49 protein-coding genes, 2 tRNA genes and 1 pseudogene (2 of these 52 cut by a window edge) are annotated in these 57671 nt (G+C 60.6%); 19 read left to right on the top strand and 33 right to left on the bottom strand.

Going from position 1 to position 57671, the window contains the following annotated elements:
* The 7 genes from PQU96_RS05850 to PQU96_RS05880 form a co-directional block, all read right to left on the bottom strand.
* A protein-coding gene (locus PQU96_RS05850; protein WP_272771306.1) for an ABC transporter substrate-binding protein crosses the window boundary here: on the bottom strand, positions 1-595 show its 5' portion. Its footprint begins 428 nt before the window's first position; the window shows 595 of its 1023 coding nt (coding positions 1-595); its start codon is at positions 593-595; the stop codon falls past the left edge of the window.
* 64 nt (positions 596-659) lie between these two features.
* Entirely contained in the window at positions 660-974 is a 315-nt protein-coding gene (locus PQU96_RS05855) for an NIPSNAP family protein (RefSeq protein WP_272771307.1), read from the bottom strand.
* Positions 975-984: 10 nt separating this feature from the next.
* Complete coding sequence (locus tag PQU96_RS05860; protein ID WP_272771308.1) at positions 985-2457, bottom strand: aldehyde dehydrogenase; 1473 nt, start codon at positions 2455-2457, stop codon at positions 985-987.
* Between the two features lie 21 nt (positions 2458-2478).
* Complete coding sequence (locus PQU96_RS05865; RefSeq protein ID WP_272771309.1) at positions 2479-3516, bottom strand: LLM class flavin-dependent oxidoreductase; 1038 nt, start codon at positions 3514-3516, stop codon at positions 2479-2481.
* A 71-nt stretch (positions 3517-3587) separates the two neighbouring features.
* Positions 3588-4520 (bottom strand): flavin reductase, encoded by a 933-nt coding sequence (locus tag PQU96_RS05870; RefSeq protein WP_272771310.1) that lies wholly within the window; start codon positions 4518-4520, stop codon positions 3588-3590.
* A gap of 6 nt (positions 4521-4526) precedes the next feature.
* Positions 4527-5375 (bottom strand): alpha/beta fold hydrolase, encoded by an 849-nt coding sequence (locus tag PQU96_RS05875; protein ID WP_272771311.1) that lies wholly within the window; start codon positions 5373-5375, stop codon positions 4527-4529.
* Positions 5365-5952: an amino acid synthesis family protein gene (locus PQU96_RS05880; RefSeq protein ID WP_272771312.1), complete on the bottom strand. Its 588-nt coding sequence runs from the start codon at positions 5950-5952 to the stop codon at positions 5365-5367. Before PQU96_RS05880 ends, PQU96_RS05875 begins: the two co-directional genes overlap by 11 nt.
* Positions 5953-6168: 216 nt before the next feature.
* Between PQU96_RS05880 and PQU96_RS05885 the strand changes: the two genes are divergently transcribed.
* From PQU96_RS05885 to PQU96_RS05920, 8 genes are all read left to right on the top strand, one after another.
* The gene (locus PQU96_RS05885) at positions 6169-6549 is read left to right on the top strand and encodes a carboxymuconolactone decarboxylase family protein (protein WP_272771313.1); all 381 of its coding nucleotides are present in this window, start codon (positions 6169-6171) and stop codon (positions 6547-6549) included.
* 191 nt (positions 6550-6740) lie between these two features.
* Positions 6741-7211, top strand: a complete 471-nt coding sequence (locus PQU96_RS05890) for a formate dehydrogenase subunit gamma (RefSeq protein WP_272771314.1) — start codon at positions 6741-6743, stop codon at positions 7209-7211.
* On the top strand, positions 7211-8758 hold the full coding sequence (locus PQU96_RS05895; protein WP_272771315.1) for a formate dehydrogenase beta subunit: 1548 nt from the start codon (positions 7211-7213) through the stop codon (positions 8756-8758). Before PQU96_RS05890 ends, PQU96_RS05895 begins: the two co-directional genes overlap by 1 nt.
* A gap of 10 nt (positions 8759-8768) precedes the next feature.
* A complete protein-coding gene (fdhF, locus tag PQU96_RS05900) occupies positions 8769-11627 on the top strand; it encodes a formate dehydrogenase subunit alpha (RefSeq protein WP_272771316.1) in 2859 nt (952 codons plus the stop codon).
* Entirely contained in the window at positions 11624-12469 is an 846-nt protein-coding gene (fdhD, locus tag PQU96_RS05905; protein ID WP_272771317.1) for a formate dehydrogenase accessory sulfurtransferase FdhD, read from the top strand. Before fdhF ends, fdhD begins: the two co-directional genes overlap by 4 nt.
* Positions 12470-12483: 14 nt before the next feature.
* The gene (locus tag PQU96_RS05910; protein ID WP_272771318.1) at positions 12484-12705 is read left to right on the top strand and encodes a formate dehydrogenase subunit delta; all 222 of its coding nucleotides are present in this window, start codon (positions 12484-12486) and stop codon (positions 12703-12705) included.
* Between the two features lie 699 nt (positions 12706-13404).
* Entirely contained in the window at positions 13405-13656 is a 252-nt protein-coding gene (locus PQU96_RS05915; RefSeq protein ID WP_272771319.1) for a helix-turn-helix domain-containing protein, read from the top strand.
* Position 13657: 1 nt separating this feature from the next.
* Positions 13658-14995, top strand: coding sequence for a type II toxin-antitoxin system HipA family toxin (locus tag PQU96_RS05920; protein WP_272771320.1), 1338 nt, complete (start codon positions 13658-13660; stop codon positions 14993-14995).
* A gap of 183 nt (positions 14996-15178) precedes the next feature.
* Here the strand turns inward: PQU96_RS05920 and betA are convergent, their stop codons facing one another.
* The 5 genes from betA to speB all read right to left on the bottom strand — a co-directional run bounded on the left by betA (position 15179) and on the right by speB (position 21190).
* Complete coding sequence (gene betA / locus PQU96_RS05925; protein WP_272771321.1) at positions 15179-16864, bottom strand: choline dehydrogenase; 1686 nt, start codon at positions 16862-16864, stop codon at positions 15179-15181.
* Between the two features lie 15 nt (positions 16865-16879).
* Complete coding sequence (locus tag PQU96_RS05930; RefSeq protein WP_272771322.1) at positions 16880-18352, bottom strand: cytosine permease; 1473 nt, start codon at positions 18350-18352, stop codon at positions 16880-16882.
* A gap of 3 nt (positions 18353-18355) precedes the next feature.
* Positions 18356-18529, bottom strand: coding sequence for a hypothetical protein (locus PQU96_RS05935; RefSeq protein ID WP_272771323.1), 174 nt, complete (start codon positions 18527-18529; stop codon positions 18356-18358).
* 105 nt (positions 18530-18634) lie between these two features.
* Positions 18635-20146, bottom strand: coding sequence for an aldehyde dehydrogenase family protein (locus tag PQU96_RS05940; RefSeq protein ID WP_272771324.1), 1512 nt, complete (start codon positions 20144-20146; stop codon positions 18635-18637).
* Between the two features lie 66 nt (positions 20147-20212).
* On the bottom strand, positions 20213-21190 hold the full coding sequence (speB, locus tag PQU96_RS05945) for an agmatinase (RefSeq protein WP_272771325.1): 978 nt from the start codon (positions 21188-21190) through the stop codon (positions 20213-20215).
* 243 nt (positions 21191-21433) lie between these two features.
* Between speB and PQU96_RS05950 the strand changes: the two genes are divergently transcribed.
* The gene (locus PQU96_RS05950; protein ID WP_272771326.1) at positions 21434-22348 is read left to right on the top strand and encodes a LysR family transcriptional regulator; all 915 of its coding nucleotides are present in this window, start codon (positions 21434-21436) and stop codon (positions 22346-22348) included.
* Here PQU96_RS05950 and PQU96_RS05955 read toward each other — a convergent pair.
* Together PQU96_RS05955 and PQU96_RS05960 are read right to left on the bottom strand one after the other, a co-directional pair.
* A protein-coding gene (locus PQU96_RS05955; RefSeq protein ID WP_272771327.1) for an IS3 family transposase occupies positions 22345-23495 on the bottom strand; the annotation gives its coding sequence in 2 pieces (ribosomal slippage) (positions 22345-23249 and positions 23249-23495; 1152 coding nt in all). The genes PQU96_RS05950 and PQU96_RS05955 overlap by 4 nt on opposite strands.
* Positions 23496-23555: 60 nt before the next feature.
* Positions 23556-23732, bottom strand: coding sequence for an HIT domain-containing protein (locus PQU96_RS05960; RefSeq protein WP_272771328.1), 177 nt, complete (start codon positions 23730-23732; stop codon positions 23556-23558).
* Between the two features lie 356 nt (positions 23733-24088).
* Between PQU96_RS05960 and PQU96_RS05965 the strand changes: the two genes are divergently transcribed.
* The gene (locus PQU96_RS05965; RefSeq protein WP_272771329.1) at positions 24089-24484 is read left to right on the top strand and encodes a hypothetical protein; all 396 of its coding nucleotides are present in this window, start codon (positions 24089-24091) and stop codon (positions 24482-24484) included.
* Between the two features lie 162 nt (positions 24485-24646).
* On the opposite strand, the gene PQU96_RS05970 is transcribed toward PQU96_RS05965, so the two are convergent.
* The 3 genes from PQU96_RS05970 to PQU96_RS05980 are packed head-to-tail and all read right to left on the bottom strand — an operon-like array spanning position 24647 to position 26388.
* The gene (locus PQU96_RS05970) at positions 24647-24946 is read right to left on the bottom strand and encodes a hypothetical protein (RefSeq protein ID WP_272771330.1); all 300 of its coding nucleotides are present in this window, start codon (positions 24944-24946) and stop codon (positions 24647-24649) included.
* Positions 24933-26159 (bottom strand): Arm DNA-binding domain-containing protein, encoded by a 1227-nt coding sequence (locus tag PQU96_RS05975; protein ID WP_272771331.1) that lies wholly within the window; start codon positions 26157-26159, stop codon positions 24933-24935. Before PQU96_RS05975 ends, PQU96_RS05970 begins: the two co-directional genes overlap by 14 nt.
* Before the next feature lie 13 nt (positions 26160-26172).
* Positions 26173-26388, bottom strand: a complete 216-nt coding sequence (locus tag PQU96_RS05980) for a hypothetical protein (RefSeq protein WP_272771333.1) — start codon at positions 26386-26388, stop codon at positions 26173-26175.
* Positions 26389-26536: 148 nt separating this feature from the next.
* Here PQU96_RS05980 and PQU96_RS05985 point away from each other — a divergent pair, with 148 nt between their 5' ends.
* Positions 26537-26776, top strand: a complete 240-nt coding sequence (locus tag PQU96_RS05985) for a helix-turn-helix domain-containing protein (protein ID WP_255907441.1) — start codon at positions 26537-26539, stop codon at positions 26774-26776.
* Positions 26777-27147: 371 nt separating this feature from the next.
* On the opposite strand, the gene PQU96_RS05990 is transcribed toward PQU96_RS05985, so the two are convergent.
* The 5 genes from PQU96_RS05990 to PQU96_RS06010 all read right to left on the bottom strand — a co-directional run bounded on the left by PQU96_RS05990 (position 27148) and on the right by PQU96_RS06010 (position 31322).
* A tRNA-Met gene (locus PQU96_RS05990) sits at positions 27148-27224 on the bottom strand.
* Between the two features lie 105 nt (positions 27225-27329).
* Positions 27330-27406, bottom strand: a tRNA-Met gene (locus PQU96_RS05995).
* A 95-nt stretch (positions 27407-27501) separates the two neighbouring features.
* A complete protein-coding gene (locus PQU96_RS06000) occupies positions 27502-27687 on the bottom strand; it encodes a hypothetical protein (protein ID WP_047967572.1) in 186 nt (61 codons plus the stop codon).
* Between the two features lie 231 nt (positions 27688-27918).
* The gene (gene metG / locus PQU96_RS06005) at positions 27919-29979 is read right to left on the bottom strand and encodes a methionine--tRNA ligase (RefSeq protein ID WP_272771334.1); all 2061 of its coding nucleotides are present in this window, start codon (positions 29977-29979) and stop codon (positions 27919-27921) included.
* A 101-nt stretch (positions 29980-30080) separates the two neighbouring features.
* Positions 30081-31322, bottom strand: coding sequence for an MFS transporter (locus tag PQU96_RS06010; RefSeq protein ID WP_272771335.1), 1242 nt, complete (start codon positions 31320-31322; stop codon positions 30081-30083).
* A 366-nt stretch (positions 31323-31688) separates the two neighbouring features.
* Between PQU96_RS06010 and apbC the strand changes: the two genes are divergently transcribed.
* The 3 genes from apbC to PQU96_RS06025 all read left to right on the top strand — a co-directional run bounded on the left by apbC (position 31689) and on the right by PQU96_RS06025 (position 35001).
* Complete coding sequence (gene apbC / locus PQU96_RS06015) at positions 31689-32771, top strand: iron-sulfur cluster carrier protein ApbC (protein ID WP_272771336.1); 1083 nt, start codon at positions 31689-31691, stop codon at positions 32769-32771.
* A 6-nt stretch (positions 32772-32777) separates the two neighbouring features.
* Entirely contained in the window at positions 32778-33563 is a 786-nt protein-coding gene (gene murI / locus PQU96_RS06020) for a glutamate racemase (protein WP_272771337.1), read from the top strand.
* Positions 33564-33801: 238 nt separating this feature from the next.
* Complete coding sequence (locus tag PQU96_RS06025; RefSeq protein ID WP_272771338.1) at positions 33802-35001, top strand: ammonium transporter; 1200 nt, start codon at positions 33802-33804, stop codon at positions 34999-35001.
* 140 nt (positions 35002-35141) lie between these two features.
* Here PQU96_RS06025 and PQU96_RS06030 read toward each other — a convergent pair whose 3' ends face one another.
* Positions 35142-35621, bottom strand: a complete 480-nt coding sequence (locus PQU96_RS06030) for an Lrp/AsnC family transcriptional regulator (RefSeq protein WP_272771339.1) — start codon at positions 35619-35621, stop codon at positions 35142-35144.
* Between the two features lie 134 nt (positions 35622-35755).
* Between PQU96_RS06030 and PQU96_RS06035 the strand changes: the two genes are divergently transcribed.
* The gene (locus PQU96_RS06035; RefSeq protein WP_272771340.1) at positions 35756-36796 is read left to right on the top strand and encodes a zinc-dependent alcohol dehydrogenase family protein; all 1041 of its coding nucleotides are present in this window, start codon (positions 35756-35758) and stop codon (positions 36794-36796) included.
* A gap of 174 nt (positions 36797-36970) precedes the next feature.
* Here the strand turns inward: PQU96_RS06035 and mgtA are convergent, their stop codons facing one another.
* A complete protein-coding gene (gene mgtA / locus PQU96_RS06040) occupies positions 36971-39502 on the bottom strand; it encodes a magnesium-translocating P-type ATPase (RefSeq protein WP_272771341.1) in 2532 nt (843 codons plus the stop codon).
* Positions 39503-39955: 453 nt separating this feature from the next.
* On the opposite strand from mgtA, the gene PQU96_RS06045 reads away from it, so the two are divergent.
* From PQU96_RS06045 to PQU96_RS06060, 4 genes and pseudogenes are all read left to right on the top strand, one after another.
* A complete protein-coding gene (locus tag PQU96_RS06045) occupies positions 39956-43615 on the top strand; it encodes a PAS domain S-box protein (protein WP_272771342.1) in 3660 nt (1219 codons plus the stop codon).
* Positions 43612-44619, top strand: a complete 1008-nt coding sequence (locus PQU96_RS06050; protein ID WP_272771343.1) for an HD-GYP domain-containing protein — start codon at positions 43612-43614, stop codon at positions 44617-44619. The genes PQU96_RS06045 and PQU96_RS06050 overlap by 4 nt, the downstream gene beginning before the upstream one ends.
* 98 nt (positions 44620-44717) lie before the next feature.
* A pseudogene (locus tag PQU96_RS06055) lies at positions 44718-45475 on the top strand (IS5 family transposase).
* Positions 45476-45687: 212 nt separating this feature from the next.
* Complete coding sequence (locus PQU96_RS06060) at positions 45688-46686, top strand: hypothetical protein (protein ID WP_272771344.1); 999 nt, start codon at positions 45688-45690, stop codon at positions 46684-46686.
* Between the two features lie 119 nt (positions 46687-46805).
* Here PQU96_RS06060 and PQU96_RS06065 read toward each other — a convergent pair whose 3' ends face one another.
* The 9 genes from PQU96_RS06065 to PQU96_RS06105 form a co-directional block, all read right to left on the bottom strand.
* Entirely contained in the window at positions 46806-48077 is a 1272-nt protein-coding gene (locus tag PQU96_RS06065; protein ID WP_272771346.1) for a capsule polysaccharide biogenesis protein, read from the bottom strand.
* 35 nt (positions 48078-48112) lie between these two features.
* Entirely contained in the window at positions 48113-49537 is a 1425-nt protein-coding gene (locus tag PQU96_RS06070) for a cytochrome P450 (RefSeq protein ID WP_272771347.1), read from the bottom strand.
* A 4-nt stretch (positions 49538-49541) separates the two neighbouring features.
* Complete coding sequence (locus PQU96_RS06075; protein ID WP_272771348.1) at positions 49542-50714, bottom strand: hypothetical protein; 1173 nt, start codon at positions 50712-50714, stop codon at positions 49542-49544.
* On the bottom strand, positions 50711-51067 hold the full coding sequence (locus PQU96_RS06080) for a hypothetical protein (protein ID WP_272771349.1): 357 nt from the start codon (positions 51065-51067) through the stop codon (positions 50711-50713). The genes PQU96_RS06075 and PQU96_RS06080 overlap by 4 nt, the downstream gene beginning before the upstream one ends.
* Positions 51068-51080: 13 nt before the next feature.
* A complete protein-coding gene (locus PQU96_RS06085; RefSeq protein WP_272771350.1) occupies positions 51081-53162 on the bottom strand; it encodes a capsule polysaccharide biogenesis protein in 2082 nt (693 codons plus the stop codon).
* A gap of 11 nt (positions 53163-53173) precedes the next feature.
* Complete coding sequence (locus PQU96_RS06090; RefSeq protein WP_272771351.1) at positions 53174-54175, bottom strand: CgeB family protein; 1002 nt, start codon at positions 54173-54175, stop codon at positions 53174-53176.
* Positions 54176-54177: 2 nt separating this feature from the next.
* Positions 54178-55242, bottom strand: coding sequence for a galactosyltransferase-related protein (locus tag PQU96_RS06095; RefSeq protein ID WP_272771352.1), 1065 nt, complete (start codon positions 55240-55242; stop codon positions 54178-54180).
* Positions 55243-55253: 11 nt separating this feature from the next.
* Positions 55254-56489, bottom strand: coding sequence for a hypothetical protein (locus PQU96_RS06100; RefSeq protein ID WP_272771353.1), 1236 nt, complete (start codon positions 56487-56489; stop codon positions 55254-55256).
* Positions 56490-56569: 80 nt separating this feature from the next.
* Positions 56570-57671, bottom strand: partial view of a glycosyltransferase family protein gene (locus PQU96_RS06105; protein WP_272771354.1) — the end only. The gene runs 2867 nt beyond the window's last position; the window shows 1102 of its 3969 coding nt (coding positions 2868-3969); its start codon lies off the right edge, out of view; the stop codon is at positions 56570-56572.

The raw sequence follows: 57671 nt of genomic DNA on the forward strand, positions 1-57671 counted from the left end.
TGATGGTGTCCAGCTTCTTGAACGCGCGATCGAGATCCAGTGGATACAGCTTGTTGGCCGCAACGCCATCGGCCAGCAGCGCGATTTCCAGCACGCCCGGTGCCGACCACTTGTACAGCGTGCGCTTGCCCGGGTATTTCTTCATGTCGAACAGATCAGACCACACTGCTGGTGCAGCACCCTTCACTGCTTGCTTGTTGTAGCCAAGCACGAAGGAGTAGTAGAAGCTGCCCACCGCATTCGGCGACAGGAAACGAGGATCGACCCCTTTCAGTTTGGACAGGTCGAGTGGCTCCAGCAGACCCTCCTTGGCCGCCTTGTAGGCAAAGTCACCCTCCACATCCACTACATCCCAAGTCACATTGCCACTCTCCACCATGGCCTTGAACTTGCCGTAGTCGGTCGGGCCATCCATCGCCACATTGATGCCGTTCGCGGCGGTGAAGGGCGCAGCCCAGAATTTCTGCTGCGCCTGCTGGGTAGAACCGCCCCAGCTGGTAAACACCAGGTTCTCTGCCATGGCCGGCATTGCGGCCAACATGCCGATGCCTGCAGCAAGAACGATATGGCTACGAATCTGTTTGGTTGCATTCATGAGGTCATCTCCTAAGTAGAAGTCTTGGCTTCTGTTTCTGTCGTGCTGTGTGTACCAACCGGAATCAGTTCAGCGGGGAAAACTCCGCGGGTTTCATGATCTTGCTTTCCATCTCCTCAAGCAGTGCCTGGATCTTGGGCGCAAACGCCTGCCAGGCGGGATCACGCGCCAAAGCGGCACGCCGCTCCTCCCGCTCATCCAGGCTGGCATACGCCCAGATGTGCACGATCTGGTTCAGCGGACCGATCTCGGAATAGAAGTAGCCGACCAGCGTGCCCAGATACTGTTTTTGCAGTGCAATGCCTTCTTCCGACACCAGTTTGAGGTAGGCCGGCATCGCGCCCGTCTTGATGCGGTAGGTACGGATTTCGTAGTACATGTCTGCCTCCTCAGCGCATCACGAACGGGTCGGCAATCGGCTCGTCCGAGGTGCGGATCCACACCGACTTGGTACGGGTGTAGTCCAGCATCGCTTCCAGGCCGCCTTCGCGCCCCAGCCCGCTCTGGCCGTAGCCGCCGAACGGCACGATCGGCGACACCACACGATAGGTGTTCACCCACACGATGCCGGCGCGCAGCGCCCGCGTCAGGCGGTGACCACGGGCCAGGTCACGGGTGAACACGCCGGATGCCAGACCGTAGACGCTGTCGTTGGCCAGTGCCACGGCCTCGGCCTCGGTATCGAAAGTCACCACGCTCAGCACCGGGCCGAACAGCTCGGTGGTGACGCTGGCAATGCTGCTGTTCGGGCAGGCCAGAATGGTGGGACGGTAGTAGTAGCCAGCCTCAAAATCCGGCGGTACGGCACCACCGGTCAGCAGCTCGGCACCGGCGTCCACGCTGGCGGCCACCACGTGCTGGATGTGCGCACGCTGCTTCTGCGTTGCCAGCGGCCCCATCTCGGTGGCGCTGTCCTGCGGATCGCCGATGCGAATCGCCTCGGCCTTGGCCACCAGTTTGGCCAGCAGCTGGTCACGCACCCCGCGCTGCACCAAGAGGCGCGAGCCGGCGACGCAGCTCTGGCCGCTGGCGGCAAAGATGCCGGCGACGATGGCATTGCTGACGCTGTCGACATCCACATCGTCGAACACCAGCACCGGCGACTTGCCGCCCAGCTCCAGCGTGGTGTACGCCAGGTTGTCAGCCGAGTTGCGCACGATATGGCGCGCAGTTTCCGGGCCACCGGTAAAGGCGATGCGCGACACCAGCGGGTGACTGGTCAGCACCCGGCCGCAGTCGTTGCCAAAGCCGGTGATGATGTTCACCACCCCCGGCGGGAAACCGGCCTCGTGCACCAGGCGGGCAAACGCCAGCAACGGTGCCGGGCCCTCCTCCGATGCTTTCAGCACCACGGTGCAGCCTGCGGCCAACGCTGGCCCCAGCTTTACCGCAGACAGGAACAGCTGCGAGTTCCACGGCACGATGGCAGCCACCACGCCGATCGGCTCGCGGCGCAGGAAGACCTCCATGTCCGGCTTGTCCACCGGCAGGCAGGCGCCCTGCAGCTTGTCGGCCAGGCCGGCGTAGTAGCGGTAGTACTCGGCGACGTAACCGATCTGGCTGCGGGTCTCGCGGATGATCTTGCCGGTATCCGCGGTTTCCAGCTCGGCCAGCTGGTCGGCATTCGCCGCCACCAGATCCGCCAGCTTGTACAGCAACTTGCCACGCTGGCTTGCCGTCAGCCCGGCCCAGGCCGGGTCGAGAAAGGCACGGTGCGCGGCCTGCACCGCACGCTCCACATCCTCGGCGCCGGCCGCCGGCATACTGGCCCACGGCTCGCCATTGGCGGGGTTGATGCTGTCGAAGCTGGCGCTGCCATCCTCGAACGCGCCATCGATATACTGCTGAAACCTTCTCAACATGCTGGAGACTCCTTGGGAAGATCAGGCAAAGGCCGGCATGACCTTGTTAATGAACAGCTCCAGGGACTTTTTCTTGCGCTCGAAGTCCATGTGGCTGTCGATCCAGAAGCTGTACTGGTCATAGCCCAGTGCTTCATAACCTTTCAGACGGGCAATCACCTCTTCCGGCGTGCCGATGACCAGGTTCTGCTTGATCAGCTCCGGCGCGTAGTTCGGGAACATGGCGAGGTCGTCGTCGTTGAGCGACTCGATAAAGCCCTGGTTGATCGGCTTCTCGTTCTTGAACCACTTGCTGAAGTAGCAGTAGAAGCGGCGCATATCGTCTACCGCGGCATCCACTTCCTGGCCGTTCTCGCCGACGAAGGTGTGCATCAGCATCATGATCTGCGGACGCGGAATCTCCGGATGGTTGGCGCAAGCAGCATTGAAGCGCTCCATCAGGCTGGTGACTTCACCATCACCGACTGCAAGCGAGGTCACCTGCACATTGCAACCTTGCGACACGGCGAAATCGTGCGAATTGGGATCGCGCGCAGCCACCCACAGCGGCGGATGCGGCTGTTGCAGCGGGCGCGGTACCGGTGTGGTTTTGGGGAACTGCCAGTATTCGCCCTCGTGCGCATAGTCACCGGCAAACAGTTTTTGCAGACACGGAATCATCTCGCGCAGACGACCACCTGCACCCCAGGCATCCAGGCCCGGGAACATGCGCTCGTACTCAAAGGAATAGGCGCCACGCGCAATACCCACATCCAGGCGGCCATTGCTGGCCAGATCAGTCATGCCGATTTCGCCGGCCAGCTTGATCGGGTGCCAGAACGGCGCCACCACGGTGCCGGTGCCGAGACGGATCTTGCTGGTCTTGGCCGCCAGATAGGCCAGATTGACGAAGGGGTTGGGGGCGATGGTGAATTCCATGCCATGGTGCTCACCGATCCAGGCCGTTTCGAAACCACCCTCTTCCGCCAGTTTCACCAGCTCGGTCATCTCGTCGAACAGTTCTTTATGCGGCTTGGTAGCGTCGTAGCGCTCCATGTGCAAAAACAGCGAAAACTTCATGATGTCACTCTCCTAATTGCTCTCTGTACGGGGGTGGTTTTCTTTAGTTATTGAATTGCGGCGGCCCGGCCTCAGGACTTGGCCAGCGGCTGCACCGAACCGGCATGGCTGTCGCCGATGTAGATACCGAAGGCATCCTCGGTACGCTCGCGCACGAAGCGCTGCAGCATCGAACGCACCGCCTCGTCCGTCAGCTGGTCCCACGGAATCTCGTCCATGGCGACCACGCGCAGCTTGCTGTCGGCCGGCAAATCGCCCTGCACCCGACCGCGGTAGTAGATGTTGACGGCACCGCCTTCTGCGGCCGGCTCGTCGAAGACCGCGAACAGGAAGTCCAGCTGGGCATCCACGCCGAGCTGCTCCAGCACGCCGCGCAGGCTCTTGCTATCGGAGGCCGGTTCCAGCCGGGTACCGGTCGGCAGCTGGTAGCCCTTGTCGGTTTCCAGCAGCAGCACGCCGCCGTTGCTTTCCAGAATGGCACCGACCTTGGCACGCTGCCCGGTAGCGGCCAACGCGTCCTGCGACAGGCTGAAGGTGAGATAGGCGCCACGGCCATAACCCAGCGGGCTGGCGGCCGTGTTGGAAAAGTCGACCACCCGGCCGATCAGGATGATGTGATCACCGGCATCCACCAGCTGGTGGGTAACGCAATCGAACCAGGCGGCGGCACCATCGATGATCGGGCTGCCGGTCACGCCCTGATGCCAGGCTACCTGCTCGAACTTGTCGGCGGCCTTGGAGGCAAAGATGCTGGAGACCTGCTTCTGATCCTCGGCCAGGATGCTGATGGAGAATTGCTGGGTATCGGAAAACACCGGGTAACTGGCGGCGGTCTTGCCGATGCAGATCAGCAGCAGCGCCGGATCGAGCGAGACCGAAGTGAACGAGTTGGCGGTGAAGCCGCGCGGCGTACCGTCCGACTGGCGGGTGGACACCACGGTAACACCGGTGACAAAGGCGCCCAGCGCCTTGCGGAATTCCATTACATCAATAGCTTGGGTCATGGCAGTTCACTCCTGATGCTGTTCTTGGGGGGCGGATGCTTGCGTGGCAGCGAGGAAAGCTCGCAAGCGCCGGTTGATCTCCGCCGGAGCGGTCACGCTCATCATGTGCCGCTCCCCTTCCACGATCTCCAGCCGGCCCTGTGGCGCCAGCTCGGCCATGGCCCGCGACATGTCGGGGCTGGAGTTGGGGTCAAATTCGCCGGTCATGAACAATGCCGGCAGTGCCAACCCCGGCAGACCTGCCGCATGGATCGCATCCGAATTGGCAAACAGGCGATAGGTACGGGCATAGCCCTGCGGGTGCACGCTGGTCAGAAAATGTTTTACCAACGCGGCAGACTCGGTCAGCGCCGCCGGTATCGGTTCACCGAACCAGCGCAGCAGCGTGGAATCGACGGTCGCGGCCACGCCTGTGTGATCCAGTGTGACGGCACGCTCCTGTACCGCCGCCCGCTGCGCCGGGGTGCGCATGAACACGGCATTCAGCGCCACCAGCCGCCGGGTGCGCTGCGGGTAGTGCAACGCAAACTCCAGCGCCACCAGCGCGCCCATCGAATGTCCAACCACGTTGGCCGCATCGACCTTCAGGTGATCGAGCAAATCGACCAGTTGTGCCGCGTAGTCCTTCAGCGTGACATCTGCGGCCGGCAGCGCACTGCCGCCATGCCCCAGCATGTCGTAGACGATTACTTTGTAGTCGCGGGAGAACTCGGCAATTTGTGGCGCCCAGATCTCCTTGCCCATCCCGACACCGTGAATCAGCACCAGCGGCTCACCCCCGCCATACACGCTGAAAGCGGTGCCGTTTGCAGTGCCGGAAACCAGTGGCAGTGGACTTGCTTGCTCAGGCTTCATTGCTGCCAAGCTCCTTGAGGTCTTCATAGCGGTTGCCGATGCGATGATGCGGCCGCCCCCCGATAGACGCCCCCAGGGCGACGACAATCTCGTCCGGGGCTGGCGCGTCGTTAATTGCAAACTGGATGGTGAGGTAGTGGGAACGCATACCCTCGTCGTCCTTGTGCATCATCGGGATCGAGATTGAGCAATTGGGACCGCCGCGCACATTGGTAAAGCTCAGGTAACTCTTGGCGCCGACCGCCTTGCGATAGAAGTTGCCAAAACGCAGGGTATGAATCAGGGCCGAGGCGTGTTCAACCTCACCGCCGGTACCCACTACTGCTGCCTTGCCATAGCCTTCGATCACCTCACCCGAACCGGTCATGCGCAGGATCTCGGCCGTCAGCAACTCACCCAGCACGGGGGCAACCTTGTGGATTTCCGGCTTCAGGTCTTCAACAAAGCCACGGCCATACCACGGGTTCTTCAGCACCACCGCCGCCGCAAACATCTTCAACGGTACCGGGGCAGCCTTGCCGCCCTCGATCAGCGTCTCTTCTACATAAGTCACCACTTTGCGAATACCGACATCCATGTCACTGCTCCTTCTGCCTGGCGCCCGGCGCCGTTAATCTTCGTCTGTTGGTATTACGGTATACCAAGAAAAATGAGATCGCAAGGAAATTGTCTTCTGGTATACCATAAGACAATCAAAAAGGAGACAGCAGCTCAACCTGACTGCAAACAACCCACTAAAGTGAAATATCAGCCCTTTCCGACATATAGGGCTCAACTAACAATGGAGCACACCATGAGCAAGGAAACCTTTGATCGCGGCCTGACTATCCGCAAGGCTGTATTGGGTGAAGACTATGTAAACCAGGCACTGGCAAATGCGGATGAACTGTCGATGCCGCTACAACAACTGGTTACCGAGTACTGCTGGGGAACGGTCTGGGCGCGGGAAGGCTTGGAACGGAAGACACGCAGCCTGATCAATCTGGGCATGATTGCCGCCCTGAACCGACCTCACGAACTCAAGCTTCATGTGCGTGGGGCGCTCAATAATGGCTGCAGCAAAGAGGAGATCGTCGAAGTGATCCTGCAGATCGCCATCTATTGCGGTGTACCGGCGGCAATAGATGCCATGAGAATAGTCAGGGACGTGCTGAGTACTGATCAACAACAGTAGCAGGCCAAGACCGGTGCAGGCATCCATCACAAAGGACATCCGACCTGCATGGATAGCAGTACATATGGCTGTCGCGTGTTCTCGACCATTTGGCGTCGGATAAAGACACATCGCCCTGTGACTTCGGCGCGACAATCATGTCAATCCACAATGACATGCCCGCACGGCAGACGCTCAACAGAGGAGCCACCATGACCACGCAACAAGACCTGGCGCGCACGCAAGTCCAGGCCATCCTCCAGGCACACCAGCAGCAAGCCGGCGCCTTGTTGCCGATCCTGCACGCGGTGCAGGACACACTGGGCTACATCCCGGACTGGGCGGTGGCCGACATCGCCCGGGCGCAGAACCAGAGCCGTGCCGAAGTGCATGGCGTCATCACCTTCTACCACCACTTTCGCACCAGCCCGCCGGCGGCGCATACGCTGCAGATCTGCCAGGCCGAGGCCTGTCAGGCGCGCGGCAGCCGCGAGCTGACCGCGCACGCCGAACAGGCGCTGGGCTGTAGCCTGCATGGCCGCAGCGGCGACATCGGCCTGGAGCCGGTGTATTGCCTGGGGCTGTGCGCCACCGGTCCCAACATCCAGCTCGATGACAAGATGATTTCCCGCGTCGACGCCGGCAAGCTGGATCGTGTACTGGCCGGTCTGAAGGAGGCGTGATGAGCGCAATCAAACTGTACGTGCCGCGTGACTCCGCGGCGCTGGCGCTGGGCGCCGACGACACCGCCGCAACGTTGGCCGCAGAAGCGGCACGACGCGGCATCAATATCGAGCTGGTACGCAACGGCTCGCGCGGGCTGTTCTGGCTGGAACCGCTGGTGGAAGTGCAGACCGCGCAAGGACGCGTCGCCTACGGCCCGGTAGAAGCCGATGACGTGCCGGCACTGTTCGACACGCTGCTGGCCGGCGGCGAGCACCCGCTGTGCCACGGTCTGACCGACGACATCCCGTATCTGAAAAACCAGGAGCGCCTGACCTTTGCCCGTGTCGGCATTACCGACCCGCTGTCGCTGGCCGACTACCAGGCGCACGAAGGCTTTGCCGGGCTGCGCAAGGCGCTGGCGCTGAGCAGCAGCGACATCGTGCAGACAGTGCTGGATTCCGGCCTGCGCGGCCGTGGCGGCGCCGCCTTCCCCGCCGGCATCAAGTGGCGCACCGTGGCGCAGGCGCAGGCGGCGCAGAAATACGTGGTGTGCAATGCCGACGAGGGCGACTCCGGCACCTTCTCCGACCGCATGGTGCTGGAAGACGACCCGTACATGCTGATCGAGGGCATGACCATTGCCGGCCTGGCGGTGGGTGCCAGCGAGGGCTACATCTACATTCGCTCCGAATACCCGCATGCCGTGGCGGTGATGAACGAGGCGATTGCCCGCGCCACTGCCGCCGGCTTCCTCGGCGACGACATCCTCGGCTCCGGCCGCGCCTTCCGCCTGCAAGTGCGCAAGGCCGCCGGCGCCTATGTCTGCGGCGAAGAAACCGCGATGCTGGAAAGCATCGAGGGCAAGCGCGGCGTGGTGCGCGCCAAGCCGCCGCTGCCGGCGCTGGCCGGCCTGTTCGGCCAACCTACCGTGATCAACAACGTCATCACCCTGGCCACGGTGCCGGTAATCCTGGCGCGCGGCGCGGCTTTCTACGCCGGCTACGGCATGGGCCGTTCGCGCGGCACGCTGCCGTTCCAGCTGGCGGGCAACCTGCAGCACGGCGGGTTGGTGGAAAAAGCCTTCGGCCTGACGCTGCGCGAATTGCTGCACGACTTTGGCGGCGGCAGCGCCAGCGGCCGGCCGATCCGCGCGGTACAGGTGGGCGGCCCGCTAGGCGCCTACCTGCCGCCGGCACAGTTCGACACCCCGCTGGATTACGAAGCCTATGCCGCGCTGGGCGCGGTGGTGGGCCACGGCGGCGTGGTGGCCTTTGACGACAGCGTGGATATGGCCGAGCAGGCACGCTACGCGATGGAATTCTGTGCCATCGAATCCTGCGGCAAGTGCACGCCGTGCCGCATCGGCTCCACCCGCGGGGTGGAAGTGATCCAGCGCATCCAGCGGCACGAAAACCGTCCGCAGCAGATCGAACTACTGCGCGACCTGTGCGACACCATGCTGCACGGCTCGCTGTGCGCGATGGGTGGCATGACGCCGTACCCGGTGCTGTCGGCGCTGAACCACTTCCCCGAAGACTTCGGCGCCCATGACGCGGCAGAGTAAGGAACAGACAATGAATACCCAGATTCACGACACCGACTTCGGCACCCCGGCCCGCGTTTCCGAGCGCATGGTCACGCTGGAAATCGACGGCCAGCAAGTCACCGTGCCGGAAGGCACCTCGCTGATGCGCGCCGCCGCCGAAGCCGGCACCATGGTGCCCAAGCTGTGTGCCACCGACAGCCTGGAGCCGTTCGGCTCCTGCCGCCTGTGCCTGGTAGAGATCGACGGCCGCCGCGGCTTTCCCGCCTCCTGTACCACCCCGGCCGAAGCCGGCATGGTGGTGCGCACCCAGAGCGACAAGCTGCAAAGCCTGCGCAAGGGGGTGATGGAGCTGTACATCTCCGACCACCCGCTGGACTGCCTGACCTGTGCGGCCAACGGTGACTGCGAACTGCAGGATATGGCCGGCGTCACCGGCCTGCGCGAGGTGCGCTACGGCTTGGCCGGTGAAAACCACCTGGACAGCAAGAAGGACGAATCCAACCCGTACTTCAGCTACGACCCGGCCAAGTGCATCGTCTGCAACCGCTGCGTGCGTGCCTGCGAGGAAACCCAGGGCACCTTCGCGCTGACCATCTCCGGCCGCGGGTTCGAATCGCGCGTGTCGCCGGGCCAGGATCAGCCGTTCATGGAATCCGAGTGCGTATCCTGCGGCGCCTGCGTCGATGCCTGCCCCACCGCCACGCTGCAGGAAAAATCGGTGATCCAGTTCGGCCAGCCGGAACACAGCAAGATCACCACCTGCGCCTACTGCGGCGTCGGCTGCGGCTTCAAGGCCGAGATGAAGGGCAACCAGGTAGTACGCATGACGCCGTGGAAAGACGGCAAGGCCAATGAAGGCCACGCCTGCGTCAAGGGCCGCTTCGCCTGGGGCTATGCCACCCACCCGGACCGCATCACCAAGCCGATGATCCGCAGCAAGATCACCGACCCGTGGCGCGAAGTGAGCTGGGACGAGGCGATCAACTACGCCGCCAGCGAGTTCAAACGCCTGCAGGCCAAGTACGGCAAGGATTCCATCGGCGGCATCACCTCCAGCCGCTGCACCAACGAAGAAACCTATCTGGTGCAGAAGCTGATCCGTGCCGGCTTCGGCAACAACAACGTCGACACCTGCGCCCGCGTCTGCCACTCGCCCACCGGTTACGGCCTGGGCCAGACGCTGGGCACCTCGGCCGGCACCCAGACCTTCAAGTCGGTGGAACAGTCGGACGTGATCCTGGTGATCGGCGCCAACCCCACCGATGCGCACCCGGTGTTCGGCTCGCGCATGAAGAAACGCCTGCGCGAAGGCGCCAAGCTGATCGTGATCGACCCGCGCAAGATCGACCTGATCAACAGCCCGCATATCCAGGCCGACTTCCACCTGCCGCTGAAACCGGGTACCAACGTGGCGATGATCACCGCGCTGGCGCACGTGATCGTGACCGAAGGCCTACTGGCCGATGAATTCATCGCCGAGCGCTGCGAGGAAAAATCGTTCCACGACTGGAAAGACTTCGTCAGCAAGCCGGAAAACTCGCCGGAAGCCACCGCCGACATCACCGGCGTACCGGCCGAGCTGGTGCGCGGCGCCGCCCGCCTGTACGCCACCGGTGGCAACGCGGCCATCTACTACGGCCTGGGCGTTACCGAGCACAGCCAGGGCTCCACCATGGTGATCGGCATCGCCAACCTGGCGATGGCCACCGGCAACGTTGGCCGCGAAGGTGTCGGCGTCAACCCGCTGCGCGGGCAGAACAACGTGCAGGGCAGCTGCGACATGGGCTCGTTCCCGCACGAGCTGCCGGGCTACCGCCATATTTCCGACACCACCACCCGCCAGCTGTTCGAACAGGCGTGGGGTGTGACGCTGGACCCGGAACCGGGCCTGCGCATCCCGAACATGTTTGACGCCGCGTTATCCGGCAGCTTCATGGGCCTGTACTGCGAAGGCGAGGACATCGTGCAGTCCGACCCCAACACCCAGCACGTCACTGCTGCGCTGTCGGCAATGGAATGTATCGTGGTGCAGGACATCTTCCTCAACGAAACCGCCAAGTACGCGCACGTGTTCCTGCCGGGCTCGTCGTTCCTGGAAAAGGACGGCACCTTCACCAACGCCGAGCGCCGCATCTCGCGCGTGCGCCAGGTGATGAAACCGCTGGCCAAGTACGCCGACTGGGAAGTCACCCAGCTGCTGGCCAACGCGCTGGGGCTGAAGATGGACTACAGCCACCCGTCGCAGATCATGGCCGAGATTGCCAGCCTGACGCCCAGCTTTGCCGGCGTCAGCTACGAGAAGATCGACAAGCTCGGCAGCGTGCAGTGGCCGTGCAACGACGACGCGCCGGATGGCACGCCGACCATGCACATCGACGGCTTCGTGCGCGGCAAGGGCAAGTTCTTCGTCACCCAGTACGTGGCCACCGACGAAAAGATCACCCGCCGCTTCCCGCTGATCCTCACCACCGGCCGCATCCTGTCGCAGTACAACGTCGGCGCGCAGACGCGTCGTACCGACAACGTGGCTTGGCATGCGGAAGACGTGCTGGAAATCCACCCGCACGACGCCGAGGAACGCGGCATCAAGGATGGCGACTGGGTCGGGGTCAGCAGCCGTGCCGGCGACACGGTACTGCATGCCAAGATCAGCGAGCGCATGCAGCCGGGCGTGGTGTACACCACCTTCCACTTCCCGGAATCCGGCGCCAACGTGATCACCACCGACAACTCGGACTGGGCCACCAACTGCCCGGAATACAAGGTGACTGCGGTGCAGGTGCTGCCGGTGACGCAGCCGTCGGAATGGCAGCAGGACTACCAGCGCTTCAACCGCACCCAGCTTGAGCTGCTGGATCAGGCCGGCAGCACAGAAGGCACGACATGATGGCACCGGAACAAGCACCCGCCCCCGCCGGCGCCAGTCACTGCCGGGTACAAACCTGGCAGGCTGGCGCGGTGAGCACACAGCAGGACACGCTGGCAGAAGAACTGCCGGTGGCGCTGGAGTTCAACGGCATCTCGCACGCAGTGATGCTGGCGACGCCGCTGGACCTGGAAGACTTCGCGCTCGGCTTTGCGCTGAGCGAAGGCATCGTCGACAGCGTGCACGAGGTGTTCGACATCCAGCAGGAAAGCGGCTGCGACGGCATCACCGTCAAGCTGGAGATCGCCAGCGCCCGCTTTGCCCGCCTGAAGGAAATGCGCCGCAACCTGACCGGCCGCACCGGCTGCGGCCTGTGCGGCACCGAAAGCCTGGCGCACGCCGTGCGGCCGCTGACGCCGCTACCCCACCCCGGCGTGGTGCACGAGGCAGCCATCCGCCGCGCGCTGACCGAGCTGCGCCAGCACCAGACGCTGCAACAGCTGACCGGTGCCACCCACGCCGCCGCCTGGTGCGGCGACGATGGCAGCATCCGCGTAGTGCGCGAAGACGTTGGCCGCCACAATGCGCTGGACAAGCTGATCGGCGCGGTGCTGAAATCGCGCCCCGCTGCGCTGGACGGCTTTGTGGTGGTGACCAGCCGCGCCAGCATGGAAATGGTGCAGAAAACCGTCACCGCCGGCTTTGGCTGTCTGGTGGCGATCTCCGCCCCCACCCGGCTGGCCACCGAGCTGGCACAGGCGGCCGGGCTGTGCCTGATCGGCTTTGCCCGCCCCGAACGCTGGGTGGCCTATAGCCACGCCGAGCGCATCCGCGCCGCCGCCCCCGATTCCTCTTGCGATTGACCCCGAGAACGCTCATGGACAACCAACACCTGACCCACATGGCCAACCAGATCGGCAGCTTCTTCGAAGCGATGCCGGATCACCAGGAAGCGCTGACCGGCATTACACTGCACATCAAGCGTTTCTGGGAGCCACGCATGCGCCGCGCGCTACAGCAGATCCTGCAGCAGGATGCGGCCAACCTCAGCCCCATCGTGCGCGAGGCATTGCTGGCCGACGACAGCTGGCAAGTATAGCCTTACAGGCTAGCAATAACGGGGGGACAGACCATGACGCCATTGGCAAACCAGGTGCGATTCACTGTGACAGTAAGCACTGTCACAGACGCAAAAACGGCATGGAAACAAACGGATTTATCGGCCTATAACGGCATCTGACAGACGGCGGTCCAGTTGGCCATTGGCAAAGCAGCCCCCTGTACACGACCATCTGCCCAAAGGGCAAAATCTCATCGTTTCTGTCACAAGTACCGGGGGAAATTTGGCACAGAAGTGTCACAAAGCCGATTTGTGACACATCGAAGCACCTGAAAAGCACAAAACCCCTGACTCAATTTTTCAATTGAATCAGGGGCTTATATATGGTTGCGGGAGCAGGATTTGAACCTACGACCTTCGGGTTATGAGCCCAAATAATCTGCTGTACGTTACATGCCACCAAATTCAACTATAGCAGACATCCTTTTAAATACAGTAACTTAGATGACAATTGATCGTAGACGCCGGTGACGGCATCGAGGAAGCCCCCGCCCAAAACTGTCACAAGATTTTTTGTGTTTTTGCAGGTACTCCCAAGGGGATTTGACCTTAACCCGTCCCAAGCCACCCACAATCGCCACACCTTATGTGTTGTAAACAACAAATACAACTTATGTGTTGTATTTGTTGTTTACAACTCTTAGCATGTAAGACGAGTCGAATGCGGAGCCTGGTACCATGCACTACCCCATCATCACACCGGAACAATTACCAGCCATGTTGCGCAGCTTGCGCCAGCGTGCCGGGCTGACTCAGACACAGCTGGCCGAGCGGCTTGGCATCAGTCAGCAGAGTTATGCACGTCTGGAAGCAAAACCCGGCGCTGTCAGCGTAGAGCGGCTAAGCAAGCTGCTACGGGCACTGGATGCCGAACTGGTGATCCACACCCGCGATGACAAACCGCCGGCAGTCAGCGGCGAGGCTTGGTGAGATGGGCCGCAAAAGTCACCGGCAACAGCTGAATGTGTGGATGAACGGCCTGTTTGTCGGCGAGTGGGCACTCACCCGCAGCGGCGAAACCTTCAGCTACCACGACAGCTGGCCCAGTCACCCGCAGGCGCGGCCACTGTCGCTGTCGCTGCCATTTTTGCCCGGCAATGCCGCGTACCGTGGCGCGGTGGTCAGTGCCTACTTCGACAACCTGCTACCCGATAGCGAAGCCATCCGTCGTCGTCTGGCACAGCACCACCGACTGAGTGACAGCGCGCCGTTCACCCTCCTGGCGGCACTGGGGCGTGACTGTGTGGGCGCGCTGCAACTGCTGCCAGAGGGCGAAACACCGCAACACCTGCAGAGCATCACCGGCGAGACACTGGACGAAACCGCCATCGCCAAGCTACTGCGCCAAACCGTACGCCCTGGCTTGCCCGGCCAGATGGACCCCGACACCGACTTGCGCCTGTCCATCGCCGGGGCGCAAGAAAAAACCGCCCTGCTCTACCATGATGGTCGCTGGCAACGCCCACTGGGCAGCACGCCCACCACTCATATTTTCAAACTGCCATTGGGGCTGGTAGGGGGTATGCAGGCAGACATGCGCAGCTCGGTCGAGAACGAATGGCTATGCGCGCGACTGGTAGCCGCGTTCGGCCTGCCGGTGGCCCGCTGCGACATCGCCCGCTTTGAAGAACAGAAAGTACTGATCGTCGAACGCTTTGACCGCCGCCTGTCCGCCGACGGCAGCTGGTGGATACGCCTGCCGCAAGAAGACCTGTGCCAAGCCACCGCCACGCCGCCCCATCTCAAATACCAGAGCGATGGCGGCCCCGGCATCGCACGCATCCTCGACATCCTGGCTGGGTCAGAGAACAGCGAGGCCGACCGCCGCCAGTTTTTCAAGACGCAAGTGGTATTCTGGTTGTTGGCCGCCACCGACGGCCACGCCAAGAACTTCAGCCTGTTCCATCTGCCAGGTGGCCGCTACCGTGCCACCCCGCTGTACGACATCCTGTCTGCCCATCCCGTCATCGGCCACGGTGCCGGCAAGGTAGCGCCGCAAAAAGCCAAGCTCGCAATGGCTGTGCGCGGGCAAAACAATCACTACCTGATCGATCGCATCCAGCCGCGCCACTGGCTGGCGCAAGCGCGCAGTAGCGGCCTCACCGAAGCCTGGGCTCGTGACCTGCTGGATGAATTGGCCGACACCACGGACAAGATCCTGCAGGAGGCACAGACGGGCCTACCGACAGATTTCCCGACCGATGTGGCCGATGCCATCTTTCACGGCATACGACGCCAGCGCGACAAGCTGGCGGCAAGACATGACTGATCAGGGCAAGATCAAGCGGTACGCCCTCAAAATGTATACGCGAAACTGGTTTGCTATGGCTGAAATACGGCGCCGTTAAAACCAACCCGAGACCATCGCTATTGCCATAACAAAAAAAGCAGCCAACCTAGCGACCGGTGCGCACACCGTGCTAAGGCTGGCCAGTCACGGGGGAAAACAATTTCAGACGATGTACTGGCGCTTGGGCTTGCCGCTACGTTGCTTATCTTCCCAATCCGACACCATGCCCACCGGCACATCGGCAACCTCCAGCGGAGCCAGGCCGCGCACCAGGTCGGCCGCACGTTCCGCCAGCATGATGGTGGGCGCGTTCAAGTTGCCGTTCGGCTCGGTGGGAAACACCGAGGAATCGATCACCCGCAGGCCGGCAATGCCGCGCACACGCAGCTCGGAATCCACCACCGCCATGTTGTCCTCGCCCATGCGGCAGGAGCCGCACGGATGCATGGTGCTTTCCATGCTGGCACGCACGAACGCATCGATTTCGGCGTCGGTCTGCACCTGCGGCCCCGGTGCCAGCTCCTCGCCGCGGTAGCGATCCATGGCCGGCTGCGCCAGGATCTCGCGGGTGAGGCGCACGCAGCGGCGGAAGCCTTCGCGGTCCTCCTCGCTTTCCAGATAGTTGAAGCGGATCTCCGGGTGCTGGTACGGGTCGGCACTGCGGGCGCGCACATAGCCACGGCTCTTGGGCTTGTTGGGGCCGGTCAGCACCATGAAGCCATGCCCCTTGAACGGCTTGTCGCCGTCGTAGCGCATCGCTGCGGGCAGGAAGTGGAACTGGATGTCCGGCCAGCGCAGGCCCTTGTCGGAGCGGATGAAACCACCAGCCTCGAAGTGGTTGCTGGCCCCCAGGCCATCCTTGAACAGCAGCCAGCGCAAGCCGATCAGCGCCTTGCCCCACAGGCTCATCTTGCCGTTGAGGGTAATCGGCTCCTTGCAGGCGTACTGGATGTAGATCTCGCTGTGATCCTGCAGGTTTTCGCCCACCCCCGGCAGATCGTGCTTCACCTCGATACCGGCCTTGCGCAACACCGCCGCCGGGCCGATGCCGGAGCGCTGCAGCAAATGCGGCGAGCCGATCGGGCCGGACGACACCAGCACTTCGCGCCGGCAGCGCACGCTGAGCACCTTGCCGCCCTGTTCGTACTCGACCCCCACTGCGCGCTGGCCCTCCAGCAGGATGCGGCGCGTCATGGCATGCGTCACCACGGTCAGGTTCCGGCGCTGCATGGCCGGGCGCAGGTAGGCATTGGCGGTAGACCAGCGCACACCGTTCTTCACCGTCATGTGCATGGCGCCAAAACCTTCCTGCATGTAGCCGTTACAGTCGTCGGTCTTGATGTAGCCCGCTTCGGCACCTGCCTCCACCCAAGCGCCATACAGCGGGTTGGCCATGTTGTTGCCGTTGTTGGTGGCCAGCGGGCCATCGCCTCCACGGTAATCGTCGCCGCCGAACTTGTAGCTCTCGGCACGCTTGAAATACGGCAGGCAGTGGCGGTAGCCCCAGTTTTTCGCCCCCAGCGATTCCCACTCGTCAAAATCCAGCGCGTTGCCGCGGATGTACACCAGGCCATTGATCGACGACGAGCCCCCCAGCACCTTGCCGCGCGGGCAGTGCAGGCGTCGACCGTCCAGATGCGGCTCCGGCTCGGTTTCGAAATGCCAGTTGTAGCGCTTGGTGTTCATCGGAATCGAGAACGCGCTGGGCATCTGGATGATCACGCTCTTGTCGCTGCCGCCGTACTCCAGCACCAGCACGCTAACGTTCGGGTCTTCGCTCAGGCGGTTGGCCAGCACACAGCCGGCGGAGCCGGCCCCCACGATGATGTAGTCGAAAATTTGTTCCATGATGTGTTTTCCTGACTAGCGGTTAGCGGTACTGCTGCGGCCAACCTTGAGACTGGCGGGAACCGCCGGCTGGTAATCGCCATACCCTTGCGGCATGACCAGCAGATGGGTCAGTAGATAGTGCACCACCCCGGCCAGCACACAGGAGGGCAGCGAGGCGGACAGCACGGCAAACAGCGGCGAGCTGGCCAGCGTCTGCGGATTGAAGATGACAACGTAGACCAGGAAGCCCGCCAGCAGCGCCAGCAGCGCCACCGGGTTGAAACCATGCCAGAAGCGGAACGGCGAGCTGTCTTCAACAGCGAACACGCTGCGCAGGCTTACCCGCTGACGCCGCAGCAGGAAGTAGTCGGCAATACCGATGCCGGACAGCGCGCTGTTCAGTGCCGAGGTCCACACCAGGAAGATGAAGAAACCGTCGTAGATACCCGGTGCAAACATCACAATTGCCGCCGGTATCACGCAGAACAGCACCACCAGCAGCTCCCACTTCATGGCCCGCAGGCTGTCCCAGGCAATCTGGCGCAGACCAACAATGGAGGTGTACAGAATGTTGATCATGCTGGTGACGTTGGCAAAGGCAATGAAGCCCAGGGCAATCACGCCAACCACCACCCCGCCAACAGTCGTCATCCAGATGGTGGGGTCGCTGTTACCCATCGAGGCGGCCCCCAGCAGGCCGACGATCTCGCCCAGCGAGGCCGCCCCGAAGATGCCCACCACATTTGGCCAGAAGGAAGTGCGCTCGTTCTTGCTCAGGCGCGCCAGGTTGCCCAAGTACGGCCACCAGGAAAAACCGGCTGCCATGTTCACTTCCACGGCAATCATGAAATTCAGATGCCGGTTTTCGGTGGGCGGCTCCAGCGCCGGCATTGCCATCAGCTCGGCAAAGCCATGCTTACTGAAGATCATCCACAGCATGCCCAGCATCAGGGCCACCAGCGCCGGTGCCACGATCATGTTGAAGAACTTGATCGAGGTCGGCCCCTTGGCCACCACCCAGCCGGTCAGCGCAATCGACAAAAACGCCAATACCAGCGCCAGCGGGCCGGTTGGCGCCGCCTGGTGGGAATCCACCAGTGCGATCAGCCCATCCACCGAGCGCCCGAACATCATGCCCAGCACTGCCAGCCAGCCCATGGTAAGAAATACCACTGCCAGCACGTACACCAGCCGGCTGCCATTGGCACCGAATACGCTGCGCAGGAAAGTGAACTGCTCCAGACCATAGCGCCCGCTTGGCAGACAGGTCGGCAGCGCCACCAGCATCACGCCGAGGATATTGCCGATGATGATGGCGGCAATGCCCTCCTTCGGCCCGACGAACAGCGCGGTGGCGCCGCCGATCAGGAATGCCCAGGTGGCAATTGCCAGCGCCGAGTTGGCGTAGGTGAATTCCCAGAAGCCCCAGATACGCTCGCTGGGCAGCAGCGGCGTATCGCCACGTTCCGCCGCCAGGCGGAATTCCACTTCACGTTGATTGCGCATGGCTCACACTCCCCACACATAACAGGCGACAACCAGCCCTACCGTCAGCAGCAGCGCTGCCAGGTAGTCCGCCATGCCCATGGCACCGGGCCACTGCGCCCGGCTCTCCAGTTCCTCGTAGCAGCGGATGCGCTGCTCCAGATCCGCTTCGCGTTCCTTGTCTTGCATGGTGTTCATCAGTGTCTCCTCTGTATTTTTCTGGCGCATGCCAGTCACACTGAAAACCGGGTAACGGGTGGCCAGGCAGCCTGCTCGGCGGGCTGCCTGGCGAATAGTTCTGGTTCAGGGCAGCGTGATCCACACCGCCTTGGTGGCCATCAGATGCTCCAGCTGCTCGGCGCCAAGATCCTTGCCGAAGCCGGAACCCTTGAAACCGCCAAACGGTAGCGCCGGGTCGATGGTGCCGTGCGCGTTGACATACACCATGCCGGCCTCGATACGCGGAATCAGGCTGTGCACCAGGCTCAGGTCATTGGAGTAGATGGCGGCTGCGAGCCCGTATTCAGTATCGTTCGCCATTGCCACCGCTTCATCCACGTCGTCGAACGGCAGGGTGACCAGCACCGGGCCGAAGATCTCCTCGCGTACGATGCGCATCTCCTGGCGGCAGTGGGCAAAGATGGTCGGCTGCACAAAGAAGCCGGGGCCGGGCAGCGCCTGGCCACCACATACCAGCTCGGCGCCCTCTTCGATGCCGCTGGCAATGTAGGACAGCACGTTGTCCTTCTGCTGCGCGGACACCAGCGGGCCGATGTAGCAATCCGGGTCCAGACCGGGGGCAATCTTCAGTGCGCGAGTCAGCGCCACCAGCTCATCCAGAAACGGCTGGTACACGCTACGTGCCACATAGACACGGGTGCCTGCATCGCACACCTGCCCGGAATTGAAGAACACGCCATTCACCACCGCGTTGGCCGCAGCCTTCAGGTCGGCATCGGCCAGCACGATCACCGGCGACTTGCCGCCCAGCTCCAGCGTGACATGCTTGAGCTGCTCCACCGCGACAGCACCCACCTTGCGGCCAACCGGAGTGGAGCCGGTGAAGGTGAGCTTGTCGATGCCCGGGTGGCTGGCCATGGCCGCGCCAATCACGCTGCCGCGACCGGTAACGATGTTCACCACGCCATCCGGAATGCCGGCCTCTTGCACCAGCTCGGCAAAGCGCAGCGTGGACAGCGAGGTAAGCTCTGCCGGCTTGATCACCATGGTGCAGCCCACCGCCAGCGCGGCCGCCAGTTTCCACACCATGGTCTGCAGCGGGAAGTTCCACGGCACGATGGCGGCCACCACGCCCAGCGGCTCCTTGCGGGTGTAGGCCAGATAGTTGCCGGGCAGCGACGACGGCTCCACGGTGCGGCCATGCAGCTTGCTGGCCCAGCCGGCAAAGTAGCGGATGGTGTCCACCGAGCCCTGCACATCGATATCACGGGCAAAGGCAACCGACTTGCCCATGTCGATGGCTTCCAGCTCGGCCAGCTCGGTAGCGTGCTCTTCCATCAGGTCGGCCAGCCGCTGCAGCTGGCGCTCGCGTGCCAGCGGCTTGAGCTGGCGCCACTCGCCACCATCGAACTGCGCGCGGGCGGCGGCCACGGCGCGGTCGAGGTCGGCCACGGTGGCGGCCGGCACGGTGGTAATCTGGCCCTCGGTGGAAGGTTCGGTCACCTTGAAACTGGCGCCATCGCTGGCATCCAGCCACTGCCCGCCAATGAACATCTTCTGCGGCCTGGCCAGAAATGCCCGCGTGGCGGCGGACACACCGTATTGGTCCAGATACTGCTGTACCACTTGATCCATGTTGTTCTCCTCTGTTTCCGCTGCCGCGTCACCCCGTCTCTGCGGAGCTGGTGCGACAGCTGCTGTTCAGCCGCGGCGTGCTTCGGCGCGGGCGTGGAAAATGAAGCCGATGCTGTTCATCAGCAGCTGGGCGGCCAGAATGGAGGTCACCCCGGTCGGGTCATAGGCCGGTGCCACTTCCACCAGGTCCATGCCGACGATGCGGCCCTGGCTGCGCTGGGCCAGGCCCTGGATGATTTCCAGCACTTCGTAGTACTGGAAGCCGCCATGGCTCGGGGTACCGGTGCCCGGGGCAATGGACGGGTCGAAGCCATCGATGTCGATAGTGATGTAGTAGTTGGCCGCATCCGGAATCTGCGCCAGCACACCCTCGGCGCCCAGCGCACGCACCTGGCGCACCGACAGCACGGTGGAGCCGGCAGCACGGGCGGCCGCGTAGTCGTCGCGGTTGGAGGACGACACGTTGCGTATGCCCAGCTGGGTCATGCCGACGATGTGGTCCATTTCCGATGCGCGGCGCAGCGGGTTGCCGTGGCCGTAGCGCACGCCGTGACGTTCGTCGACAAAATCGAGATGGGCATCGATGTGCAGGATGTGGATCGGGCCTTTGCCTTCAAATGCCTTGATCACCGGCGCATGGATGGAATGGTCGCCGCCCAGCACCACCGGCATGGCGCCGGCCGCCAGGATCTTGCGCACCGCCAGCTCGATGTTGGCATTGCTGCTGGCCATGTCGGTATGCACGATATCGGCATCGCCCACATCCACCATGCGCACGTCCTCGCGGGTGAGGTACATCACGTCATCTTCGTGGTCGTAGGCACCGGCATGACCGAAGGAGAACAGCGTGGACGCCTCGCGGATGCCGCGCGGGCCGAAGCGGGCGCCGGCGCGCCATTGGGTACCCATATCATTGGGTGCGCCCAGCACTGCCACATCAGCGTCGATCTTTTCCCAGTCCAGGCACACCGGCGACTTGGCAAAGGTGCAATGCCCGACAAATGGCAGGTCAAGACGACCGTTTTCGTATCCGTTGTTTTGCATGTCTCTCTCCACATAGTCTTGTTAGGGTCGCATCAGGGCTTGAAGCAGCCCCGTGTTTCCATGACTATGCGCAGAGTTTTGCGTCGAAAAAATAATAAAGATCAGATACTCACATCGACATTTCCGATGTAAAAACTATTGGTTTGACTCATGGCTGCCGCAGCTTGACAGTACGGCACTTGATGCCATCAGCGTTCTGCGGTGCAACACGAATAACAACCCATCGGCAAAGGAAAGAAACGGATGAAACAACTGCAAGACGTGGATCTGAAGCTGCTGAGAGTGTTCATGACCATCGTGAAATGTGGCGGTTTTTCTGCGGCACAGGCCGCGCTGAATCTCAGCCAGTCCAGTATCAGTGAACAGATGGCCAACCTGGAAACGCGACTGGGTGTCACCCTGTGCGAGCGCGGTCGTGGTGGTTTTCGCCTTACCGAACACGGCATGGCCACCTACGAAGCCACCCAGCGTCTGCTGATGGCGGTGGATACCTTCTGCATGGACACCAGCGCACTAAAACAGCACATCTCTGGCAAGCTGTACCTGGGTATCATCGACAACACCATCAGCGATGCCGATTCGCCGCTGGCTCGCGCGCTGCGCCAGTTCGTGGCTCGCGGCCACGACGTGCATCTGGACGTCTATATCGGGACCCCAGCCGAGCTGGAAGAACGGGTACTGGATGGCCGCCTGCATATCGCGGTTGGTCACTTTCCGTTGCGAGTCGCCGGGTTGTCCTACATCCAGCTGTACCAGGAGCAGGATGGCCTGTTCTGCAGCCGCTACAGCCCACTATTCAAGACAGCGGATACCGAGACGCAACTGTTCAACCATATTGCTACTAGCCACATCGTAGCCCGCGGCTACCTCCAGCAGCAGGACTTAAAGCAATTGCGCGTCAGCAAGGCTGCCGCCACCGTTGACAATATCGAGGCACAAGCAATGCTGATTCTCTCCGGGGCCTATATCGGGTTTTTACCAATCCACTACGCGACCCGTTGGGTGGAGGCCGGCGATATGCGTCAGATTGATCCTGCACGCTTTTGCTCTCACTGGCCATTTACAGCGATTACTCGACGGGGAATACCTCAACCTACCGTGTTACGCGCATTTATGGCCGACCTGTTACCGCGGGTTGAATCGCCCCGGCTTCTCTAGACACTCTTGAGCCGTTGGAAATATTGCTTCTCAAACTCTACCGGCGATAGCCCATTTGCGGAACCATGCCGGCGCTTTGGGTTGTAGAACATCTCGATGTAATCGAAGATGTCACGACGGGCCTCCTCCCGGTCGTGATAGGTTTTTCGCTTGATGCGCTCCCGCTTCAGCAACTGGAAGAAACTCTCCGCCACGGCATTGTCGTGGCAGTTCCCACGCCGACTCATGCTGGGCACCAAGCGATGGGCCTTCAAGAAGTCCTGCCAGTCGTAACTACTGAACTGACTCCCCTGGTCGGAATGCACCAGCACCTCCTGCTTGGGCTGACGTCGCCATACCGCCATCAATAAGGCATTCAGCACCAGCTCTTTATCGATACGTGACTGCATCGACCAGCCAATGACCTGTCGCGAGAACAGGTCGAGCACCACCGCCAAGTACAGCCACCCCTCATGCGTGCGGATATATGTGATGTCGGTCACCCAAGCTTTATTCGGTGCCTCTACGGTGAACTGGCGCTGCAGGTGGTTCGGCGCCACCACCGCCGGGCGGCCACTGTAATGTCCAGGGCGCCGGTGGTAGCCCGTCTGCGAACGCAGCCCCTCCTGCTTCATCAGCCGCGCCACACGGTGTTTGCCGCAGCGCTCTCCCTGTGCCTGCAGGTCGTCATACACCTTGCGGTAACCATAGACACCACCACTCTCTAGCCAAGCCTGTTTGATTTGCCCAAGCAAGCGTTGGTCCTCGCGAGTGCGGCGTGAATACGGGGACGATTTCCAGGTGTAGTAGCCACTGGGGTGCACAGCCATGACACGACACAGTCGTCGGACTGGAAACTGCTGCTCGTGGGCCCGGATGAAGGCATACCTTACCCGGACTCCTTGGCAAAGTATGCGGCGGCCTTTTTTAGGATGTCGCGTTCCTCGGTGACCCGTTTCAGCTCTGCCTTGAGACGGCGGATTTCAGCTTGCTGGTCCGCTGATTCGGCCGGCTTGGCACGCTTGGGGTCGTAGCGTTTCAGCCATTGATACAGGCTGTGGGCAGATACGCCGAGACGGCTGGCTACTTCGGCGACGGGATAGCCGCGTTCAGTAATCTGTTTGACGGCTTCAATCTTGAACTCTTCGGGGAAACGCTGCCTGCTCATGACACCTCCTTGCTGGGCCTAGTGTGAGGCTCTTGAGGTGTCTAGGAAAGGAGGGGCGATTCATTCTGATAGCTCGAAAATCTGCGAAGCGGACTCTTTGGGAATAACGAGGAGATGGCCATCTGCTTGGGGCATGATATCCATGAACACCAGTGTCATCTGGTCTTCGAAAACCTTGATGCACGGGGCTGTGCCACGCAAAATTTTGGCAAATACATTGTTGGCATCGTAAGACATCACCTTCTCCACTCCATGACCAGAATAGCGGGACAACAGCCAAGAGGAACGCTCCTACTCACACTGGCACCACCACACCATGAGCCCGCTCTAGCACAAGAGCGTTAAAATCATTACAACTTCATTTATGATCTGGTCATTATTATCTATGGCAAGTGATCTCAGCAACTGGACGAGGTATCGTATCAATTTAAGGAGGCGTAGCGTCAATGTCATTTGCGCAAAGAAGCCTTCACTTCTCACCGCCCGAACCCGGCACTTATGCCCGTATAGGTTCATCGTCAGTCGATGTACTAATCAGGCACTCTGGTACCATATCATCCCACCCACCTCTCTGCTTTATAAAGACAATCTGCATGGCCTTCCACTCCCCAAATATCTGTCAGCGTATCGCTCATAAAATTGTTCAGCCGGCGATCGAAGCCATTGTTCAAATCAAGCGTGGGGAAATCAATAGCAAGGCGATTGGGGTGTTGAGTACTCAGACTGCAATTGCTGAACTGGCGAGGATGATGGGGCTGAAGGTGCCTACGGAGTGCGAACAGCTGAACAGAATTTGCAGGGATTTAAACCGAGCACTGCGGGAGCAACTTAACATCGAAGTAGAGCATGATGATGTACTGATTGCTGAACGATGGTTGATCTTGCTGCGCGAGCAACTTGGCCGAGCTAAAAAGCAGGAGCTGTCAGAACTGGTGGATCGCCTTGTGCTGGCCGTAGGGGTCAGTAAAGAAAACACAGTTGGTGAGTGACAGAAGCCCCCAAGAGTGATCTATGACGATACCCTTAATCGTTTTGCCATTTATGCTTGCCTGCTCTCTGTGAGCGACAGGACAGACCAGGCCACGTAGCCCAAGGCTAAAACGGCTGCCCTAAATTCAAAGGCAGCCGTAATAGAGAAGCACTTTCTGAAATCACATTTTTTTTCGGTGGGCTTCCGCCTGCAAAGCTCGCCTAAGCAAAGGATACTTGTCGCCGGTAAAGAGCTCTTTCTCGACATTGGCCAACAGGCATCGATCCCCCGTCGTCCCCTGGTCCCGCTTCGCCAAGATGATGATCTCGGTGACACTCGGATAGTCCTGAAACAAAACCATGGCTTGCTCCCGCAAAGCTACCGGCAAAGCTTTATTGCGGCTCAGTTCGTACAGATAAACGCTAATTTCTAGCAATGCCAACGTATGTTGCTGCGCCCTCTCCTCGCTAAACCTTCTCATGGATATCTCCTTGCTGAATGTGTGCCGTTTTCAGCAATTGCTCGAATGCAGAACCATCTTTACGTGTCAGGTTCGGCACAAAACGGGAATACACTTTGAACAGCATCTCAGTGTTGGCATGCCCCATCTGCCTTGCAATCCATTCCGGCGCCTCACCGGCAGCGAGCCAGAGGGTTGCTGCCGTATGCCGAGTTTGATAAGGCCGGCGACGCTCCAGACCAAGTGAGGCCAACAGGGGGTACCACACCCGCTTGGTCACATTGTTGTGTTCAATGGGCATCCCCTGCAGGTTGCAAAATACATACTCGGACATGGCACCCGTTGCCTTGTACTGATTCACCAGTGCCTCATACACTGGCTGGCTCATTGCAATATCGCGCTGTGATGCATCGGTCTTGGTGTAGTCATCCTCCCCGTACACGATTGTTTCCCGGATCAGGATTTGTCGACGCTCAAAGTCGACATACTTCCATTTCAGCCCGTCAATTTCACCAGTACGCATACCGGTGAAAAAACGAACGATGTAGTAATTGCGAAAATCGAGCCGAACCGAATCGACGATCAGCTTCACCTCTTGCAGCGTGAGTGGCTGCACATCGGACTTCGGCACCTTCAACGGTTTGATGCGCACGTAGGGCGTGGTAAAGTCATAACGGTCGGCGGCTTCCTCAAATACCCTGCGCAACGGATCCATGATCTTGTTGATGCGGTTGGCAGATAGTGTTGTGTTCCCATTCCGGCCGGATACTTTGGCGAGTGATGACCGGAATTTGAGCAGATCAGCCCGAGTGACAGCCCCGACCCTGACACTTCCAAATGCGGGCAGATAGTATTTATCGATATTCCCGCGGATGGTTACCTGGTACGAACGTCGCCAACCGATCTGGTTTTCGCTGAGCCATTCCTTAATGAAGTCGGCAAAGAGTGGCGTCTTCAGGACCGCCTCATCCATCACGATCTCCTCCCTCGCAGGAGAAAAGACAGAGACGGGAGCAAGTGTCACTTCCACGCACTTCCGGCTATCAGGAAAGAAGGTAGCGTAACTAAAGCGACCAAGTTGAATCTCGGACTCAATTTGCGCCAGCATCTTCTCAAGCTTCCTGCGGTTGGCAGCGGTATCTCGAAGCTCAGTTTGTTCACGGCAACGCTTCCCGTCCCAACGAAAATCCAGAAACAGCAATCCTGTTTCCTTCCTAGCTCTGACTACACCCATGGCTATCTCCTTGTTACTCGGCTACTGGCATTGCAATGCTGTCGACATGAGCGCGCAGGAGATCTGCCTCAATGGCCTCCCAAATGAACAGATACTTCCTTCGACCAAAGGGTCGAACATAGTGCTTGCCTTCAATTAGGCAGTTGTCGACCAGATTGTTGCGGATTGTCCGTGCGTCATAGTGAATACGCGAGGCCAGCTCTTCTGTTGTGATATAGGTGGTATTCATGGTCTTACTCCTGGTAGAAATGTAGAATCAGGAGAACACAATCGCCCTATAGCGTTAATTTTGATCTCCTGAAGATCATATTACACACAAAAATACCTATTGCAAGGCTTTTTGATCTACAGGAGATTTTTTTGATCGAGGAACACAAATGATTAAATGCCACCTCTCTCGCATCATGGGAGAAAAACGTCTGAAGATTAGTGACCTCGCCCGTGATACTGGCCTCAACAGGGGGACACTGACGCGTCTCTATCATGAGACGGCTGAGCGTATTGAACTGGATGTGCTGGATGCGCTGTGCCGTTACTTCAACTGCCAACTTGGTGATCTGCTTGAGTACGTTCCCAAACCTGTGCCCAGCACAGAAAAAATCGACCCGGCAGAATAAAACATCCAACAGAGAACGCGATACAAGCCGCCCCTTGGGCCAGCACAAGTTGCTACTTGACTAAAAAACACCTGTTTTTTCAGTCAGATACAAAGCGAGGGGTGTAGCTTATGGGAACAAAAACGCGATTAATGTGATATGACGACCGTGCCCATGATGTGCCCATTGGGCACGATCAAGACAAATCACCCAAAGGTCGTGCCAGATCTGAGCCCAGAAAATGACCAAAGGTCAAAATTGCCAGGCTTTTATCTCAACTGGGCACACGCCGGGCACAAAAATGGGCACAGAAGAGCTCCTGTGCCCAACTCACGGGTATAAAAGCACAAAACCCCTGATCCAATTTTTCAATTGAATCAGGGGTTTACATGTGGTTGCGGGAGCAGGATTTGAACCTACGACCTTCGGGTTATGAGCCCGACGAGCTACCAGACTGCTCCATCCCGCGACTGAGTACTGCAAGTATAGATTGTGCCGTGAAAAACAACTGGCGAATCGCCATTTATATTTCTCAAGGCAAAACGGTTTAGTCGCCAAACCGTTTTATGAATTCTGGTTGCGGGAGCAGGATTTGAACCTACGACCTTCGGGTTATGAGCCCGACGAGCTACCAGACTGCTCCATCCCGCGACTGAGAAAGAAATAGTACCGCGTATATTGCGGTGCGTCAAGCAAAAAGACAAAAGCCCTGCAAGGCAGGGCTTTGATTGTGGTGCCACGCTCTGTCAGGCGGCAGTCTGTACGTAGGCGTTACCCGGGTAGACCACGCTTTCCAGACCGGCGGAAGTGCGCATCGTCACCTCGTAGCGTCGGCCCAGCGGCTTGACATTGATCACTTCAAAGCGGATTTCTTCACCGCTGTCGGTTGTTTCCAGGATGCTATGGCCTGGCTCAAGTTGGTTGATTCTCATGATTTTTCCTTTTTGTCATTCTTTTTCTGACGATTATCCGGCTTACTGAAACAACATAAGCTCACGCTACGATAACGTGTTTATGTTGCTATTGACTATAGGTAGTTTCACGGAGTTCCCGTAGCACTGGTCGCAGCTTAAGCAGCAATTATGAAAATCTGATGAATCGCCGCCATGAAAAATGCCCCGTCGGCGACGGGGCATTGAAGTGCAGTCAAACAGACCGGGCGATCAGCCGATGCGCATGCCCGGCTCGGCGCCGTCGTCGGCGTCCAGCAGGAACAGACCGGAGTTGTCCTCCGGGCCGGAGGCGCACACGATCATGCCCTGCGACACGCCGAAGCGCATCTTGCGTTCGGCCAGGTTGGCGACCACGATCACCTTGCGGCCAACCAGCTTTTCCGGCTCCTGGTACGCGGAGCGGATGCCGGAGAAGATGTTGCGCTGTTCGAAGCCGAGGTCGACGGTGAACTGCAGCAGCTTGTCGGAGCCTTCCACGAAGTTGCAGGCCAGCACCTTGCCGACGCGCAGGTCCAGCTTGGCGAAGTCGTCGATCTTGATGGTGTCGGCCAGTGGCTCGTAGTTGGCCGCAGCGGCCGGGGCTTGGGTTTCCATGCTTTGCTTGTTCGCCTCGATGAGTTTTTCCACCAGCACCGGGTCGATGCGCTGCATCAGGTGCTGGTACGGTTTGATGGTATGGCCCAGCAGCCGCTGGTCGATGTCCGCCCACTGCAGCGGCGCCACGTCGAGGAAGGCTTCCACGCCTTCGGCCAGCTTCGGCAGCACCGGCTTGAGGTAGATGGTCAGCAGGCGGAAGGCGTTGATCAGCACGCTGCACACTTCGTGCAGGCGCGCGTCCTGGCCTTCCTGCTTGGCCAGCTCCCACGGCTTGTTGGCGTCCACGTAACCGTTGACGATGTCGGCAATCGCCATCACCTCGCGCAGCGCCTTGGCGTACTCGCGCGCCTCGAAGGCGGCGGCGATGTTCTCCGCTTCGCCGGCAATGTTGCCGAGCAGGCGGGTTTCGTCCTCAAGGTTGGCCGCAAGCTGGCCACCGAAACGCTTGCTGATGAAGCCGGCGGCGCGGCTGGCGATGTTGACGAACTTGCCGACCACGTCCGAGTTCACGCGGGCAACGAAGTCACCCAGGTTGAGGTCGATGTCCTCGATGCGGCCGTTGAGCTTGCCGGCAATGTAGTAGCGCATCCACTCCGGATTCAGGCCGCAGTCGAGGTAGCTCTTGGCGGTGATGAAGGTGCCGCGCGACTTGGACATCTTGTGGCCGTCCACGGTCAGGAAGCCGTGCGCGAACACGCCGGTCGGCGCGCGGTAGCCGGCGAAGTGCAGCATCGCCGGCCAGAACAGCGCGTGGAAGTACAGGATGTCCTTGCCAATGAAGTGGTACATCTCGGTCTTGCTGTCCGGCTTGAACCACTCGTCGAAATCGATACCGGTGCGGTCGCACAGGTTCTTGAAGCTGGCCATGTAGCCGATCGGCGCGTCCAGCCACACGTAGAAGTACTTGCCCGGCGCGCCGGGGATCTCGAAACCGAAGTACGGCGCATCGCGGCTGATGTCCCAGTCCTGCAGGCCGCCTTCGATCCACTCGTTCATCTTGTTCAGCGATTCGGCCTGCAGGTGGACCTGGCTCGCGCCGTCACCGCGCAGGCTGCTGCCGCCGGTCCAGTCCTGCAGGAAGCCGGTGCACTCGCCGAGGCGGAAGAAGTAGTGCTCGGAGGTCTTCAGCACCGGCTTGGCGCCGGACACCGCGGAGTACGGGTTTTTCAGTTCGGTCGGGCTGTAGGTGGCGCCGCACTTCTCGCAGTTGTCGCCGTACTGGTCGGCCGCGCCGCACTTCGGGCATTCGCCCTTCACGAAGCGGTCCGGCAGGAACATGTTCTTTTCCGGGTCGTACAGCTGCTCGATGGTGCGGCTGGCGATCTTGTCGTTGGCCTTCAGCGCGAGGTAAACCTGCTCGGAGAACGCCTTGTTTTCCGGGCTGTTGGTGCTGTAGTAGTTGTCGTAGCCGATGTGGAAGCCGCTGAAATCGGCCAGATGCTCGGTGTTGACGCGCTCGATCAGCTGCTCCGGGGTGATGCCCTGCTTTTCCGCAGCCAGCATGATCGGGGTACCGTGGGTGTCGTCGGCACAGACGTAGTAGCACTCGTGGCCACGCATCTTCTGGAAGCGCACCCAGACATCGGTCTGGATGTGTTCAACCATATGACCCAAGTGGATGGCGCCGTTGGCGTACGGCAGTGCGCTGGTAACCAGAATCTGGCGTTTAGTCATGAAATGCATCCCGATAAGCAATACGAAACCGTCGATTATAACGACAAAGGTTGGCCGCAACAGCGTTGCGGCCAACCTTTATAGAGCGTGCGCCCGAAACATCAGGCTGGCTGCGCCACCGGCGCCGCGCGCAACTTCATCGCGTGGCGCACCCGCGGTCGCGCCACCAGCACGAACAGCAGCGAGGTCAACAGCGACATCAGCGCGAAGCCGATCATGCCGCCGGCGATATAGGCGTGGCGGAACAGCTCAATGCCGAGCGCGTAGCCGGCCATCGACAGCATGCTCATCGCCGCCGACACCGTGCCCTTGCTCACCGTGCTGGACATCAGCGCGAAGCGGTACAGCACCGCGAACGACAGCCCCTCGCCGAAGGCCATCAGGCTCATGCCGGCCACCATATAGATGTGCGGCACGCTGCTGAACTGGATGCCGCCCAGCATCAGCGCCAGGCCGCCGACGATGGGCCACATGCCCAGCAGCACCGAGCGCCCCAGCGCCAGGCGCTCGGTGAGCAGCACCAGCGCGAAGTTGCCGGCGATCAGGCCGCCGAACACCGGCAGCTGCCACAGGCCGTACTCGACGGTGCTCATGCCGAGGTCTTCTACCAGCAGCACCGGCGACAGCGCGATCCAGCCCATCAGCGGCATCGCCAGCAACGGGATGCACAGCAGCGACAGCACGAAGCGGCGGTCGGCGAGCAGCGCCAGGTAGTCCGCGCCCATGCGGCGCAACGGCGCGCGCGTGCGGCCAACGTTGACCGTTTCCGGCATCTTCCACCACAGCCCGACCAGCGCCAGCAACGACACGCCGGCGATGAACAGGAAGCAGCTGCGCCACGGCGCGAACTCGATCAGCGCGGCACCGGCCAGCGGGCCGACCATCGGCGCAATCAGCGCCACATTGGCCATCAGCGCGGTGACCTTGACCGCGGTCTTCTCCTCGAACGCCTCCTGCACCGCGGCGTAGCCGACGGCGTTGATGAAGCACAGGCCGACGCCCTGCAGCACGCGCAGAGCCATGAAGGCCTCGATCGAGCTCACCAGATAGGTGGCGAGGCAGGCGACGATGAAATACACCACGCCGCCCAGCAGCACCGGCCGGCGGCCGATGCGGTCGGACAGCGGCCCGGTCAGCCACGGCATCAGCGCGCCGCCGAGCAGGAAGGCGGTCATCGCCATCGGCACCCACTCGATGCCGACGCCGAACTCCTGCACCACGCGCAGCATCGCCGGCTGCGCCATGTCGTTGGCGATGTAGACCGCAAATTCAAACAGCACCAGCGCCAGCGGGAACAGCATCCGCGCCGGGGTCAAACGGGAAATCCTGACAAATTCAGACAAAACGTCACCTCGGAAACACCGCCACGGAGCAGTCTGCCATCCCGTACCGGCTGAGAAAAAAGGCGTCGATTCTACGCCGAATCAGGCACTTGCACCAGCAAATCTGTCTAGACAGCCACCATGACAAAAAAGTAAGCGGCACACGGCGGCCAGGGTTGGCCGCAGGCACACCCGACAGCGGCATGCACAACGCCGGCGCAGCGCTTATCATGGCGGCTGCGGCCAAAACGGCGGGCAAGCCTGTTCGCCCGCGGCAAACCCGATTAAAATAGTCGGCTATTCATCCCGCTCAAGATCACCATCATGCTTTCCCGACTCGGCAAACTGTTTGGCGTCCATGGCGACGCCGCTTCCCGGACTACTGACATGGCCCTGACCGACACCGACATTCTCGATGCCATCGCCGACCTGATCGACGAAGACACCCACAAGCCCTACCGCAAAGGCGTCAGCGTGCAGCAAAACGACGCCGCCCACCTCAACGTGCGCGTGGCCCTGCCCTACCCGGCGAAAAGCCGCTTCGCCGCCATCGCCGAGCTGTTCCGCGAACGCTTGGCACCGCTGGCCGGCGAGCGCAAGCTGAGCATCGACGTGGTCAGCGAGATCACCAGCCACTCGGTACAGCGCGGCGTGCCGCTGCTGCCGGGGGTGAAAAACATCATCGCGGTGTCGTCCGGCAAGGGCGGCGTCGGCAAGTCCACCACCGCGGCCAACCTGGCGCTGGCGCTGGCGGCGGAAGGCGCGTCGGTCGGCATCCTCGATGCCGACATCTACGGCCCGTCGCAGCCCTTGATGATGGGCCTACAGGGTCAGAAGCCGGAGGTGATCGAGGGCAAGCTGGTGCCGTTGCCGGCGCACGGCGTGCAGACGATGTCGATCGGCTATCTGGTGGACGAGGACCAGGCGATGGTGTGGCGCGGCCCGATGGTGAGCCAGGCGCTGCAGCAGCTGCTGAACGACACACTGTGGAACGAGCTGGACTACCTGGTGATCGACATGCCGCCGGGCACCGGCGACATCCAGCTGACGCTGTCGCAGAAGGTGCCGGTTACCGGCGCCATCATCGTCACCACGCCGCAGGACATCGCGCTACTGGACGCGAAGAAGGGGCTGAAGATGTTCGAGAAGGTCGGCGTGCCCATTCTCGGTATCGTCGAGAACATGGCGATGCACGTGTGCAGCAACTGCGGCCACGAAGAGCACATCTTCGGCCACGGCGGCGCCGACAAGATGAGTGCGCAGTACGGCGTCGACGTGCTCGGCTCGCTGCCACTGGATCTGGGCATCCGCCTGGCCACCGACGACGGCCGCCCGACGGTGGCGGCAGCGCCGGACAGCGCGCTGGCGGCCCGCTACCAGCAGATCGCGCGCAAGGTGGCGGTCAAGGTCGGCGACAAGGCACGCGACTTCTCTGGTAAATTCCCGAAAATCGTCATCCAGAACAGTTAATCCCCCATGATCGGCATGTTTGATTCCGGCCTAGGCGGCCTTTCGGTGTGGCGCGAGCTCACCGCCCAGCTTCCCGACGAACCGGTCATCTACCTTGCCGATCAGGGCTACTGTCCTTACGGCGGGCGCAGCGACGACGAGCTGATCGCCCGTTCCGAGCTGATCACCGACTACCTGCTGGCACAGGGCGCCACCCTGCTGCTGATCGCCTGCAACACCGCCACCAGCGCCGCGGCGCGCCACCTGCGCCACAAGTATCCGGCGTTGCCCATCGTCGGCATGGAGCCGGCGATCAAGCCGGCGGCTCTGTCGACGCAGAGCGGCAAGGTCGGCGTGCTGGCGACGCAGGCCACGCTGCGCGGCGAGAAATTCCGCCAGCTGGCGGCGCAGCTGCACGACCACGCCGAGATCTACAGCCAGGCCGGCACCGGCTTTGTCGAGCTGGTGGAAAGCGGCGAGCTGGACAGCGACAACGCCCGGCGCACCGTCGCCGCGGCGCTGGCGCCGCTGCTGGCGCACAACGTCGACCACGTGGTGCTCGGCTGCACCCACTACCCGTTCCTCGCGCCGCTGATCCGTGAGCAGCTGCCACCGCACATCGACATCATCGATCCCACCGACGCCGTGGTGCGCCAGACGCTGCGCCTGCTGCAACAACACCAGTGCCGCAGCGGCCCACAGATGCCGCCGCAGTACCGCTTCGTCACCACCGGCGACGATCACAGCATGCAGCGGTTCCTGCGGCAGATCCTGCAGCGCGACGACCGTGTCGAGACCCTGCTGCCGGCCTGAGCTTGCGGCCAACGTTGGCCGCAAGCTCTGCGCACCAATACCGCCCACCGATACGCACCAAATCAAGGCAAGCGCTGCCATCCGCACCGCCATCCGGCGCAAGGCATCGTCATGACGCCTTGATGCACAAGGCTGGCGCCCGCTGGCACCATTTTTGCAAGAAAGCGCCCCAATCACAGGCATTCGTATCCGCAGCGCGCCGTGCTGCACCACGGATACGCACCATTGGAGCGCAGGCATGACGCAAACAAGTGCAAACGACGTATTGTTCTTACTGATCGGGGCCATTCTGGTGCTGGCGATGCACGCCGGCTTCGCCTTCCTGGAGCTGGGCACCGTGCGCAAGAAAAACCAGGTCAACGCGCTGGTCAAGATCCTCACCGACTTCGCCATCTCGGCGCTGGCCTACTTCTTTGTCGGCTACGGCGTCGCCTACGGCGTGCACTTCTTCAGCGACGTCAGCCACATCAGCCAGGCCAACGGCTACGAGCTGGTGAAGTTCTTCTTCCTGCTGACCTTTGCCGCCGCCATACCCGCTATCGTCTCCGGCGGCATCGCCGAGCGCGCGCGCCTGCACCCGCAATCGGCGGCCACCTTCCTGCTGGTCGGACTGGTGTATCCGTTTTTCGAGGGCATCGTCTGGAACGGCCACTTCGGCATCCAGGACTGGCTTGCGGCCAACTTCGGCGCGCCCTTCCACGATTTTGCCGGCTCGGTGGTGGTGCACGCGGTCGGCGGCTGGATCGCGCTGGCGGCGGTGCTGCTGCTCGGCGCCCGCCGCGGCCGCTACACCAAGGAAGGCCGCGTCAGCGCCCACCCGCCGTCGTCCATCCCTTTCCTCGCGCTGGGCGCCTGGATCCTGATCGTCGGCTGGTTCGGCTTCAACGTAATGAGCGCGCAGAAGGTCGGCGGCATCTCCGGGCTGGTGGCGGTCAACTCGCTGATGGCGATGGTGGGCGGCACGCTGACCGCGATGTGGGCCGGCCGCGACGACCCCGGCTTCATCCATAACGGCCCGCTGGCCGGACTGGTGGCGGTGTGCGCCGGCTCCGACGTGATGCATCCGCTGGGCGCGCTGGTCACCGGCGGTGTCGCCGGCGCCATGTTCGTGTACCTGTTCACCCTCACGCAAAACCGCTGGAAGATCGACGATGTGCTCGGCGTGTGGCCGCTGCACGGCCTGTGCGGCGCCTGGGGCGGCATCGCCGCCGGCCTGTTCGGCCAGCACTGGCTGGGCGGCGCCGGCGGCGTCAGCCTGGCCTCGCAACTGATCGGCACCGCGGCCGGCGTCGGCATCGGCTTTGGCGGCGGCTATCTGGTGTACGGCGTACTGAAGAAGGTGGTCGGCATCCGCTTAAGCGACGAGGAAGAATTCAACGGCGCCGACCTGTCCATCCACAACATCACCGCCACCCCGGAGCGGGAGAGCAACTGGTAAGCGGCGCGGAAAGGCCGGAGCGGCTTATGCCGTCCAGGCTGCTGGATGAGAAACAAAGAGAGGCTCCATTTCGGAGCCTCTTTTCGTGGCCAGTCCGAGCGGGCATGGCCGGGCGGCAGCGGCGGGTCGCCCCGACCGGCCTAGAGCAGGTCGATGTCCGTGATCGGCAACTTGTTCGTCACCTTCATTTCCCGCAACGAGATATTGCTACGGATGCTCAACACGCCCGGCAACTTCCTCAGCACTTTCTCGACAAAACGGCTGTAGTCATCGAGATCCCTGGCGACGACCTGCAACAGAAAGTCGGCCTCGCCGGTCGTGTTGTGGCAGGCGAGCACATTGGGGCAGGCCTGGATGATCCGCTCGAACGCGGCCGTGACCTCCTCGCTGTGCTGTGTGCAGACGATCTGCACAAAGGCCATCACGCCGATCCCGAGCTTGCGCCGGTTCAGTATCGCCTTATAGCCCTCGATGACGCCCGTCTCTTCCAGCCGCCTCTGGCGCCGCCAGCAGGACGCCTCGCTCAGGGCGAGCTGTTCGGCGAGCCTGGCATTGGACAGCCGGCCATCCTGTTGCAGCCGGTCGGCAATGGCAACGTCCATTTTGTCGAGTGCAGTCATGGCGAAATAACCTTTCAATACGTTTTCAGCGGCGAAATACTATTTCATATTCTTGCTTATTCCAATAACAAATAGAAAGGTAAATTCACAGCAATGCTTCACAATGAAGGAACACTTCAACGCAGGAGCCAACCATGAAAGCCGTTGTCTACGAATCGTTTTCCGCCCCGCCGCAACTGACGACCGTTCCCGACCCGACGCCGGAGTCCGGTGGCGTGGTCATCAAGGTCATGGCAACCGGTGTTTGTCGCAGCGACTGGCATGGCTGGGTCGGCCATGATCCGGACATCCGCCTGCCGCACGTCCCGGGTCATGAGTTCTCGGGCGTCGTGGAGGCGGTGGGCAAGCAGGTGACGAAGTGGCGGGTGGGCGACCGGGTGACGGTGCCGTTTGTGGCCGGGTGCGGCCATTGCCCCGAGTGCCACTCCGGCAATCACCAGGTCTGCGACCACCAGTTCCAGCCCGGCTTCACCCACTGGGGATCGTTTGCCGAGTACGTATCCATCCACCAGGCGGACATCAATCTGGTGTCCTTGCCGGAAACGCTGGACTTCACCACCGCGGCCAGCCTGGGCTGCCGCTTCGTGACCTCGTTCCGCGCGGTGGTGGACCAGGGCAAGACCTCGGCCGGCCAGTGGGTGGCGGTGCACGGCTGCGGCGGCGTCGGCCTGTCCGCCATCATGATCGCCAATGCCATTGGCGCCAATGTGATCGCCATCGATATTTCGGAGGACAAGCTCGACCTCGCCCGCGCGCTCGGCTCGGTGGCCACGGTCAACGCCGCCAAAGTGGCCAACGTGGTCGAGGCCGTGCAGGAAATCACCCGCGGCGGCGCGCACGTGTCGCTGGATGCACTGGGGCACCCCGTCACCTGCTTCAATTCGGTCAGCAACCTGCGCAAGCGCGGCAAGCATGTGCAGGTCGGCCTCATGCTGGGCGAGCACAGCACCCCGGCCATTCCGATGAGCAAGGTCATCGCGCACGAGCTTGAAATCCTGGGCAGCCACGGCATGCAGGCGCACCGCTACGACGCGATGTTCGCGATGATGAAATCGGGCAAGCTGACGCCGGAAAAGCTCATCGGCCGGACGATCAATCTTGAGCAGTCGATCGAGGTGCTGATGAACATGGACAAGTTCGAAGTGGCTGGCGTCACGGTCGTCACCGAGTTCTGAGCCGGGAGCGCGGCCTCGACACGAAGCGTGACGGCACGCTGGGCCGCCCTTGATTGCCAGCGACCGCAATGGCTGCCTTCCCCCGCGAAGGCGGCCATTGTTCATGACGGGCATTCCGCCCGGCGGCTGCGCCCGCCCCCCTGTCCGGCGCGATTGTGACAGACCCTCATCCCGCTATTTGTGCTCGTTGCGCGCACGTGCGTAGAACCAATTCTTCGTCATTTCAACGGCGAACACATAAGCCAGTGTCAGCCCGATCACGCCCAGTAGTAGCGACGCCGGCAGCGGGACGAAGCCGAAGATCGTGCTAAAAGGCAGGTACGGCAGCGCCACCGCCACCGCTATCACCGCCACGGTGGTGGCCAGGAGCAGATTCCCGGGTCGGCTGTGCCAGAACGGGCGTCGGGTGCGCACCACCAGCGCAATCACCAGCTCCGTCAGCAGGGACTCCAGAAACCAGCCGGTGCGGAACGCCTCGACCGAGGCGTGAAACAGCCACAGCAGCGCGCCGAAGGTCAGCAGGTCGAATACCGAACTGAGCAGTCCGAACACCACCATGTAGTCCCGGATGAACATCGTGTCCCAGCGGCGCGGCTTTGCGACCCACTCCGGGTCCACCCGGTCGCCGGCAATGGCGGTGGCCGGAATGTCGGACAGGAAGTTGTTCAGCAGAATCTGCGACGCCAGCAGCGGCAGGAAGGGCAGGAACACGGAGGCCACGGCCATGCTGAACATGTTGCCGAAGTTGGCGCTGATCGTGGTGAGGATGTACTTGAGGGTGTTCGCGAAGGTCATACGGCCTTCGTCTATGCCCTGGCGCAGGATGCCCAGGTCCTTGCGCAGCAGCACGAAGTCCGCCGCCTCCTTGGCCACGTCCACCGCCGTATCCACCGAAATGCCCACGTCGGCCGCGTGCAGCGCCAACGCGTCGTTGATGCCGTCGCCCATGTAGCCGACCACGTGACCGGTCTTCTGCAGCGCGAGGATGATGCGCTCCTTCTGGTTCGGATCCACCTCCGCAAACACGGTGGTGCGTCCCGCGGCATGCATCAGCGCCTCGTCGCCCATGTCGTTGAGTTCCCGGCCGGTGGTGACGATCACGTTGGGAAGGTTGACCGCTTCGGCGACATGCCGCGCCACCTTGCGGTTGTCACCGGTGATGATCTTCAGCTGCACGCCACGCTGCGACAGGTCGAGCAGCGTCTGGCGCACATCGGCCTTGGGCGGATCCATGAAGAGCAGGAAGCCGGCAAAGTTCAGCCCGTGCTCGTCATCACGGGTATAAGGCCCGCTGCGAGGCGCCACCGCGCGCGCGGCCACGCCCAGCACGCGATAGCCCTGGCCGCTCCACTCGTCAAAATGGGCCTCGATACCGGCGCGCAGGGCGGCATCGAGCGGCGCGCCATCGCCCCCCGCACTGGTACACAGCGCCAGGATCTTGTCGAGCGCCCCCTTGGTGGCCAGCGTGCGCGTGCCGGCAGCATCAACGGTCACCACGGACAGACACTTGCGCACGAAGTCATAGGGGATCTCGTCCACCTTGTGCACTGTGCCAAGGTCAAGGCCGGCCTTTTCCTGCGCCGCGAGCACGGCCTCGTCCAGCGGATTGGTCAATCCGGACTGGAAGCGCGCAGTGAGAGCGGCGAGCCGCAGCACCGCCGCACTGGGCTGCCCTGCAATATCGACCGCACCATCGAGCGCCACCACGCCCACGGTCAAGGTGCCGGTCTTGTCGGTGCACAGCACATCCATGCTGCCGAGGTTCTCGATCGAGTTCAGCCGGCGCACAATCACGCCCAGTCTGGCCATGCGCTTGGCACCATGCGACAGCGTGATGCTGACGATGGCCGGCAGCAATTCCGGCGCGAGTCCCACCGCCAGCGCCAGGGCGAACAGCAGCGAGTCGATGGGGGGCTTGTGCATGAAGATGTTGATGGCGAGCACCACCACGACCATCACGAGCATGATGCGCGAGAGCAGGTAGCCGAAGCGCTGGATGCCGCGCTCGAACTCGGTCATCGCCGGCCGCAAGGCGAGCTTGCCCGCGATCTGCCCGAAGACCGTCGCCTTGCCGGTCTGGACGATCAGCACGCGGGCCGTGCCACTGCTCACACTGGTCCCCATGAACACGCAGTTGCTGCGTTCGGCCAGGCTCGCCTGCCTGGCAGTGGCACCGGGCCGCTTGTCGACCGGGAAGGTTTCGCCCGTGAGCACGGCCTGATTCACGAAAAAATCCTTGGCCTCCAGCACCACGCCATCGGCCGGGATCAGGCTGCCAGCAGACAGCAGTACCACGTCGCCCTGCACCACCGCGGATGACGGCAGGGTCCTGGCCTTCCCGTCTCGCAACACACTCGAATGGATGGTGACCTTCGAGCGCAGCTTCTCGATCGCGTTGCCGGCGATGTACTCCTGCGCGAAGCCGAGGATGGTGCTGCCAAAGACAATCGCCAGCACCACACCCGCGTCCACCCACTCCGAGGCGACCAGTGAAATGATCGAGGCGGCAATCAGGATCAGCACCAGAGGGTTTTTGAACTGGTTGACGAACAGCCCCAGTGCCGTTACCCCCTTGCTGGCATCGAGCGCGTTGGGACCGTGGCGCTTCAAACGGGCGCTGGCTTTGCGCCCGGAAAGTCCACCGGCATCGGCTTCCAATGCCGCCAGCAGCTTGTCTACCGGCAGGCTCCAGTAAGCATCCGGCACGATTTGTGACCCCGGATCCGAGCGCGGTTTGGGTCTCGGCCATCTGGAAAAGAAATGCACTGGTTCAGCCCTCTGCAAGGAGTTCGACGGGGCACTTTCCAAAATGATAGTTAAGCCAAGGACTTGTCAGGTCCGGATGTTCTCAGGCAGCGATCAATCAGCCCGGTTTCATCCCACCCCCGCCCCGCCCGGCTGCGCCGCAGCGCGTGCCAGGCTTGCGTAGAAGCCGTAGCAGCCGTCAGCTGGCCCTGTGTGGCGTAGTACGGCAGATGGGCCGATAAGTAACGCTGAACACGCGGCCCGGCAGGCCGCGCCCGCGCCGGCAATGGCCCTCATTTTGTGATTCCCCGCCAATCCGATGTTCATTACACTTGCCTGCCCGCTGCCATGCCCGAGTCATGGCAGCCTTCATTCCGTCGCCCTCACCGGGCGGCCCCCTGATCCGTACACGACATGCTCGAACTTTTCCTGTTGCGCGACGGCGCGGCCACGCCCTTGCTGCTGGGCAGCTACGACCCCTGGCTGGTGGCGCTGTCGCTGCTGATTGCCGTGTTCTCCTCCAGCATGGCCCTGCAGGTGGCGGGACTGGCCCGCATCGCCCACTCCGCCGCCATGCGCCAGACCGCATTGCTGTCGGGTTCGCTGGCGCTGAGTGGCGGTATCTGGGCCATGCATTTCATCGGCATGCTGGCTTTCGAGATCTGCACGATAGTCAGCTATGACGGCAGACTCACCCTGCTTTCCATGCTGCCGGCCATGCTGGCGTCGTGGGTGGCGCTGAACCTGATTGCCCACCGCGACATCAACCGCTGGCAATTGATAATCGGCGGCATCCTGGTCGGTGCCGGCATCGGCACCATGCACTACAGCGGCATGGCCGCCATGCAGATGTCACCACTTTTGCGCTATGACCCGCTATGGTTTGCCGCCTCGCTGCTGGTGGCGGTGGCGCTGGCCATCCTGTCGCTATGGATACGCTTCGGCCTGCGCCGCAGCGGCCGTTTCAAGGTGAACCAGGCCATCCTGCTCGGCGGGCTGGTCATGGGCCTGGCCATTGCCGGCATGCACTACACCGGCATGGCGGCGGCGCGTTTCATCGGCACGCCGCAAGCGGACTACCAGCCGGGCATGAACAGCAACGCGCTGCTGGCGGTGGCCGTGGGGCTGATCACGGTCTCCAGCAGCGTGTTCGTGCTGGCCGGCAATGCCTTCTTGCGCTATCGCCACCTGTATACCCAGAAGCTGGACAGCGAGAACCGGCTGCGCGCCATCGTCAACACGGCGGTGGACGGCATCATCACCATCAACCACCAGGGCATCATCCAGAGCCTGAACCATTCGGCGGAGCGGCTGTTCGGCTGGCGGGAGAGCGAGCTGGTCGGCCTCAACATCAAGCGCCTGATGCCGGAACCCTACCGTGCCAACCACGACGGCTACCTGGCCAACTACCTGAAAACCGGCGAAGCCAAGATCATCGGCCAGGGGCGCGAGGTGACCGCCATGCGCCGCGACGGCAGCCTGCTGCCGGTACGGCTGGCGGTGGGCCGCGCGGAAACACCAGGGCAGCCGGTGTTTGTCGGCTTTCTCACCGACATCAGCGAACACAAGGCCATGGAGCGCGAGCTGCGCGCCCGCGAAGCCCAGTACCGCACCCTGATCGGCAACATCCCCGGCGTGACCTTTCGCAGCCGGGTGGACCACGACTGGAGCAAGCTGTTTGTCAGCGACGCGGTGGAAACCCTGATCGGCTGGGACAAGGGCGACTTCCTGGATGGCCGGCTGAGCTTTGCCGACATCATCCACCCCGACGACCTGGAGCGGGTACGCACGGAAGTCGAACAGGCGCTGGCGGCCCGCCGCCCCTACGTGCTGGAGTACCGGCTGCGGCACCGCGACGGCGGCGAGCGCTGGGTGTCGGAAAGCGCCAGCGGCGTCTACGACGAGGAAGGCAAGGTGCAGTGGATAGACGGCGTGATCATCGACGTCACCCGCTCCAAGCTGCGCAACGCCGAGTTCGAAGGCATCGTGCAGGCCATGCGCCAGGCGATGGCGGTGGTGGAGTTCGATCTGGATGGCACCATCCTGGACGCCAACGACAACTTCCTGCGCCTGAGCGGCTACCGGCTGGACGAGCTGCGCGGCCAACATCATCGCCGCCTGTGCCTGCCGGACGAGGTCGCCAGCGCCGACTACCAGGCGTTCTGGACCACGCTGCGGCACGGCGAATTCCTGCAGGGCGAATACTGCCGTCTGGCGAAGGACGGGCACCGTTTCTGGATACACGCCAGCTACAACCCCATCCTCGATGCCGACGGCAAGCCGTGGAAGATCGTCAAGCTGGCCAGCGACCTGTCCGAACGCAAGGCGATGGAACACGATCTGCTGCTGGCGCGCGACAAGGCCGAGCAGGCCGCCAGCGCCAAGGGCATGTTCCTGGCCAATATGAGCCACGAAATCCGCACCCCGATGAACGCCATCATCGGCTTCACCGAGCTGCTGCTGTCCGGCCGGCTGGAGGGCGAACAGCGTCGCCACCTGGGAACGGTGCGCCAGTCGGCACGCTCGCTGCTGGGCCTGCTCAACGACATCCTCGACACCGCCAAGCTGGAGCGCGGCGCCATCGAGCTGGACTGTGACGACTTCTCGCTGCGCGAGCTGGGCCAGCAGGTGTTGGCCGCACTGCAGCTGCAGGCCGACCAGAAAGGGCTGGCCCTGCACCTCGACTACCCGGCCGACCTCGCCGAGCACTATCACGGCGACGCCATGCGCGTGCGCCAGGTACTGACGAACCTGCTGGGGAATGCGGTGAAATTCACCGAGCGCGGCAGCGTCACCCTGCAGGTGCGACAGCAGCAGGGCCGGCTGCAACTGAACGTGATCGATACCGGCATCGGCATCGCGCCGGAGCGGCTGCCGCACATCTTCGCACCGTTTACCCAGGCCGATGCCAGCATGGCACGCCGCTTCGGCGGCACCGGCCTTGGCACCACCATCGCCCGCCAGCTGGTGGAACTGATGGGCGGACACATCGAAGCCAGCAGCGAGCAAGGCGCCGGAAGCTGCTTCAGTGTGACGCTGCCCTTGCCGGAGGCCCAGGGAAGCAGCCACATCGCGCCGGCCACCCCGCTGCAATTGCCGGCCCTGCACATTCTGGTCGCCGACGATGTACCGCAGAACCTGGAGTTGCTGCAGCTGGCGCTGAGCCGGGACGGACATCGCGTCAGCACCGCCCGCAACGGCGAGGAAGCCTGTGAACAGTACCGGCAGCAGCATGTCGACGTGGTGCTGATGGACGTGCAGATGCCGGTTCTGGACGGCCTGCAGGCCACGCGCCGCATCCGCCAGCTGGAACGGCAGCTGCAGCGCCCCGCCGTTCCGGTGATCGCGCTGACCGCCAGCGTGCTGGAAAAAGACCGCTCCGAGGCGGGCGCGGCCGGCATGAACGGCTTTGCCAGCAAACCGGTGGACATGCCGCAGCTGTACGCCGAAATCGCCCGCGTGCTGCAGGGCTGCGCGACCGCGCAGTCCCTGCCCGCGGCAGCCCCCGCCGCACCGGCGTTGGCGGATATCGACTGGCACGGCGCCAGCCTGCGCTGGGGAAGCCGCGAACAGCTGCTCCCGCACCTGCAGCGTTTCGTGACCGAGTACGCGGACCTGGCCGACAGCCTGCAGCAGGCGCCTGCCAGCGCACTGTCCGCGCTGGCACACCGCGCCCGCGGCGCTGCGGCCAACCTTGGGCTGCTGCGGCTCGCCGCCGTATTGGCCGAAATAGAACACGACGACAACCTGACTCCGGCGCGCCTGAGCGCACTGCACCTCGCCTTGGCCGACGCCTGCGCCGCAGTGGCCGGCAAACAGGCGGCCACCGTGCCCGCTGGCGCCACGACACCGGTGCCGGAACGAGAGCTGCGACCGCTGCTGCAGACGCTGGCCGAGGCCTGCCGGCATGGCGAATTCGACGAAGCCAGCCTGAATGCGCTGGCCCAGCACCTGCCGGGTGCGCTGTTCGTGCCGCTGCAGCAGGCGCTGGACAGCTTCGACTTTGAACAGGCACTACACCAGCTGGCACTGATCGAGCACCAGCTGGCCACCCCCACCGGAGTTGCACCGTGAACCAGAACACGCCTCTTGCCGACAACCGCCCCACCCTGTTGCTGGTGGACGACGAGCCTACCAATCTGCAGATCCTGCGCGCCATCCTGCAGCAGGACTACCGGCTGCTGTTTGCCCGCGACGGCGACAAGGCGCTCACCCTGGCGCTCGGCGAGCGGCCGCAGCTGATCCTGCTGGACGTGATGATGCCCGGCCTGACCGGGCTGGACGTCTGCCGGCGGCTGAAGGCCGAGCCGGCTACCGCAGCCATTCCGGTGATCTTCGTCACGGCGCTTGCCGATGCGGACGACGAAGCGGAAGGCTTTGCCGCCGGCGCGGTGGACTACATCAGCAAGCCGGTGAGCCCGGCCATCGTACGCGCCCGGGTCAAGACCCACCTGTCGCTGGTGCGGGTGGACGAGCTGCGCGCCACACGCCTGCAGATCGTCCAGCGCCTGGGCATGGCGGCCGAGTACAAGGACAACGAAACCGGGCTGCACGTGGTCCGCATGAGCCACTACTCGCGGGTGCTGGCGCTGGCCGCTGGGCTTGGCGATGGGCTGGCCGACGAGCTGCTCAACGCGGCGCCCATGCACGACATCGGCAAGATCGGCGTGCCGGACGCCATCCTGCAGAAGAAAGGCAAACTGGACGACGAGGAATGGGCCGTGATGCGCGAGCATGCCATCATCGGCGCCCGCATCATCGGAGACGACAGCTCCAGCCTGCTGCAGATGGCGCGCACGGTGGCGGAGTGCCACCACGAGAAATGGGATGGCAGCGGCTACCCACACGGACTGGCCGGCGAAGCCATTCCGCTGGTCGCCCGCATCGTCGCCATCGCCGACGTGTTCGACGCGCTGACCAGCGTGCGCCCGTACAAAGCGGCCTGGCCAGTGGACGAGGCGATTGCCCACCTGCGCGAGCAGGCCGGCAAACACTTCGACCCGACGCTGGTAACGCTGTTCTGCGCACAGCTGCCGGCCCTGCTGGAGATCAAGGAACGCTGGGGCGAATCCGCCTGATTCCCCTCAGGATAGGGTGTAGGCCGGGCCAGCTAGGGTGTGTCATCAATTCCCTCCGAGTCTTGAAGAACAGGCCAAGCGTCTACAAATGATTGCTCATGAAAAGACGATACGCGCTGAGAGATGACCAATGGGAACGCATCAAGGACTTGTTGCCGGGACGGGTTGGCCACGTCGGTGTCACCGCCCGTGATAACCGCCTGTTCGTGGACGCAGTGCTTTACCGTTACCGCGCCGGCATCCCTTGGCGTGACCTCCCCGCGCGCTTCGGAGACTTTCGGGTAGTTCATCTGCGCCATTCGCGCTGGAGCAAGCGTGGCGTGTGGGCCCGACTGTTTCAGGTGTTGGCGCAGGATGCGGACAACGAATACGCCATGATCGATGCCACCATCGTGCGGGCCCATCAGCACAGTGCCGGTGCAAAAGGGGGGCTTGCGGCCAAGCCATTGGACGCAGCCGCGGTGGACTGAGCACCAAGATCCATGCCACCGTAGATGCGCTGGGCAACCCTACCGGTTTTTATCTCACGCCCGGGCAAGCCTCCGACCTGGAAGGCGCCGATGTCCTGCTTCATGACACGCCTGCCGATCTGGTGATTGCCGACAAGGCTTACGACGCTCAGGCCCGGGTGGTGGCACCGCTCATCCAGGCTGGCAAGACGGTGGTGATTCCCTGCCTGCGGACGCGTGCCATACAGCGTGACTATGACCGGCACTTGTACAAAGCCCGCCATCTGATCGAGAACTTCTTTGCCCGACTGAAGCAATACCGGGCTATCGCCACACGTTACGACAAGATCGCCATCAACTTCCTTGGGGGTATCCATCTGGCGGCTGCCCTTATTTGGCTCAATTGATGACAGGCCCTAGCCCGACCCGGCCGGTACATTCGCAATACCGCCCGGACGACCTAGAATAAAAGCATGACGCACCGTTGGCATGCCGCTCCCGGGGAGCGCACCCAGCGTTTGCGTCGGCCATCCGCTCACGGATGACGGCAGCGGCGCAAAGCCCGCCGCCGCCCTGTCCGGCATCGTCACCGCGGTTTATTTCCTTCGGGAGACCCCAAATGCGCCATCTCCTTCTTGCCTTGTGCCTGCTGCTCCCGGCGGCACCCAGCCAGGCCCAGATCAGCATCGGCATTGGCATCGAGCTGCCCGGCATCAGCATCGGCATCAACCTGCCGGCGTACCCGGCGATGGTGCGGGTGCCGGGTTACCCGGTCTACTACGCGCCCCGCCTCAACCTGAATTTCTTTTTCTACGACGGGCTGTACTGGGTGTACTCGGACGACCGTTGGTATGCCAGCGACTGGTACAACGGACCGTGGTGGGAGGTAGAGCCGGCCTACATGCCGTTGTTCGTGCTAAGGGTGCCGATCCGCTACTACCGCCGCCCGCCGATGCACTTCCGCTACTGGCGCGCCGACCGCGCACCGCGCTGGGACGAGCACTGGGGACAAGACTGGAGCCGGCAGCATCGCGACTGGGACCGCTGGGACCGCCGTGCCGCGCCGCCCCCCGCGCCCCTGCCCGACTACCAGCGGCAGTTTCCGGAGCGCAACTACCCTAGCGCCACCGAGCAACGACAGGACATCCGCGAGCAGTACTACCGCTACCAGCCGCGCGAAGCGGTAACGCAACAGCACTTCCAGCAACGCAACAGCCCGAGCCAGCAGCGGATCGAGCCGCAACGGCGCCCGGACGTGCGACAGTCGCCGGGTAGGCAAGCGCCAGAAAACGACGAGCAGCGACGCCCCGCACCAAACCGCTCCCGGAACGAGGCACAGCCACAGCGACCCGATACATGGCAAGCGCCTGGCCGGCAGCCACAGCGGGAGATGCCACGGCAGCCCGCCCCGAACCAGCCGCGAATCGTGCCGCAGCAGCAGCGACCCGACATGCAGCGGCAACCGCAGGGCGGCGCGGACTACCTCCGTACCGAACCACGACGGCCGCATCCGGAAGGTGCCCCCCAGCAACGGCAACCGTCCCGTGGCACGCCGCCATCCGGAGATGAGCTGCTGCTTGAACGGCAGCAGCAGCGCGACCGCGACCGGTACAACTGAGCCGCACCGGCCACTGCCCGACCCTACAGGACAAACCGCCGCCCCCGCGGCGGTTTGCTTGCCTGGCCCTTGCGGCCAACCTTTGTCCACTACACCGCTTTCCAGCGAAGATCATAGTGTCAGTGGATCGAGGCTCTTTTTGCTCTTTTTCTTGGGCGCTTCGCTGACAGCCCAGCAAGAGGTGCCCGCTCACCTGCTTGCGGGTTAACTACCTTGAGTTGACGTAATTGGGACATGCCTGCCGTCATCCAGTGCGAGCGGCCGTAAAACGCACCATTCAGTTGGGTCTTCTCAATCAGGGTTGCCCTGAATCGCAGGTAGAGCTCACGACTCACCGGCTCTGGATTGCGCCAGAAATGTTGCAAGCCACTCTGATGGGTTAGACCAGTCAGATCATACAAGGCACGGCCCAGCACAATACACGGTTTGCCGTGATACAAGGCCTGTAGTCCAACCGTGCTATTGATTGTCACCAGCCCGCATGCATGCTTGATCAGCGTAGGAAGGTGCACATCGTGAAGGTAATGCACCCTCCCCGAAAGACCTGTGCTGGCAGCAATCGAACTGATCAGTTTCCCGTAATGGTGATACCCGCGATCAAGCGGGTGATGCTTGATGACCAGATGCATATCGGATGCGGCATGACGAGCAAAGGAGTCCATCACGTGGCGAATGAAGTGTGAAACATCATCGAAATCACTGTGATGATGTACCTGACTGTCATTATGAACCTGCAGCACCTGCAGGAAATAACGTTGATCCAGCTTTTCAACGAGAAAGTCCTGTTGGTGCCGGTCGCGCCAGCGATATAAGTGCTTGCGATAGCCCGAACGAATCCACACTAGCCCCTCGCGCAGCACCGAAAAATCCCGGTGATGCCGGTAGTGCGGAAACCAGGGTCGGGCAAGGCTTGCGGCTGCGTAGTAGGCCATGGCAGAAATGGCCATCTTCCAAAAACTATTACCCGTAGGAAGCGGCTTTTCAGGCTCACGGACCGGGTGAGCAGCCAGCTGTGCTGGCGTGTCTTGCCAGAGAGGGGAATGGGCGTTTACACCATCTTCTTCCAGGGTGATGTAGTCTGGCCTGAGATATCCTTCCTCAAAAGCAAAAAAGCCCTTTCCTTTTTCTTTGGCCACGGCCGCCGCATGACGATGATAGGTACGACAGTCGCCAAAGCACACCATCGCGTCAACCTGCTGTTCATGCAATAGCCGTCCTAGCCATAGAGGAAAGTCCTCCAGGCGACCACGGTAATTGAATACATCCTCATCGCGATAAAACAGGTTGTCACCGCCATTGAAGTTGACCTTCAATACCCGCACACCCTGTGCACGCAACCAGCAGGCAAAGCGGTAAAAGAAAAAGCCCATTGGCCCCTGCAGCAATAGCACGGTCCGGTGATGCTGCAGCAATGTCGCCAACGCCCTCACTGCCCACACTCCACACGATCACGCTGCCCCGCCGCGCACGTCACACCCTGTACCGGTGCCACTCGCCGCGTTAGCCTGAGCCAGATACCGTTGCCGGAACGAATGGTCACCCGCCCCACCGGCTTTGGCTCGAAGCCATCGACAATACCGATATGGAAGCTGCGCACGATACTGGCCAGAATCAGCAAGGCCTCCTGTGTAGCAAAAGCGGCGCCAGGACATACCCGTGGACCATTGCTGAAAGGCATGTAGGCACACTTGAGCGACTCCTTGCCTGCCGCCGTTTCAAAGCGATCCGGATCGAACTCGTCCGGACGCTCCCACAACTCGCGGTGCCGATGGATCAACCACGGTGAAATCATGATGGGAGAGCCGGCCTTGACGGTCTTGTTGCGAATACACTGCGTCTCGCTTGCCTCTCGGACAAAGAAGCCTACCGGCGGATAAAGACGCAATGCCTCACGGAAAACATCGCGTGTCATCGGCAGGCGTTTTGCATCGCCAAAAGCAAAGGCACGCTCGCCGATCTCCGATTGAATCTCGGCAGACATCCGCTCTTGCAGATCAGGGCAACGCGACATCAGGTACAGCGACCAGCCCAGTGCGCTGGCGGAAGTCTCGTGCCCCGCCAGAAACAGCATGCAGATCTGATCGACCATCTCCTCGTAGCTGAAGCCATCGCCAGAAACCGGATCGCGAGCATCCATCAGTGCAGACAGAATATCCTGGGCGTCATCTTCTCCCTTGGCGCGCTTTTCATAGCGCGCAGCAATCAGTCTGGAGAGAATGGTCCGGATTTTCTGCGCACTTCTCTCACTGGCCCGGCGCGGGAAATACGCCGGCAAGCGATAAATCATCAACATCATTGCGCGCTGGGCGTGCCCCTGAAACTCGACAAAAGCGTCGTAAATATCGTGTGCATCCTGTCCATCCAGCTTTTCCGACAGAATCGTCCGGAAAATGATGTCGGCAGTGACATAAGTCATCTCTGCATCCACCTCATACGGCTGCCCGTCGGCTTGCGTATCCAGGCGGCTCAGCATGTCGTTCACTGAGTCCTGCATCAGTGGAAACACCTGTTTCAACCTCGCCTGCTCTAGCGCCTGATCGACCAGGCGACGCTGCCTCTCCCATACCGCCCCATTGGTCGTGAAAATGCTGGAGCCGAGCAGCGGCTCCAGCATGCGATGCATCAACTCGTGCTTGGGATACTCGCCAGCCTTCTCAACCAGAATGCGCCGCACCCACTTGGGCTCGTTGATCATGTAGATATTGAAACCAGGCTGCCATATCTCGCCCATTTTCATGCGATAGCTACGCTCAAACAGCACATCCAGCCACGACCGCCAGCCACGCAAGAAACGCAGCACAAAGGAGCTCTTGCTTTTATGCGGGGTAGGAAAAGGGGGAATAAAGGACATCGCTTCAGCTTTCCTTGACAGGGTCGGGACCGGCAGTCAGCCGGAAATAGTCGTACTCGCCTGCTACTTCACCTGCCATCAGGTATTGAAAGTGCAAGCGCAATTTATTGCGTTTCAAGACCCGGTACCTCGCAGTAGAGAACAAGCGGAAAAATCGAGCCGTCACCAGGCGCGGCTGTCCCTGATAAGGCGCCGCCACACCGGATATGGTCAGCGGGTGGCTACCGGCGAAACACAGCGGATCGGCTACCGCTGCAACGTCAACCCATGGCAAGCACTTCGCCGCGCCTACCACGGCAAGATCTTGCCTGAACACCATGGCCGATGGCATGAGGCTGAGTAGCGGAATGCACCCTCCCAATGTCACCAGGCGATGTGCGGGCAAGCCCTGTGGTACCATCCTCAACAGCCTGGCAGCCACCGACACCGCAAGCATGGTGCCGACGCTGTGACCGATCACCAGCACCTCGTCCACCGGCTGCTTACTGCTATCCTGCAGAATCCTTTCGGCCATGGCATCCATCCGCGCCTCCAGCATGTCGATGGGTTCTTTCCCCCAGAGACAAGCAAAGACATAGGTGCGCAACAGCCAGAACACACCACCCCGCTCGGCCAGCCGCAAGCCGGCAACGACCATGGCAAGCAAGGCCAGCAATCCAGAAGCCAGCGCCAGCGGCCATGAGCCGGACTGTGCAGCAACCAGCCATGCGGCAAACATGCCCGCCAGACTGGACAACACACCTAGCAGCGCAACCGACACATAGGGAAACAGTGCGCTGAAAAACGGACCGCGTCCGGCACGACGGATCGCGGCAAACGCACCATGCGTGACATAGCGGAACAAGCTGTGCACCCCGGCAGCCAGCACCTGGTGCCGTTTGGGTAGCCAATGGGCACGCACAATGTCGTCCCAGCCCAAGAACAGATATTCCGTCTCGACCTGTTGCCCGTCCCAGCCTGCCGTTACTTGCCAGCGGCTAACGCCACCGCTTTCGCGACGACGGGGGCCGACCGAGAACTCGGCACCCGACAGTGCCGCCTGCTTGCGCGCCTCATCGCGATACATCCGGTGATAAAAGGCGGCGCCGCGCGGATCGAATCCGCTCAGGTAATAGACACGGCGACGGGTAACCGCAGCACTCGACGGATCATGCAGAGTTGAGGCACTGGTTTTCATATCGTTTTCTTGTGCAGGCCTTTTTTCAGCATCAAATCGACCACCGGCTGTTCGCGCTTGTTGGCGCGCTGGCAATGATTCTGCTGAAACTGGTCCGTCACCCAGATAACGGTACGAGCCCAGCGCTTGTCTCGCTCCCGCCAGGCATGAGACGAAACAGACTCCCACGCATAGCCATTCAGCAAGGTCGCGTTGACAAAATGATCCAGCGCACGCACACCGGCACGAGCACGCTCGGTACGGCCGAAAAAACCCACGGTCACAATCAGCAGATACCCCAGCAAGGCAGATGGCACCAATGCCGACATCAACACAAAGCCGGCGGCCCTTTCTTTTACACTCTCAAATATCATTTCAATCCATTACTCAGCTTGCCGCCGACCCTACCAGCGCCCGCCAAAGTTCACGTAGTTTGCGGAACTGGCGCACCAGCCAGTAGCTACCAATAACGCCTTGCCCGTTGCTGCGCACCGACGCAGCCAGATGATCGACCACATCCTCCACCGAACAGAATCCCGTCCCGCTAGGCAGGCGATAGCGCGGATACTGGCACAGCACGCCATGCACCAGCTCATCCAGTGACAAGCGACGGGTCCGGTGCGGCAGCGGCATGTGATCGTGCGTCAGCCCCCAGCCGGCATAAAACGGGCCACCATAGCAATGCACGACTTTGCCTTGCAGCAGCGCCTCAAAACCTGCCAGCGAAGTCATGGTATGCAGCTCATCCGCCACTGCGATGCAATCCGCAATGCCAGCCTCCGCCGCCACCTGATCGGCAAGACGGCTCTGCGTGGCCGCATCGACCGCCCCAATCCGGTTGCCGGCGACCACATCCGGGTGCGGTTTGTAAACAATCCAGGCATCAGGGTTGGCCGCACGTACCATGCGCAGCAGATCGACATTACGGCACACCATGGGCGAGCCAGTACGGATGGAGGCGTCATCCTCCACCTGCCCCGGCACCAGCAGTACCCGTTTTCCGGCCGCCCCCGCAGGCAGGACAAAACCACCGCCCACGTTGTATTTGCTCAGTCGCAACCCGGCCAGACGCTGCCGCAACCGGCTGGCCTGCTCCCGCGACGCCTCATCCAGCTCACTCGCTACCAGCAGCCTCTCCAGGCGGCTATTGGAGAACGGATCGTAGTAGATACCGCTATCGTCAAGAGCCAGCGAGAGGGGCGCGCGCAGATCCGAGCCCAGACCGACCGAGCGCAGAAAACCATCCTCGATCCGCGACACCGGCGCACCATGTTCTTGCGCCACTTGCCATACCGCCATGTTGCCCTGCCCCCACACCACCACACGACCAGGCAGGCGGGACAGGCGGGAGGACAACTGTGCGGCATGACGTACAAAAACCAGACGGTTAGATGGGGTCTTCAGAAACGGCGTCACCACCGCACGCTTCCACAGACTCATCCCCACGCAGTACACCGTACCGCGCAGCTCGTCATTGAACGTCTTGTTGCGGGCCAGCCAGTCGATCACATCGAAAATCGTACCGGCCTTGCCGCTGGCCGGATCGAGATAACGCGTGTAGTCGAAATATGCCGCCGAAAACAACGTCTCCAGCGAACGTGGTTCGCGCCTAGTGACCAGACGCGCCCGCTCCGGATGGCGATCATCGGTCAAGCCCCAGCCGGCGTACCAGGGCTGGCCGAAACAGGCCACCGGCTTGCCCAGTAGCAGCGCCTCGAACCCCATCTGCGAAGTCACCACATACACCTTGTCGACCTGCTCCAGCAGCGACAACGGCGACACATCCTCAGCCAGAAGTTTCAGGTGTGCGCTGTCCGGCAACACCGTCAAATAGCCCTGCTTCTTGCCGGAGAGCACATCCGGATGCGTCTTCACCCATACCTCGGCATCCGGGTTCTCCGCGCAAGCGGCCGCCAGCATCGTGGTGAAGGTCGCCTGATCCGCCCCGCCCGCGCTAACCGAGACATCACCACGCGTCTGGTCGAGCACCAGCACTCGGCACTGCCGGGTAGGTGGCGGCAGCTTGCAATCAGGTGCATGGTTGTACTTCGACAGGTGGTAACGACGCACGAGCGCCATGGCGCGCTGCACTGCGGCCAACCTTTGCGCATCGGGAACCGATTCGCGAATCAGCACCTCCAGCCGTGACGGGCGGGCAGCATCGTAATAAATGCCAAGGTCGTCGATCACCAGCGACAGCAGCGGATGACCTGCAACGCCGAGACCGACAGAGCGCAAGAAACCGTCCTCCAGAGCAAGGTAAGGCACCCCGTGATCAGCAGCCCAGCGACGAGCTCGACGAGCTGTCGGTTTATGCCCCCATCCGACCATGGCGACACATCCCTTCACCAAGGGATTAAGCGAATGCAGAACAGGCATGCCCAACAGCACAGAAAGTCCGGGAATTCGGGCCACACCTCTGGAAAGCACTGCAATATGGCCTTGCTTCGCGGATAACATCAAACCCATTGCACCCCTGACTAGAGACCGACCGCCTTCACCATCTGCTGAAGGCGATGCTGCCATGTATGATTTTCCTTGATAAATAACGCGCCGGCCCTTGCCCGTTCCAGATCCATTGCCGATGGCCCCTGACGGAGTCGGGCAAACAGTTCTACCGCTTCAGCATCATCCTGAGGTGTGTAACAGAATTCCTTGAAGGCTTTCTCAACCGAAAGTGATGGATTTGTTACCGCAATCCCGCCACAAGCCAATATTTCCAACAGCCGTCGCGAACACATGGTTGGAGAATCTTCGATGGTGTTGACATTGAGCGATACCAGATAATCTCGGTACAGCTGCGGTGTCTTGTCATAGGCCACTGCCGGCAGCAGCTCCATGCCATCCCTGGGTAAAAACCTGAAGCGGGGATCAGGCAATGCAGAATGGCGGTTGACCACCGTCAAACCCAAGCCACTGCGACAGGCACTACCAAAAAGTAGATTTTGCCAGTAACGTCGGCGAGGGAACTCACCCCCATAGCACCCGCCGGCAAAAACTGCTCGATGATGCTTGAAATTGAAGCCAGTAAAATGGTGCAAGCTGTCATCAACTGCAAAACCAAGCCAATCGACCTTGGTAGTACTGCCAAGCACTGCGCGATATTTTGACAGGCACTGCGCATCCACCGTAAACACATAGTCGAACAAGCGCGCCGAATCGATGAAACGGTCGAAATATATACCATCTTCCTTGTTCCAGAATATGGTAGGAATACCAAGCCCTCGTGCATAACTCACCAGTCGCCGCAAGCTCTCACGACCAGAAGACCGGCCCGGGTAGCTAGCGATCTTGTAACGCCACGAGTTCCCTTTCCCCCGCCAAGCGGACTCGACCAACAACATATCCGGACGATAAAGAGGGAGCTTCCAGTACCAGTCCAGCGCCCCTAGATTGACCACCTGGCAACAGCTGGCAAGAGAGCGGACCGTAATATCATCCGCCACTACCGCAACAGTCAAATGAGGAAAAGCAGCTTTCAAGATCAATTCTTTAGTTTATTTTTCAGCATGTCTTTCAGGAACAAGCGAGGATTGATATAAAATTTGCGCAACTTGCGCCAGAATGGACGCTTCACCGAGACACCGTCGGCCCAACGCATCAATCCTGGGTAATCCGCCAGCGGGTACCCCGCCGCCTCCTGTTGCGAAATGATCCATGACCTGAAATCGGGCAACACTCCGCCGAGCGCATCGCATTGTACCACCGGGCCACACAACGGCCCCGGATTAGCCAGCATCTGCTCAAGCATTGCGTCATTGCTCGCCCGGCGGCGATGGTAAGGGTGCGTCAGCGGCCGCGGGTGCCACTGATGTACCAGAAAACGCCCGGCAAACAGATGTGGCAACGCATAGTAGCTGAAATAGCGTCGAAATCCCTGATAATCGCCCGGGTGCTGCGCCTTGATGTTGAGAGCATAGTCATCTGGCCGTGGTCCGATGGGGTAATGGCGGGTCAGCCGGTCAATCAGCTCCAGATCCTCGCCACCGTGGCCCACAAAGCGTTCATCAAAGCCGCCGAGCTGTAAAAACCACTCGCGGTTAATCAAAAGGCAGCTGCTGGCCAGGGCAATCCCTTCCACCCTGTGATTCTCCCCGCGCAAGAAGGACTCCAGGCAGCCCTGAAAGTCCCCGTCAAAGCGCTCCGTCTCTTCCTTGGTCAGATAGAGACAAGGAAGCATATCGAATTCAGGTTGAAGACTTTGATGCCGCTGCGTTGATTTTTTTAATGCGTAATTCAACGTTTCCTTTGTTGGCAAGAGATCTACATCAAAAATAAAAATATAATTTGCACCGCACTCCCTAACAATTATGTTTCTATTTTTCGCAGGTGAAAACGTAGCAGCACCACTAATTATCAAATTATCTTTTACGGCAATTTCTTGGTGAACATCATGAAAAATATCACAGCTGACTGATACATTCATTTTATTAGCACCAAGAACTGATGTTAAATTTTTCAGCCGCGAGACCAACACATCCTTCCCACCACGAGCTAGATCACCATGAAAACATGGAACAATATATTTTAACGGCTCTTCGTTATACATCAACACTCATTTCATAATTTTAATTCTATTTTTTTAAAACATCGACACCCATCATCAAGTACAAATGCCTGAACTTGCAACTTATCAGCACCTAGGTTGCGAAAATCAATTTTTAACGTATTATTCTTTGAATATTCCTGAATTTCTTTTATTCCACTGTACATTACATAGAAAGCAAAGAGCGGATTTTTAAATGGATACCTTGAATTAATCTGAGTAGAGATGACAATTTCCGCATCTCCCTTACTAACCTTTACATCAAAATCATCGACAGAAAAAGTAAAAGACATAGAATCCATTTCCTCGGATGCTATATACCCATCAGGCAAAGATAAATCTAAGTTTTCAACATAAATTTTAAGTATTTTATCTAGTACATCTCGAGATGGTGCGACATGACCCACACCAAAATCACCAACATAAATAGAGAGATTATTTTCCCACCGACCATTATTCCTTGTTATTTTATAATTCTGTGAATTAGCATATGGTAGTGCATGTGATTTCAGATGCCAATCGGTTCGGTTTTGAAGATATAAAATACGACCATTATTGTTTTTACGAAGATGACAGAGGTCGTGAACAATATTGTTATCAGATAGATAAGTGTACGCATCAACTTCAACAGGGCATTTGAACGCTAATTTTAGATAGCGTGAAACCGCCTCCTGATTATACAAGGTTATTGATGTTTGTGGATTCCATACAATAGCTATTGTGGGGCACATTAAAGCATCAACAATGCTCAGCGCTGCAAACCCCCCCCCTGAACCACCAAGCAATATAATTTTTCTGTTGGTTATTCTATGAAACAGATTAATTAAGAATATGATTCGATCTCTTAGGTCTGGCGCAGCAGAACTTCCAGCATACCAAGCTAGATTCAATTCATTGATATTGTCAACAGTGGGATCCGAAAAGGATAAGCTAGGCAACCCCAAATGGTTTGACAGACTCACCCCAGAGAAAAAAGGTCCTTTTTTTTCTTCTCTATTTGATACTGCACCATTAAAAAAAACAAGCAGTGGCAGCGAGCTATCAGCCCCATCAATGTTATTCACATACAAGTCAATGTCGTATTTTTCACTTTTTAATGTATGAACACCACTATTTGTTAAATTTCTGTCACTAGAAATCTCATCGAAATAATGTGAGTAATGTTCACACTTCCACTGTGCGTAATCTTTATTTGCTGTTTTTTCCATAGTCATTTCACAATATACATGGGAATGGCCTATTGCTTTCATTAATAGCATTCCATTCAGGCACACACTACCAATGGTCGTTGACAGGTGGGCTTTCCGTACGTGACCAAGTAGATTTTAATTTAAACTTTATTTTTTCCTGAGATATGCTCGAGTTCTCTCCGGATAATATCTTGAGTGGAGACTAGAGCGCGCCTCGATGCTGCTGCAGATTGCGATAAATCTAAGAATTTATTCTTATAAAAGTACATTTCACGAATATGTTCAGAGATAGAAATATAATCCTCAGACTCAGAAAGGCATGCATTGTTTGTCGATGTAAATTCAGGAACAGCGGCTACCGCATTAGTGAGTGGAACCAGACCTGATGACATTGCCTCATCCCGTGATACGCCTTGGGTATCCATTCGGGTTGGGCACATAAATAATCCATATTGCTGATGCAAAGCTTTAATTTCATGACGATTGAGAAAACGCCGTTCAATAATGACGTTCTCCAACCCAGCAATCGGCGCGAGTGTTTCGTCAAACAGTGGGCCATCACCGATGATCCTGAATTCAAGCTCCTTAAAGAACTCGTATTGCTGCAACTCCACAATCGCCTTAACCATCAGATCGTTGGCATAAATGCGAGAGGCATAGGGCCGAATTGAAAGAATTTTCTTTCTCTGATCGGCCCTCTTTGGCTTGTATTCAAAGAAGTCGGTGTCAATCGGATTGTGAATGATTGCATACTGATCCGCCGGGATCTGTATCCCCAGATCCTCCATGGATGTTTCTGCCAAATACCGCGACACAAACACGACCTTCAGATTCTCATGCATGGGGCTGAGCATTTCTCGCCACAAAGAAAGACGAGCATCACTCAGTGCCTGCGCTTTGGCATGTTGCTCGGGCGTATCATAGAGGAAAGCACGGCGCTTGTAGGACTGAATATCCGCACCGTGAGTCCAGACGGTCACCTGCACCCTGTCCAGATAATGTTTGACAACATCCCAGATCCCGCGGTCGATAAAGTGGATCACGATGTGCTTGTAACGGCCGTGTCGCAGTTGCACCTCAAGTGCCTCAGCCCCCCCCGTAGTGACATCAATATCCTCGAACTCATGGTAGGACAGCGCTGCTTCTGCCTTAAAACGGAAGACATCACAGGCAACGCCGGATTCCTTGTAAGCCTTAACACGGCTGTGAACAAAGGCGTTTTTGTAAAGGTCGTTATAGCTG

This window comes from Vogesella margarita, assembly GCF_028548475.1.
Classification (GTDB): domain Bacteria; phylum Pseudomonadota; class Gammaproteobacteria; order Burkholderiales; family Chromobacteriaceae; genus Vogesella; species Vogesella margarita.

Excerpts from the sequence above, each read along its gene's own strand:
- PQU96_RS05855 (WP_272771307.1), bottom strand. The coding sequence starts at position 974 with ATGTACTACGAAATCCGTACCTACCGCATCAAGACGGGCGCGATGCCG.
- PQU96_RS05860 (WP_272771308.1), bottom strand. The coding sequence starts at position 2,457 with ATGTTGAGAAGGTTTCAGCAGTATATCGATGGCGCGTTCGAGGATGGC.
- PQU96_RS05865 (WP_272771309.1), bottom strand. The coding sequence starts at position 3,516 with ATGAAGTTTTCGCTGTTTTTGCACATGGAGCGCTACGACGCTACCAAG.
- PQU96_RS05870 (WP_272771310.1), bottom strand. The coding sequence starts at position 4,520 with ATGACCCAAGCTATTGATGTAATGGAATTCCGCAAGGCGCTGGGCGCC.
- PQU96_RS05875 (WP_272771311.1), bottom strand. The coding sequence starts at position 5,375 with ATGAAGCCTGAGCAAGCAAGTCCACTGCCACTGGTTTCCGGCACTGCA.
- PQU96_RS05880 (WP_272771312.1), bottom strand. The coding sequence starts at position 5,952 with ATGGATGTCGGTATTCGCAAAGTGGTGACTTATGTAGAAGAGACGCTG.
- PQU96_RS05885 (WP_272771313.1), top strand. The coding sequence starts at position 6,169 with ATGAGCAAGGAAACCTTTGATCGCGGCCTGACTATCCGCAAGGCTGTA.
- PQU96_RS05890 (WP_272771314.1), top strand. The coding sequence starts at position 6,741 with ATGACCACGCAACAAGACCTGGCGCGCACGCAAGTCCAGGCCATCCTC.
- PQU96_RS05895 (WP_272771315.1), top strand. The coding sequence starts at position 7,211 with ATGAGCGCAATCAAACTGTACGTGCCGCGTGACTCCGCGGCGCTGGCG.
- fdhF (WP_272771316.1), top strand. The coding sequence starts at position 8,769 with ATGAATACCCAGATTCACGACACCGACTTCGGCACCCCGGCCCGCGTT.
- fdhD (WP_272771317.1), top strand. The coding sequence starts at position 11,624 with ATGATGGCACCGGAACAAGCACCCGCCCCCGCCGGCGCCAGTCACTGC.
- PQU96_RS05910 (WP_272771318.1), top strand. The coding sequence starts at position 12,484 with ATGGACAACCAACACCTGACCCACATGGCCAACCAGATCGGCAGCTTC.
- PQU96_RS05915 (WP_272771319.1), top strand. The coding sequence starts at position 13,405 with ATGCACTACCCCATCATCACACCGGAACAATTACCAGCCATGTTGCGC.
- PQU96_RS05920 (WP_272771320.1), top strand. The coding sequence starts at position 13,658 with ATGGGCCGCAAAAGTCACCGGCAACAGCTGAATGTGTGGATGAACGGC.
- betA (WP_272771321.1), bottom strand. The coding sequence starts at position 16,864 with ATGGAACAAATTTTCGACTACATCATCGTGGGGGCCGGCTCCGCCGGC.
- PQU96_RS05930 (WP_272771322.1), bottom strand. The coding sequence starts at position 18,352 with ATGCGCAATCAACGTGAAGTGGAATTCCGCCTGGCGGCGGAACGTGGC.
- PQU96_RS05935 (WP_272771323.1), bottom strand. The coding sequence starts at position 18,529 with ATGAACACCATGCAAGACAAGGAACGCGAAGCGGATCTGGAGCAGCGC.
- PQU96_RS05940 (WP_272771324.1), bottom strand. The coding sequence starts at position 20,146 with ATGGATCAAGTGGTACAGCAGTATCTGGACCAATACGGTGTGTCCGCC.
- speB (WP_272771325.1), bottom strand. The coding sequence starts at position 21,190 with ATGCAAAACAACGGATACGAAAACGGTCGTCTTGACCTGCCATTTGTC.
- PQU96_RS05950 (WP_272771326.1), top strand. The coding sequence starts at position 21,434 with ATGAAACAACTGCAAGACGTGGATCTGAAGCTGCTGAGAGTGTTCATG.
- PQU96_RS05960 (WP_272771328.1), bottom strand. The coding sequence starts at position 23,732 with ATGTCTTACGATGCCAACAATGTATTTGCCAAAATTTTGCGTGGCACA.
- PQU96_RS05965 (WP_272771329.1), top strand. The coding sequence starts at position 24,089 with ATGGCCTTCCACTCCCCAAATATCTGTCAGCGTATCGCTCATAAAATT.
- PQU96_RS05970 (WP_272771330.1), bottom strand. The coding sequence starts at position 24,946 with ATGAGAAGGTTTAGCGAGGAGAGGGCGCAGCAACATACGTTGGCATTG.
- PQU96_RS05975 (WP_272771331.1), bottom strand. The coding sequence starts at position 26,159 with ATGGGTGTAGTCAGAGCTAGGAAGGAAACAGGATTGCTGTTTCTGGAT.
- PQU96_RS05980 (WP_272771333.1), bottom strand. The coding sequence starts at position 26,388 with ATGAATACCACCTATATCACAACAGAAGAGCTGGCCTCGCGTATTCAC.
- PQU96_RS05985 (WP_255907441.1), top strand. The coding sequence starts at position 26,537 with ATGATTAAATGCCACCTCTCTCGCATCATGGGAGAAAAACGTCTGAAG.
- PQU96_RS06000 (WP_047967572.1), bottom strand. The coding sequence starts at position 27,687 with ATGAGAATCAACCAACTTGAGCCAGGCCATAGCATCCTGGAAACAACC.
- metG (WP_272771334.1), bottom strand. The coding sequence starts at position 29,979 with ATGACTAAACGCCAGATTCTGGTTACCAGCGCACTGCCGTACGCCAAC.
- apbC (WP_272771336.1), top strand. The coding sequence starts at position 31,689 with ATGGCCCTGACCGACACCGACATTCTCGATGCCATCGCCGACCTGATC.
- murI (WP_272771337.1), top strand. The coding sequence starts at position 32,778 with ATGATCGGCATGTTTGATTCCGGCCTAGGCGGCCTTTCGGTGTGGCGC.
- PQU96_RS06025 (WP_272771338.1), top strand. The coding sequence starts at position 33,802 with ATGACGCAAACAAGTGCAAACGACGTATTGTTCTTACTGATCGGGGCC.
- PQU96_RS06030 (WP_272771339.1), bottom strand. The coding sequence starts at position 35,621 with ATGACTGCACTCGACAAAATGGACGTTGCCATTGCCGACCGGCTGCAA.
- PQU96_RS06035 (WP_272771340.1), top strand. The coding sequence starts at position 35,756 with ATGAAAGCCGTTGTCTACGAATCGTTTTCCGCCCCGCCGCAACTGACG.
- PQU96_RS06045 (WP_272771342.1), top strand. The coding sequence starts at position 39,956 with ATGCTCGAACTTTTCCTGTTGCGCGACGGCGCGGCCACGCCCTTGCTG.
- PQU96_RS06060 (WP_272771344.1), top strand. The coding sequence starts at position 45,688 with ATGCGCCATCTCCTTCTTGCCTTGTGCCTGCTGCTCCCGGCGGCACCC.
- PQU96_RS06070 (WP_272771347.1), bottom strand. The coding sequence starts at position 49,537 with ATGTCCTTTATTCCCCCTTTTCCTACCCCGCATAAAAGCAAGAGCTCC.
- PQU96_RS06075 (WP_272771348.1), bottom strand. The coding sequence starts at position 50,714 with ATGAAAACCAGTGCCTCAACTCTGCATGATCCGTCGAGTGCTGCGGTT.
- PQU96_RS06080 (WP_272771349.1), bottom strand. The coding sequence starts at position 51,067 with ATGATATTTGAGAGTGTAAAAGAAAGGGCCGCCGGCTTTGTGTTGATG.
- PQU96_RS06085 (WP_272771350.1), bottom strand. The coding sequence starts at position 53,162 with ATGGGTTTGATGTTATCCGCGAAGCAAGGCCATATTGCAGTGCTTTCC.
- PQU96_RS06095 (WP_272771352.1), bottom strand. The coding sequence starts at position 55,242 with ATGTATAACGAAGAGCCGTTAAAATATATTGTTCCATGTTTTCATGGT.
- PQU96_RS06100 (WP_272771353.1), bottom strand. The coding sequence starts at position 56,489 with ATGAAAGCAATAGGCCATTCCCATGTATATTGTGAAATGACTATGGAA.